Below are 57671 nucleotides of genomic sequence, written 5' to 3' on the forward strand. Positions count from 1 at the left end.
GACCATTATTTTACTTTAACCGCGGCGGCTATTAACCGGTTAAAGAAAATAAAAACACAAACCCCTTTTTATTTAAAAGTGGATGGTCAGGTAGTGTACTCCGGATTTTTAATGCCAGGTTATTTAAGCTTAGCCTGTTTGGACGTTATTGTTATGGACCCTATTTCTTACACCAACAACATGATTTGGGTACGTTATGATTATGGAACCTCCAGCCGGCCAATCAACGATTTTAGAAATAATGCCGAATTGCTGGCTACTTTGCAACAACAGGGGAAATTAGAAAAATAAACACGTTAATGAGCAAAGTAACACTTTGGTTTGGAGTTACTTGTCTTTTATTTGCCTGTACTACAAACGAACCTAAACCTACTGAGCTAATAACCGGGCAGGTAATTTGCCGGGGTGGTTGTGGTAGGCGAGCGTATTACGTAGAAATTACCAGCAACCATTTAATTGGTAAAACCCAGCAAGTATTTGATAGTAACGGAGTAAACCGGGGACAATTTAAAAATGTATTGGTCATTAATAACCTGAAAGCAACAGACCAGCAGGAGAATAAAAGTATTTTGTTTGCCAGCTTTAAAGATACGGAGTTTAGTTGCCAATCGTCGTACCCACGGGTAGTTCGCGAAATTGAAATAAAATATTAACTGCCTGCCTTCTTGCGGGCTGTTTAAAAATATCTTACACTATACTACAATTTTACTAAGCCCATCCTTTTGGATTGGGTTTTTTTATTTTTTCTTCCTAGCTCTACTCCATCCGAATAGATTGTTTTAAATCCGTTTGCATAAAGTTTGTAGCTAAAAATGTTACAGAACGCGTACAAAAACCTATACACTGGCCCATGCTTGTATTTGTGTTCCCTATTAAAATACAATAATATTTACAAACCAATTTTACGGCCGTGTATGTAGACCTTTGCTGACCAGTACTCATGTAACTGTGACTTTTTATGGGAGTATAGTTACAGAAATCTAAAGCTTTGGTATTTAGTCAAAACAAGAAGAAAGTTGCTTTTAGGTGAAAGGATAACATTAAAAAGCAGATAAAACAGGATGACTTCCAGAAGACACGGCCGATACAAGAAAATAGTTTGCGTTATAAATAGAACCTTATACCTATGAAACTAAACTGTCTCATGGCTGGGTAGAGGCTGCATCGTCGAAGTTTTTCCGAAGAATTATATAAGAAGGAATATTCCTGCAGCGATTTTTCCTTAAAGTGGTTGAGAGTAGCTTGTTCAGTAGAAATTCCAGCAGTTCTTTATAATTTCTCTTTTAAAGTAAAATCACAAAAATCTGCTGGAATAAGTTTTTAGCTAAGATAATTTTATCCAGTAGGAAAATTGATCCAGAGCGCAATGAAGTTGTTCGAGTTCCGAGGTGGTATTTTGAGTGAATTGTCGAAGCTCCTGAGTTAGGCTTTCTGCTTGGTGGAAAGTAGCTTGCACGGTTCGCCATTCGCTTATTACTTGCCTTACCACCAGAAAAATGACCAGCAATGCCAAAACGACTAAAGGAATCAGGGGGAAAATAATCATCTTAATGCTACTTTTTATCAGGCCGATGACTATAACTATTCTCTGTGTCTGTCTTACTTCCGGCCGAGATCGCGTGCGGGCACGAGTTTAATCCTGCACAATTTTCGGAATAGTAATACACATAGGAACTAATGCCTTCGCAAACATAGATGGAAGGGGTTTGCTGCTTTATAGCGGCAAGTTTGGGTAAATACCGGTCTTTTGCCGGGGTACTCGCATGAGCTGAAGCAAAAGCAATGTACAGCAGGAAAGTAAAAAAGAGGAAAAATTGCTTCATTCAAAAATGTATTATTATTCTAATAAAAAATTTAACTTGATAAACATGTATAAGGCAAATAAAAAGCCAATTTACGCGCTACCTCTTAAATTTTTTAGCTGGCTACATAATAGAGAGAACTTTGCACCTAACCCGCTAGTATTCTGCAATTAAATTTGTTGCTTTATTTACAATTAAGTAATTAAACAAAATTAATTAAATAAATCTGTCTGATATCGAGACTGTTGCGATAAGGAGTTGATAATTAAGATGATAGTTCCTAAAAAGTCTAGTATCTACTATTTGGATACTTGGGTCTCTTTTCTTATATTATACTAAATGGATAAGATTTATTACTCTATCTACAATAGTATAAAAGATAGAGTTAGTTGGATAATCCTGATTGTTGAAATCGCAGGAATATGAAAGGTATTATTAAACTCAGAATGCTGTTGACCAGTAAGAATTATAAAGTAATTGCCCACTTTCTGGAAACATCCGCCTAGATTTTCTGAACTAGGCAATTTTATTGTCTTGGTTCCTTTTGTAAGGTCGTTTACTTGGTTTGGCTGGCCTATACGCTCTTAGCCATTGAATACCTAACCCTACTACCCAAGTTAACATAATTAGTGCTACCGTCCAATACCAATCTTTCATATTACAAACCAAGTAATGGTGCGATGTTTACTTCTTCCAGATAAGGTTCCAGGAGAGCGAGACTTTTGAAACTTAGTACCAAATCAACTTCGTAGTTGTCCCGACGATACCAGATTTCGGCAAAGAAAGAATCTACACTAAAAAGATAAACAAAGTGTTCTCCATTGAGGCGATCGGCCAGAAACTTGCCTTGCGCTCGAATGAGGGCAGCCTTTTGCTCGCGTTTATTACAGAAAAAGTAAGGTTGATTCATCTTAAAATGGTTGCGTAAGTTTAAATTAAACAAAGAGTAACTGACAAGCCTCCTGCTTCCGGAGAACTGCTATAAATACCAGAATTAAGATAAAATTGAGTACTAGTCTTAGCGCAAAGTATTTATTATTAGTAATATATGTAATAATAAATATTATGCCAGAACAAGCGTATAAACAGAGGCATTCTCATTTTTTACCATCGGCTAAATAACGACCGTAATGAGCTACATTCCTGGTGAGAGGTTACACCAGGAATGCTAAAAAAAGCTTAATCTGTTTAATTCCGCTAATTTGAAGAGCCTGTATGTCTCATTCCGCCAAGAGCGGAATATGAATAAGGTGCAGCGTAGATGAATCAGGGATAAGTTGGTGCGTGTTCGCGCTAGTTACTATGGTCCGGAACTGGTATATATTTTTAAAGGGAGCGAAATATTTTTTTCCATTTCTGCGCACTACGTACCAGTCGTAATTTAAGCGGCCGTATACAAAAATGGTATCGCCAACACGAATACTTTTAAATACCGGAGCAAACGTATTCGGAATTTTTCTCAGAGATACTCCGCTTCTGCCAGCCGTGAAGGTTTCCAGAATAGGTCGGAAATTACTGCTTAATTCATAAGAAGAAGGAGAAAGAGAATACGTGCAGCCGGAGAGTAAATAAAAGGATAACAGGTAAAGTAAATTTTTTTTCATTTGGTTGGTTTGATTAAGTTTAGATTATAATGTTCGGGAGCTTGGTAAGCAAAAGACTTTTATTTACTTGAAAAGACTGAATTACTTCTGCCTTGGCTTTAGCTTTATTTAAGTCCTTTCCTTTTTAGTAATTTTGCTATTGTCGTTGGCTCAATATAAATTAAATTTCAGGATGATGCAACAACAAGAAATAAGTATAGCCTAACTAAAGCAGCTAATTTTAAAGGGGTTATAACAAAATAAAATTGAGCTATAGGTCGGAATTATTCTGGAGGCGGGGCAACTCTGCGGCTCTGGATATTGTTATACTATATTAACAAAATCTAAAAATTCTGCATGGATTTTAAACTAACTTCTGAATTTAAACCTACTGGCGATCAACCCAAAGCTATTGCGCAATTAGTGGAAGGCGTAAGAAACGGTGAACCGGCGCAGGTATTGTTAGGCGCAACTGGTACCGGGAAAACCTTTACCGTAGCCAATGTTATTCAAGAGGTGCAAAAGCCAACCTTGGTATTATGCCACAATAAAACGCTCGCGGCACAGCTCTACGGGGAGTTTAAACAGTTTTTTCCTAAAAATGCCGTTGAGTATTTTATATCGTATTACGATTACTACCAGCCCGAGGCGTACATTGCTTCTTCTAATACTTTTATCGAGAAAGACTTAGCCATTAATGAAGAAATTGAAAAACTGCGGTTGCATTGCACTTCGTCTTTATTGTCGGGGCGGCGCGATATAATTGTAGTAGCTTCTGTATCCTGCATTTACGGTATTGGTAATCCCGAAGAATTTGGAAAAAACGTAATTTACCTTCAACCGGGCCGCAAGTTTAGCCGCAACCAGTTGCTGTACCAATTTGTCCAGATTTTATATAGCCGTACCGAGGCGGAATTTACCCGGGGCACTTTCCGGGTAAAAGGGGATACTGTGGATATTTTTCCGGCTTATGCCGATTATGCTTACCGGATTTATTTTTTCGGGGATGAAATCGAGTCTATCCGACGCATCGAACCAGCCTCTGGTAAAATGATTGCCGAAGAAGAGCAAATAGCCTTGTATCCGGCTAATTTATTCGTGACCGGGCAAGACGTAATGCAACAGGCAATTCGCGAAATTCAGTTCGATTTAGTGGCGCAGCACGAATATTTTTTAAAAGAAAGCCGCGACGAAGAAGCCAAACGAATTAAAGAACGTACTGAGTTTGACTTGGAAATGATCCGGGAGCTAGGGTATTGTTCGGGTATCGAGAACTATTCCCGTTATTTCGATCGACGCACACCGGGGGCACGTCCGTTCTGTTTATTAGATTATTTTCCGAACGATTACCTGATGGTAATCGATGAGAGTCACGTTACTACCCCCCAGGTGCGAGCCATGTGGGGCGGCGACCGTTCCCGTAAAACCGCCTTGGTTGAATGGGGGTTCCGGTTACCTTCGGCGATGGATAACCGCCCGCTTACATTTAACGAGTTTGAGTCAATGATAGGCCAGACTATATATGTGAGCGCCACGCCCGGCGATTATGAACTGCAAAAATCCGGGGGCGTTATCGTAGAGCAAATTATCCGGCCAACTGGTCTGTTAGATCCCGAAATTGAAGTAAGACCTAGCGTGAACCAGGTAGATGATTTACTCGACGAGATAGACGAGCGTATTAAAATGGGTGATCGTATACTGGTTACTACCCTCACCAAACGCATGGCCGAGGAGCTTTCTAAGTACATGGAGAAACTAAATATTAAAGTAAAATACATCCATTCCGAAATAAAATCTTTGGATAGGGTAGAGATTTTGCGGGAATTGCGCTTGGGACATATAGATGTATTAATTGGGGTAAACTTGCTCCGTGAAGGTCTGGATTTGCCGGAAGTATCATTAGTAGCCGTGCTGGATGCCGACAAAGAAGGCTTCCTGCGCGATCAACGCTCGCTGATTCAAACTACCGGCCGGGCCGCCCGGAATAGCCAAGGCAAAGTAATTATGTACGCCGACCGTATGACGGGTTCCATGCAGCGCACGATAGACGAAACTAACCGGCGGAGAGCCGTGCAAATGGCTTACAACGAAGCCCATGGCATTACACCTACCACGGTACGGAAATCAAAAGAAGAAATATTTGAACAAACCACCGTGGCCGATTCCCGGCCTATTCCGAAAGTATACGCTGGTCCAGCCGAGGTATCTATTGCGGCCGAACCAGTGGTGCAATACATGAAGCGCGAAGAACTCGAAAAGCTCATTAAGAAAACGGAAAAGCAAATGGAAGCCGCCGCCAAAGAACTCGACTTTCTGCAAGCCGCCAAATACCGCGATGAGCTAGCCGAATTACGCAAGCTGCTGAAAAGTAAAAGGGATTAATCTTTTTGTAAGTGAGCAACTTTAACTTATTTAAAACAGAAACAATTTATATGTCATTCAGAAGGAAACTTGTTGGCTATGTGGCAAAATACTTTCCATTGGAAGAATCGCTTTTTTAACCTTAATTTCTTTTTCTACTAATTTCATTAAAACGCCGACCATTCATCGGCGATTTTGTTATATATAATTATGGAAATATTGCTACTGAAGCATCTTTATCTAAAAATAAGATATAATGGCTGGTGGTAAAAAATTACATTTTAAATTCTGCTTCTTTGTTATAGGGTTAGCAATGACGAGCTTTTCTTGCGAAGATACTACTTCCGTCATTTACGAAAATTCTGTTTTAGGTAAACAACAATTCGTTCATACAATTGAATTAATTGCGTTTGGTGCAACAGATGATTCTATTAACCCTCATAACAGAGGGTACCGCGCTGATTTCTATGCCCATTTTAATTTAAGTAATGATTCAATCTATACACGTCAACAAATTAGTTTTTTTGAGCAGAAAGAAATTACGGCTAAACTAGGTTTTTGTAATTCTTTATCGACAAGTAAAGAACTGGTCGATTTACTCGCTGTGATTAAACAACTAAAGCCAGGACTTATAAAACAGACAAATGTTCCAGATGGAGTATTATATTGCGGTAAAGATTACTGCTTGGTTTATACTTGTGGAGCTAGCATAAAGAGGTATTATTTCACTAGATTCAATCTCTTACCAGAATTTGAGATGTTCATTGATTATGCTGAAAATACAGAACATGATACAACATTAATCAAAGATGATAGTCAATTCGATGAGGATAATGTATTGTCTAACATTGTAAACCGAGTAGATTTCCCTCGTTTTAAAACAATTCCTCCACCAGTGGTCTCTACTGTCGGTTTTACTCCTCCTGCTATCCTGCGAGATTAACTTTTTCAGTATTAAGTAAAGTTAGAATTTACCTTTCTTTTTTTAAGCTTTTACAATCTATCTACCAAAGATGCCAAGCCCATTAATTACTTACCGAACCGGAAACGATCTGAATTTAAACGAAATGATTGCTCTATACGAAGCGTCCACACTAGGCGAGCGTCGTCCCATTCAGGACCGGGCCCGGATGCAGGCCATGCTGCAACATGCCAATCTGGTAATTACAGCTTGGGCCGATGCGCAATTAGTAGGTATTGCGCGAGCCTTCTCCGATTTTGCTTTTGTTACGTATCTTTCTGATTTAGCCGTGCACCGCGATTTTCAAAAACAAGGTATTGGTAAAGAACTGATTAAGCAAACGCAACTGGCGGGCGGGCCACACGCCAAAATTGTTTTATTGGCGGCTCCAGCGGCCGAACACTACTACCCGCGTATTGGGTTTACCCATCATCCGCAAGCATGGATGCTAAATGGCGATGCGGAAATTAAATAAGGAATATTGCCGTTTTATAATTTGGGTTAGAGATATTTGTGTTAAATTAGTTATACTATCCAACCTTTGCCGTTCAACCATCCACTAACGTAAAAATTCAGGTATTAAAGAATGAGCCAGTCGTTTCAGTCGACAAAGAAGTGCAAGAATTGTGGAAACTGGTCGCCGTGGAATCAGCAAATTAACGATACCTGTCATTTCTGCGGACATTTGCTCGACGAAGAAGCGTTTTTAGCCCAGGCCAAAGCCGAAGCCGAGGCTAATGAAAAAAAGCCGTACCAAATTAACATTGACTTAATTAAAATATACCCCACTGATTCGTTCCTGGTAAAAATAGGAAAACGTATGGTTCAGGCAGTGCAAATTTCTTTTGTTGCCATTTTGTCTTTTATACTTTGGTTCTTAACCATGTTGGCGGGCTAATGCAAATTTTACGAAATCCAGTTTTTATCATTGCGGCAGTAACATTCTGGATAACGTATACGCTAGAGTATTTTAATATTTTTACCTTGCCTTTCGTTCATCATTATCTCGATGATTTATTAGCTATGCCGGTAATTTTAACGCTGGTAGTGGCGGTACAACGGCAGTGGGTTTACCGGACCCCACGGTATATTCTCTCAAAATTTCAGGTGATGTTTGCGGTAGTGTATGTAAGTTTTTGGTTTGAAGTAATCCTGCCGGCTTTCTCGGTAAAATATACCCGCGATGCCTGGGATATTATAGCGTATAGTTTAGGTGCGTTAATATTTTACCGGTTCATTAATCAGCGGCAATCATTACCTTCGCGGTCGCAACCTTAATCAGTAGAATCACTTAATACTTTGAAACCAACTGCTACCCTTCGCCGCGCCACTGCGGACGATATAAATTTACTGGCAACTATTGGCCAACAATCTTTTATCGAAGCTTTCGGGGACGCTAACACTCCCGAAAATATGGCGGCATTTTTAATTAAAGGGTTTGCGCCCGAAATAATTGCGAATGAGCTAGCAAACTCCAGTACCGAGTTTTACCTAGCCGAAATAGCTGACGAAGCTGCCGGTTACGTGAAAATGGAATTTCCGGCACCGGATTCCCGAGTACCTTTTCAAAACGCCTTAAAAATCAGCCGCTTGTATTTGCTTCGTCAATTTTTGGGCTTGGGTTTGGGCGACCAACTGATGCATTTCAGCCTTGAAAAAGCAAAACTGTTGGGCTGCGAGGCCGTGTGGCTCACCGTATGGGAACATAATCCCAGGGCGATTTCTTTTTACCAGAAATGGGGATTTTACCAGGTAGGCACCGAAGACTTTATTTTAGGCGATGATGTACAATTAGACTACCTGCTGGTAAAGCCCATGTAAGGGTTAATTTTATGCGCCTAAGAAGGTTTCTCCTTGAAAATATTGAAGAAAATAGCTGTAGCTAAATCAATCTGGCTTGTATAAGTAAACCGCAAAACTAAATTTATATTATTAAAAGACCTTTTTCGCGTAAGGTGAGCCAGGTTGGAGAAATTAGAAATTGCGTAAAAGGTACGTTGGCTTGCTCCGGAAACTGTTGGGCTAGTTCTTTTAAATGAGTTATGTTTGGTTGTTCGCTGCTTACTTGCCTTAACATTTCTACCAGCCATTTCCCAATAACAGGCGTTGTTTTAATTTGAAAATCCTCCGCCTTTTCGTAGAAAGTGAGTAAGGTGTATTCGGTTTTCTTGCCTTTTTTATGTGCTGTTATTATTTCCAACTCCGGCATATTCCCTAACCAGAGTACCCGCAAATTTTGTTTTTCACTATCTGGTTTACTTGGTGCAGCAATAGCCTGGTCAATAAGTTGCGGCGAAATACTAGTACGTGGTACTTTAAAATCAAACCAAAAGGAGAGGGGTTCTTTCAAACCAATGCCGTGCATGTAATTATAAATAGCTTTGGCTAAACCAGGCCCGAATAATTCATGGTCGCAGCCTTGCGGATCGTCGTGCCAGAGATCGTTATTCGCAAAGGTGCCCACCGGTGGACCAATTTTACGCACACCGTATTTTTCCGGATTTTTGCCTACCGGGCTATGAGCGGTCATGGAGAAGCGGTGCCAAAACCCGGACTGGATAACGTTATGCCAAAATAACTGCCGTACTACTTCCAACGAATTAATTGTTTCCTGAGCAGTTTGTGTTGGGAAGCCGTACATGAGGTAAGCGTGGACCATAATACCGGCCTGGGTAAATCCTTCCGTTACCCTGGCTACTTGCGCAATGGTTACGCCTTTTTCCATTTTAGCTAGCAGACGGTCCGAAGCCACTTCTAAACCACCCGAAACGGCAATACACCCCGAGGCGGCCAAAAGCCGGCAAATATCCGGGGTAAAGGTTTTCTCGAACCGGATATTTCCCCACCAGGTAATTTTTACTCCCCGCCGAATCAACTCAATGGCTAAATCGCGCAGCGCCAAGGGAGGTGCAGCTTCATCTACAAAATGAAAACCCGTTTGGCCGGTTTGAGCCACAATAGCCTCAATGCGATCAACCAGTAAAGTTGCCGGAGCCGTTTCGTAGCGGGCAATGTAATCGAGGGTAACGTCGCAGAAAGAACAGCGTTTCCAGTAGCAACCGTGCGCTACGGTAAGTTTATTCCAGCGGCCATCGCTCCACAAGCGGTGCATGGGGTTCATTACCTCAATTACCGATAAATATTTGTTCAGCGGTAAATCGCTATAATCCGGAGTGCCCACCTCGGTATGCGGAATATTGGCATCCTGACAGCCATTGTAGTATATTACTTCGTTATTTTCCCGTAAAAACGTGCGCTGCAATAATTCTACCGGCCGGTTTCCTTGCAGGTGCTCCAATAGCTTCAACCAGGGACCTTCCCCGTCGTCGAGGGTTACAAAATCGATGTAATCGAAAAAGCGGGGTTCGTTTAAACTGCGTAGTTCGGTGTTGGGATAACCGCCACCCATTAAGGTTTTTACGCCCGGATAATTTTCTTTTATGTATTGAGCACAACGCAAAGCTCCGTATAAATTGCCTGGGAAAGGTACCGAAAAGCCAACCAAATCCGGCTGAACCTGCTCCATCCGTTCGGCTACAATTTCCAGTAAAAGCTCATCTACCAAATTCGGTTTTTCAATTAAAGCCTGTTGCAACGGCTCAAAAGAGGTGGCTGATAAAGCCAATTTTTCGGCGTAGCGGCTAAAACCAAAGTGCGGGCAAATGGTTTCTTTAATTAAATCGCCGATGTCCTCGAGGTAAAGCGTGGCCAAGTGGCGGGCTTTGTCGTTAATGCCCATCGCACCAAAAGCTAATTCTATATCGCCTATTTGGTCGAAACGCGAGGCTTCGGGCAGGAAACCATTATAGCAAATCTGCTGCGCTAGGGTGGTGTCGGTATTTTGCAGAAAACGTATAGTGGGGTCAATTGTAGCCAGGTAAAATCGCTTGAGCCGAACCATGCGCTTGCAGTTATCCGAGAGCGGAAGGCTTTGCTGCTCGATGGCGTTAAAAATGCGTGTTAGCCCAGACCGGGAGAAAACCTTTAAAACCAATTCTAATCCAAAATCAGCCTGAGTAACCTGGTAATGATATTGCTGTAAAAATCCTTTTATATAAGCAGTGGCCGGGTACGGCGTATTAAGCTGCGTAAGTGGCGGAGTAATGAGCAGTATTTTAGGCGTAGTTAACAATCTTTCAATCTTAGTAGCTGGTAGAACAAAGGCGGACAAAGAGAAGTTTACCCGGCGTAAAATTACTGATTCAGTGAGTCAATTTTTAATTCTTTTACTGGTGTTCCTCGGTCAATTAGTATTCTTACTTACCCAGAAGTAAATTACACTTCATAAAGAGTAAAACTCATTTCATTTAGCGCACATATACTTGTACAGTGTCCGGGATTATGATAAAAAGAGAAATATAATAAACAACATTTGGGCATTAGGTTTTCCTCCTGGTATAACCTGGCGGCTAATGTGTCTTGCCTATTTGTTTGATGAGAAGTTTACTCTAGCTGAAGAATACGCCCGCAATGATTATGAAGCTTCCGGAGGCACGAGACATGGAGCAGCCAACCTGATTGTATGTTTAGCAACAGCAGGAAAAAAGGAAGAGGCGGAGGAGTTTCATCAATCTATTAGAGAAAGGTTGGCAATCCCCCAATTTCCTTTTTATCTGCACGCAAAAGCCAATGCCTCTTTAAACCGATTAGATGCAGCCTTCACCTATTTAGCCAGAGCTATAACAGACAGAGAATATTGGCTGAATACCTTGAAAGTATCTCCCAAATGGGATTTGTAACAGCCTGATCCAAGATTCCAGAAGGTGTTAGAATAAATTTCCCCAAGTAAAATGTACGCGAAGAATTAACTAGTATTTGCTTCTGTAAGGTTGTTATTTCAACCAGGTTTTAATGAGATAGTTCCACTAACCTTTCGCAGCCACTTTTTCGCAAGTCTGATGGCAAAGCTGTTGGTTTACTTTTTCGATCTGGATGGTGGCGTGGTTAATCTGGTGATGATGCGCTAATTCTTCGCGAATGTTAGCAAGCAAGGATTCAGAAGTATTTTCCTGCACTACCAAGTGCGCGGTTAAGGCGTTTTCGGTGGTACTCATCGCCCAGATATGTAAATCGTGCACGTTTTGTACGCCCGGAAAATTAGCGAGCAATTGCCGGATGGCCGGTAAGTTTACGCCCGTTGGCACCCCATCTAAAGATAATTTTAAAGATTCGGTAAGCAAACTCCAGGTACTCCACAGTATAACTCCAATCACAACTAAGCTAATTACCGAATCAATCCAGAACCAATTGGTATAGTAAATAATAATTCCCGCTATTACCACCCCCAGCGACACCAGCGCATCAGCGGCCATGTGCAGGTAAGCGCCTTTTACATTTAAATCTTTGTCTTTATCGCGTAAAAAAAGCAAGGCCGTTCCCGCATTAACCAAAATACCTACGCCGGATACTAAAGCAATGTACTGGCCGCCTACTGCTTGCGGTTTTCCCAGGCGTTGAAAAGCCTCCCAGCCAATTGCCCCAACCGCTACTAAAAGCAACACGGCATTAAACAGCGAAACCAGGGTAGTTGATTTTTTAAAGCCGTAGGTATAATCGTCGGTAGCTTTTTTGGTGGCTAGCCGGGTGGCTAATAAAGCTAAAACTAGGCTGGCTACGTCGCTTAAATTATGGCCGGCATCGGTAAGTAAAGCCAGGGAATGGAGCCAGAAACCAGTAACTGCTTCTAAAACTACGAATACTACATTTAATCCTATACCCAGTAAAAAAGCCCGCGTTAAATTACTCGGCACACTGTGGCTGTGGCTATGCCCGGAATGATGGTGATGATCGTGCGAATGTGAATGCATAGTTTTATAAAACTTCTGGTATTACTATAAACGTGAAAGAAGAGTAAGAATAGTAGAACCAATAGTAAAATTATTTCAAGGGCTAAACGGATTACTTTTTATGTTTATCATACTCCTTTTTTTCTGAGTTTAAAGGTAAAGCGGACCTATTTAAGTAATTGATATAATTTAGAAAACAATGTACAAAATCCGGTTACTATCCAATAGCATCGAGGGGTGTACGAGCCGGATGAATACTGTTCTTATACTCGCTTACCGATTGCCCGGTTATTTTCTTAAACTGATTAGATAAATGCTGCACGCTGCTGTATTGCAATTGATGAGCAATTTCGCTTAAAGTTAGCTGGCCGTAAGAAAGCAGCTCTTTTACCCGCTCAATTTTTAACAGAATAAAATACTTTTCAATAGTAACTGGCTCCAGCCTCGAAAACACTTTGCTTAAATAAGAATAATCAATGCCTAGTTTTTCGGATAAATACACCGAGGTAGTTACCGGCTGGTAGGCTGTCTCGAAGTGTTGTAGATAATCGATTAAAGTATTTTTAATTTTTTCAACCAATTGTTGATCGCGGTCCTGTAATAAAGCAAATCCTTCGGGTTGCAGGGCTGCCTCAATCCGAACTAAATCAGACTGGCCGGTAACTTGAGCAAAACCTAGCTGCACATTATTTACTTCTAAACCTTGTTCCTGGAGTACGCGCGTAACCGTGCTGATGCAGCGCGGACACACCATGTTTTTTATTTGTAGGATAGTAGTTTCCAAGGGATTTAAATTATTCTTTATAAATATTCGCTTTCTGCCGGTGAGTAGCAAAAGCCGGTATACATCTAAATAAGCAACCCTTATTCCTATAAATTGGTGCCGTTTACTAGCGTAACCAACGGTTAAATACATAATTTACCAAAGGAATAATTCCCAGCACGGTTGTGCCAATCAGCAGAAAAAAAACAAAGGTAGCGCTGAATAAACGGCGGAAAAAGCCAGCTGGAAATCCAAAAACATACAATATTAAAGCCGTTGAAATAAAAAAGCTGATGATAAAAATCACGATGGCTTGCCGCTGCAACGTTGCCTTATTCAAGCGAAGTTTACTTTTTCGGGCAGTTGGTTTAGTAGCCTTCTTCGGTATATTTTGCTTTCTCATGGGCCTGGGTTTTACACCTAAGATAAATTAACCACCAGCAAAAATAATACATTCCAACCGATTTACCCGAAGATACCTTTCTAACTCCATCTAGGTATAAATTTAATTACTACTTTTATTTAAAATAAAAACCCACAGTGCAATGGTTAACAAAACACCGCACTGTAGGTTAATCAGGAAATATACTAAAATGAAATACGAAAACGTGTTTCCAAGTTTGAATATTTCTATTTGGTAAACCGGCTGGTTAAGAGAAATAGACACCCGTTTGGCTGTGGAGGGCCTTCTAAGCTTCCGGTGCTTGAGCATTCCGACGCCAGGAGGAAAGGAAGCTTAGACCAGTCCGGAAGAGCCAAACGAGGTCCGCCGGCCACGAGGTATACAAGGACCATTGAAGCCCGTCAGCACCGCTGCCCGGAGGCGGGAACCGGCTCCAAAGACAAACCATCAGTAATACGTCTTTTTAAATTCAGCCTTATAGAAACATAATTATAAAACTATAGAAGAAAAATTTTCTGTTCTTAAATGTATCTTTCAACAGAAAAATCAAAATACAGCTCTATCTATTTTACCATCCGTGTTAGAAAGAATATAATACGTTTTCAGGCCGCTTCTTTCAATGGAAGTAGGAAAATTCAACCCGCTTAGCAAGGCTACATTCTTCCGGCGGCTGGAAAATATAAAACGGCCTGCGTTCGGCGCAAAACCTTGACCGGTCCAGTTACTGTATTCTACTACTACCGGGTGGCGGTCGGTACCTAATTTTATATCCGTTAAGTTCGAAAACCCAGACTGATACACTGAAACATTACCTTGCAAATCCAGTTCGTAAATAACTGCTTTTTGCGCCGGAAAAGGATACCCGGTAAAAGTGGAAACTAAGAATCTTTCTCCGTCGAAAACAATACCCGAAGGTACCGATTGCGCCGGCGGAAGTTCGCCGCTGCCGGTACCCGCAATCGCCGGAACTTCGGCAAAAACGCTTAGTTCCCCAGAGCCGGCATCACGACGAATAATAGCGTTAGCGGCGGCATCAGCGATAAAAAAGTCGTCATCTGGGCCAATAGTTATATTGTAAATGTTCGATTCGTTCGTATCTTCTTTAAAATCATACCCTAAAATAAATTTACCTAAATCTTCGTAGTCTACATCTTTGGCTTGCTTAGGTTTATCGCCGGGCCGGAAATTAGAAACATCTAATTTGTAAAGTCTTCCTTCTATGCCGTGTAATATCCATAATACCTCATCTTTTAAAATAAGGTGGTTGAGTCCGTTCACCACTCCTTCGGCACTTTTAAAGGAAGTAAAACCTTGGGCTACCGGATACACTTTGCCCTCCGGAGTAATTAAAGAGACCTGGCCGTCGCTGGTACCAGTGGGAGTATTACCAGTGCCGGCTTCTGTAACCCATAATTGCCCACTTGGGTCTGCTTCTATCCCGATGGGGGAAGCTAATCCGCTAACAAAATCTTTTACTTTGGGTGGGCGCGGTTTTAATTCCTCCACGATATCATAAAATTCTTCGCAACTGGTAGTGCCGAGCAACAATAATAAGGATAGAAAAAAGGTAATTTTAATGCGCATAATTTAAAATTTAAGTGAAAGAATAGGATTTAATTAACAGTAATAACTCATTAAGCTTTCTTATTTACCGGCAATTAGCAAATAACAACAAGCGCAAATAGAATTATACTATGATACTCCTTTTTATCTAATTTGTTTTGCACCTGATATATTCTTCGCGTAAAGTTGTTTTACATTGGGATATTCACAAAACAGCTTACTTCTAAGCCAGCGAAGGCGATTTGTGTAAGATAAAAGAAGAGAAAGAGAATGTATTGTATTACCGCTAGGTACTAAGCAGAGAAGCGTATTACACACATACGAAAAAACTAGAACATTTATTGGTTGGCGTCGGGCTTTGGGGAATGAATGACGTGTTGCAGTATCTCTTGTTTGCGGGTTGAGTCGAAACGTAAATCTACTACGCCGCCAATTACAATAATTGCCGGAGAGGTAAAATTTTGTTCCTGCGCTAATTGACAAATAGTATCGATGGTGCCGCAAACCAAGCGCTCGTTGGGCAACGTTCCGTTCTGAATAATCGCAACCGGCGTTGTGTTTTTGCCTAGCACCTGAAAAACCCGGGTAATATCTGCCAGATTTTTCATGCCCATTAAAATGACTACCGTAGCCGAAGATTGAGCCGCCAAAGCTATATCCGAAGAAATCTGGCCGTATTTAGTAGCGCCGGTAATTACCCAAAAGCTTTCGCTCACTCCCCGGCTGGTAAGAGGTATATTTTGAGCGGCCGGTACGGCAACGGCACTGCTAATACCCGGAATTACCGCAGTCGCCACGCCATGTTGGGCCGCAAACTGAATTTCTTCGTAACCGCGCCCAAATACAAACGGATCGCCGCCTTTTAAGCGCACGACGTGGCCGTATTCTAAAGCGTATTTTACAATTAAAGCATTAATTTCTTCCTGCGGATATTCGTGTTTACCAGAACGTTTGCCTACAAATATGCGGGGTTTATCGGCGGGTACAAAGTCGAGTAAGGCCGGATTAATAAGGGCATCATAAAGCACTAAGTCGGCAGCCGCCAATGCCTTGGCACCTTTTATAGTTAATAAATCCACATCGCCGGGGCCTGCGCCCACCAAAGTAACCCGGGGTATTTTAGTACTCATGAGAATCGCAGACTGATAAAAAGCTTAAATTACGCACATTTCCCCTAAAGTTTACTTGTAATACGCCAGGTAAATCTAATTTAGAATTTAACCATGTAAGTTATACTGTTTTTAACGAGTACATTTTCCCGAGAATAAGAAATATAATTTAGCTGCATTAAAAATAAAAAAGGTGGCTTGTTAAATAAGCCACCTTTTGGTAAAAATAATAAAAGTTTATTTTACGCGGTTAAACTCCAGCCGGAACGGTACTCGCGGGTGACAAACGGGTTTGCTTCCGGAGCATTGGTAAACTGCATTTTTGCCGAATCCCACAATAACTTTTTACCGGTGAACCGGGTAGCAATAATACCCAGCAGCATGGTTTCCGTTAAAGGACCAGCATAATCGAAACTAGACGAAGGCTGTTTTTTGCCGTCTTTGGCGCACCGTACCCAATCCATTTCGTGGCTTACATCAATCCGGGGAATAGTTTTAGGTGGTTGCTTGTATTCGGCCATGCGGCTGGCGGGCAATAAGCGTGGATTAGAACCATAGGTTTCGTGCATTAGTTTTCCTTTGTCCCCAATCATGAGTACCCCGCCGCTTTTATCCATATTTTCGTCCGGACCCATTTCCACTGGTTTAGGCGGCATTAAGCCTCCATCGAACCAGGTCAGCGTAACCGGCGGCATATTTTCGCGGGCGGCAAATTCGTAAGTAACCATAGAGCCGCTCGGGTAGGTAGCTAAATCTTGTTTATTAGTACCACCGCCAAAAGGAGTGCTGGTAGCTTCAACGCTTACGGGAGCGCCTAATTTTAAAGCCCAGTTCGGGTGGTCGAGTAAGTGCGCTCCCATATCGCCGAGAGCGCTGGCGCCGTAATCTACCCAACCCCGCCATTTAAACGGATGATAAGCCGGGTTATAAGGCCGCAACGGAGATGGTCCCGAGAATACATCCCAATCTAAGCCTTCCGGAGTAGCAACGGTTTCCGTAGGCCGCGGAATGCCCTGCGGCCAGATGGGGCGATTCGTCCAGGCGTAAACTGTACTTACTTTACCAATAGCTCCATCCCAGATCCATTCATTTATCAGGCGGGCACCTTCACTGGAATGCCCTTGATTACCCATTTGGGTAATAACTTTGTATTTACGGGCTGCTTCGGCCAAGGCCCGGGCTTCGTGTACCGTATAGGTTAAAGGTTTTTGCACGTACACGTGTTTCTTCCGGCGCATGGCGTCCATCGCAATTACAGCGTGCGTATGATCCGGAGTGGCCACTACTACTCCGTCAATATCCTTGTTCATCTTGTCCAGCATTTCGCGGTAATCTTTAAACCGCTTCGCTTTCGGGTACTGAGCTTTAAGTTGGGCGAAATTATTTATCTGATTCGTTATATTTTGCCGGTCTTTATCGGTAGTAGCATCTTTTAGCCGGGCTTGTGCTTTTTCGGCATCGCTGGTTAATCGGTCAAAAGCTTTACCCGCAAAATCCCAATCTACATCGCAAAGCGCTACAATATTCTGGCTCGATAAATTAAGCAGGTTAGCCCGTCCCATGCCCCCAACGCCAACCCCGGCAACATTAAATTTATCGCTGGGGGCTACAAAGCCGGGGCCACCCAGTACGTGCCGCGGAAAAATATAAAAAGAAGCGGCCGTTAAAGCGGCTCCTTTAATAAAATCGCGTCGGTTGAAAGCTTTTTTACTTTGTTCTGAAGTATTTTGCTGGTCTTCCATTTGAAAAAATATAGGGATTTTTAAGTTAAAATAAATAGCCCAAACAGGTCACCATCCGGGAGTTTGTTTTTGCATAGATTGTCATAATATTACATTTAATTTAGAAAACAAGCTACTTTCATTAAAGAAAAAATATTTTAAACGGCAGTTTTTCTTCAGATAGTAATAAAATAATAGCAAATCCATTTCTTCAATATAAGCCCATGTTTTTTCTCCTGATCTGTTGGAGTTTCTTGTTGATTTATGCCTGGATTATACTCCGGCGTTGGCGAGCCTGGCTTCATTTATCTCCCGTAGAGAATTCTTTGAAAATGCCACAAACTCAATTATCCGTGCTTATTCCGGTGCGCAATGAGGCTGCTCCTATTAGCGATTTATTGCGGGATTTAGAACAACAGACGTACCCGAAACAAAACTTTGAAGTGCTGGTTATGGATGATAACTCCGAGGATGAAACCGCGGCAGAAGTAAGAGCCTTTCAGGAGAAAAGTAACTTATCCCTACGTTTAATTTGTTTACAGGATTACCCGGGTTTGCGGCAAAAGAAAGCGGCTATTACAAAAGGCGTAGCACTTGCTACCGGCGAATTAATGGTGCAAACCGATGGAGATTGTCGGGTAACTCCGGACTGGCTTTTTACCTTGGCGCAGCACTACGAGCGTACCCATGCACGTTGTATAAGTGGCCCGGTGTGTCTTTCTTCGGATGGCTCCTGGTTTGAGGGAATGCAGGTAGTCGAGTTTGCCAGTTTAATAGGAATTGGCGGCGCTTCGATAGCTCTAGGAAAACCAAATATGTGTAACGGCGCCAATTTAGCTTATAGCCGTCAGGCTTTTCTGGAAGTACAAGGTTTTACGGGTAATGCGCACGTCGCATCCGGCGATGATGAGTTTTTGATGCACAAAATTGCTGATTATTATTCGGGTAAAGTAAGTTTTTTAAAAGATAAACGGGCGATAGTTTCTACGGCGGCGCAAAAAACAATAACCGCGTTTTTTAATCAACGCATACGCTGGGCGAGTAAATGGCCCAACTACTCCGGGTGGTCGGTTAAATTATTAGCTATTCTGGTGTTTGGCGTAAACTTTTTACTTTTTCTGGCATTTTTAGCGTGGTTGTGCGGTGGATTAGCTAACGAGCAATTGGCCGCGCTATTTGGTTTTAAACTGAGTATAGATGGAATCTTTTTGTTGTCGGTACTGCATTTTTTAAACCGTAAAAAGTATATTTTTTACCTGGCGCCTCTTCAGTTGGTGTACATTCCTTACGTGTTGTATACTGCCTTGCGGGGCCTGCGGGGCACTTACCATTGGAAAGGTAGAAAAGTAAGTAATAAGGCCACAAAAACAAGTAGCCCGAAGGCTTACTAAATCTTGTTCGCAGGGAATAGCCAAGTGTTTGCGAAGTGAAGAAATGAGTTTTATGCTGGTTATAAAAATAGGTGAAAAAAGTAAAAATATGTATCTTGTAGGTTACAGTAGCTTGTCCAATACCCTGATTTAGATAAATATAACCTGGTAGTATGACGGAAATTGAATTTGAGATTATGGATGAGCTTTACTTTGTAACTTCTTTTCAGCAATTAGGAAATGCCCTGTTGCGGACCCACGAAGAATTATGCCATAGCTTGCAGGACCTGGTTGTGCGTGGGTATGTAAAATGTTTTTACCCGGATCCGGATACGGAAATAGAATACAATCAAGTTAAATTTAGTAAAGAGTGTCAGCAGTATTATTTTCTGGCTACTAAAGCCGGATTAATGGTTCATAATTCGCGGTAAGGCTCATGATTATTACCTCCATAGTAGCGCACTCACCGGCTTATTACGTTAAAAAGCGCTTACGGCAAAATATACCCGCTATGGTTGGGTTCTTTTTTATTTTGTTAGCGTTGATTATGGCTTTATTGGGTTACACCATAATGCCGGATGCTAGCCCAAATGCCAATCATTCCATCGTTCAACTACAAAAAAAAGAGCCCGGTTTTTCCGTGTTAATGTTGCGGCTGAAAAAAGTACCGGCCCAACCAAATGCTACTATCCTGCAAAAATGGCTGTTCGGGCAGGAGCTGCCTTATCACGAAATTCCGGTGCAAAGTTTTCGGATGAGTGGTAAATCTATCCGGATAAACCCGTACGTAAATAAACATTCTTTGCCGGAGCAAATACGGATTTTCTCGCTAAACGAGGTTTTTGGCTTGGAATTAAGTAACTTAGAGGTACAACAATTAAGCCCCGCCGTCCTGCAAGAAAAGGTAAAAGAAACTTCTTTGTTTTATAAAACTTATTTGTTAGGCACGGACCGTGCGGGCCGGGATGTATTAAGTCGTTTACTATTAGGTACCCGCATTTCATTGGGTATTGGATTAGTGGCCGTTTTAATTTCGGTTAGTTTAGGTATTGTAGTGGGAGCGGTAGCGGGTTACTTTGGCGGCTGGGTAGATAAAACGATGTTGTTTTTAATGACTGTAGTTTGGTCTATTCCCGGTATTATGCTAGTTATTGCCATTAGTTTGGCGTTTGATAGCCGGGGAGTATGGGTTTCTTTTGTGGCCGTGGGCTTAACTATGTGGGTAGATGTAGCTCGATTGGTGCGCGGCCAATTTTTAAGTATCAAAGAAAAAGCCTATATTGAAGCGGGTAGAATATTGGGTTTACCTCAAAGCCGACTTATTTTCCGGCATATTCTGCCAAACCTGATGGGCCCTTTAATTGTTATAGGAACTGCCAATTTTGCGGCCGCTATTTTAATGGAAGCCGGTTTAAGTTTTTTAGGATTAGGCGTGCAGCCGCCCGCTCCGTCCTGGGGAATGATGGTAAACGAAGGCTTTCAGCTTATTGGTACCAAGGCCGGTTTATTTTTGGTAGTGCTTCCGAGTATATGTATTAGTTTGCTGGTTTTATCTTTTAATTTGCTTGGCAACGGGCTACGCGACGCTTATGACCCCCAATTACTTATCCACAATGCCTGAAATAAACGTAAAGTTTATGAAGAAAGAGCTCGACCTGAAAAAGTTGGAGCTATCGGCGTTGCTGGAAGTAACGCAGGCCATTAACGGTAATTTAACGGATCAGGCGCTTTACAAAATTTACCATTTTACTTTGCTGGCCCAATTGCAGATTTCCCGTTTAGGTTTGTTTGTGCTGGAAGATAACTGGGAGTGTAAAGTAAATTTTGGCACTAATTACGACTTTAAAAATGCTGCTGCCTTACCGCCGGCCATTACTTGTTTAACCGAAATCAGCTACATTACCGATTTAAACTTGGATGCGCATTGGAGTGAATTCGAGACGGTTGTACCCATCCTGCAAAATCGTAAAATTCTGGCTTTTGTCTTAATTGGTAATTCGCAGGCGTATTATTCTACTTTGGGCGCTTTGTCGTTTGTACAAACCTTAAGTAATATTATTCTGGTAGCCATGCAGAACCGGCGTATGGCGCGTTTGCGCTTAGCCGAAGAAGCAATCCGGAACGAGATAAAAATTGCCCGCGAGGTGCAAACCATGCTTTTCCCAAAGTCGTTGCCCAACGACGAGGCAGTAGCTATTCATGCTAGTTACTTACCCCATTCTTCTATTGGCGGCGATTACTACGATTACGTTCCGATTAATGAAGACCAGTTCTTATTTTGTATTGCCGATGTTTCGGGCAAAGGAGTACCGGCTTCCTTACTCATGTCAAATTTCCAAGCGGGTTTACGCACTATTTTGCGCCAGAATCCGAATCTGCTTACCGTAGTAACCGAGCTCAATCACCTGATTTACTGCAATGCGATTGCCGAAAAATTTGTTACCGCTTTTTTCGGTATTTACAACCGCCGCACCAACGTACTGAGCTACGTAAATGCCGGCCACAATTCACCGGTATTACTGCACGAAAATAATACCATTCAGTTGCTCACCGAAGGATGCACCATGTTGGGGATTTTTGAGTCTTTGCCCTTTATATCGGTTACGGAGGTGCCTATTCCGAATAAATCGTTAATTATGTGTTATACCGATGGTTTAACCGAAGTTTTTAACACCGACGAAGACGAATACGGCTTAGAGAATACCATCAAGTTCTTGCAAAACTACCGCTACCTACCCCTGCCCAAACTGCACGAAGAACTGCTCGAAGAAATTAAACAACATAACCAAGGCAGTACCAATTTTCACGACGATATTACCTTGCTTTCCTGTCGGTTTAAGTAAATTAGTTTATAGACCATAGTCGATAGTCTACGGACGACAGAAATAAAAGCTGTTAGAGAATCAGTTCTTGACAAAGATTTAGGCTTTGCGAAGAAGGAAATAATGCAAAATACCTATTGCGCCCGATAAATAAGTATTGCTGATGGTGGGTGAGTTGAGAAACGTTTGCCTAATAGCCGAAGCTCATTCTCAATTTAAAAATTAAGAATTTGTTCTGCTGTTTAAAGTAGTTCTTTCCGCTTGAGCCAAAGCGGATAGCGATATACAGCCAATTTCTTTAGCGTCCAACTCCACTATCAGCAATACTATTGTTAGCGCCTGGCAATCTTGCTACTATACATTCACAAAAGCTTTTCATCTGATACGGCAGATTTTAATTTTACCCGAATGTATTGCTGCAAAAGGTTTGGGTATATGTTATAAAGCAGGTTGCCTATTGTTATGACTAATACCCAATAATACTGTTTTTGAAACCCGGCATACAGGGTAACCATTGTAAAAAACAGAAACAAGGAAAAATGAAATTTTTCAAAAAAATAAGTTTGGTAGTATTGCTTCCTTATTGATGTTCTAGTATTTGAAATTACCTTAAAATTTGGATACTTCTTTTTTATCATTTTATTGAGTATACTTCCGTTCTGGGCGAAGGTATTTACGTACTTCACTCCAATTTTTTTATACCAATCAGCTTTCTTACTCAGTTGTATTCTATCGAAGAATGAATGGGGAAAGAAGATTGGTGCAAGACTAACTCCTAATAGAATACAGGTTGCTTTTGGCGCTAGGAAAGTGTAGCAAAATATGGTAATTGGGATACCAAACAAGGCTGTCCAGAGTAAATTGGGGATCATATTGTAAATCCCTACTATCCTTTTTATTTTTTGCAATTCCTTTTGTTCAGAGGAAGCCAATGTCTAGTTACAATTTGTACAAAGTTAGAATTATCTAATGCAGTTAACGTTTTGAAACTTTACGTTTGTGGGAATTCAAAAACGTCAGCCGACAGCTGAAGCGCATAATAATTTAAAAGTTGAAGGTAAGAACTAAAGCTACATTATTAACGTCGAGCCGAAATCGAAACTGATAAGAGAGCTACAGCCAACTGCCCCAACGTCCCGCCCCACTTTTGGCAATACTCGTGTTGAGCGTAGCGCATTTCGGCTACAGCTTATCAATCTCGCTTTCAGAAAGTCCGGTTAGTTTGATAATGTCAGCAGTTGAAAGCCCCATTTGTTTGGCTAATTTAGCTACTTCTATTTTTCCTTCTATTTTTCCTTCTATTTTCCCTTCATCAAAAGCAGTGTCAATAACGCCTTTCAAGTCCCGGTAAGTTTTCAGACTGTTTTCGTAGCTATCTAATTCTGCTTGGTCAAATTTAGCCAGTTCTGCTTTTGCAAAAGCTTGTATAAAAACTTCATCCTTGAAAATTGCTGGTATGGTTTGGAAGTCTTCCAGATGCTTGATGAAATAGAGCCACTTGTCCAAACGGGTTTTTAATTCTTCTTCTGTCTGCTCAAAATTGGGCATCTCCAAATAAATGTAGGTCAGCTTATCGTAAAAAGTCTTCCCATTTTGGTCCTTTAACGTAATGGTATGAACCACTTCGCTTTTCTCTGGTTCGTTTTCGTAATCGTCAAAGGTAAAGTCTAAAATACCTACACAATAAACCGCTTTCAGATTATAGTTCCAGTCGCCTCTTTCTGCTTGTTCCCGAATAGGAAAGGTTGAATAGTAGATAGTCCTTTCCTTAAAATAGTTCTGTTTGGCTTTTTGTAGTTCTACAATAAACTTTTCACCTTTCTCATTTTCGCAATAGATATCGTAAATAGCTTTCCTGTCGGCTTCGGTTTGCCCTAATTGCTCGGTATTTTTAAAGTTCAGGTTAATAATCTTGTTGTGTTGCGCCAAAAGGGCATTCAGAAAATCAAGTAAAAGAGGTTTGCTGGCTTCTTCTCCGAAGATTTTTTTAAAGCCAAAGTCTGTAAATGGGTTAATATATTTTGCCTTCATTCTGTTAGTCTGCCGAGTCGCAATTTACCCAGTTCTTGTTTCTTTTCTGTTTGTTCTTTTTAAGCTGTCAAGCCGCCTTACGCCCAACGAGCAGTGCTTTATGCAGGTTGGGAAATAGTATTCCGTCTGCCCACAACCGCTGCTGATTGAAATAATAAAGTTGAATTTAAGAACTAAAGTAGAAAGTTGTTTGTCCAGCCCGAACCATAGCCTGGATTTACAATTGGCTGATGTTTGCTGGTCATGCCCAACTTGCATAAAACCCGATGTTGTACGGTCGTTTTTGTCACCTAAAAAAAAAATTTGTCGTTAAGGTGTTCTGATAAATATTTTATTTCGGTAATTCCAGCTTCGCTATCAAACTCTTCAACTACGTCAAAGTAGTCAACTCTTTCCATAAACATTCTTTCGCCAAGAAGATTCATTAAAATAATTTCAACAATTAATTCTTTTGTATCCTTATCGTACTCCATTAGGTTTTCAGCCTTAACAAGGACTTCGATTTTGCCGTCTTTGTATTTTAATAAAACATATTCCCACTCGCTTGCATCGACAGAGATATTATCGTGACTTAATTCTAATAAATACCAATTTTCTTTAGGTTGTTTTGTAGAATAGAATTCCCATTTATCAACTGTCGGAGCTTTGCTTATGATTTGCTCTGTCAACTGTAGCAATGCTGGACTGCCTTTTGGAGAAATTGTCAATGAGTTTTCCTTTGATTGTCCTGGACCGATTTCCCAATTCAAGTCCCAGCTGGAAATTGTCTCATCAAGTCTTTGGAGAATTGTGGGCTCGTAATTGTCAGATTCTAGTTTGTCTTTATTGTCAACAAACCACTTCCAAAAATTTATTACTTCTTTGTCTTGCATTGTTGCGGAGAAGGATGTTCTTTTAAAATGCCGTACAACTTGTTAATATACGCCTATTTTCGAGATAAGTCAAAAGTTGTATTGCCGCAAGTTTCTGTAACTTTTATTCTCAGAAATAAGGATAGAACCATCTTTTCGGAAGTTTTATATGGCAAACAATATAAAATACGCGTAACGCTATTAACCATAAATTTCTGGTAACAATGCAAAATGCGTACTGCGGTTTTACTAGCCAACCTACAGCTAAGAGCCTTGTAACAATAAATCATAATACGAAATAAAAACTACCCACAGGCCACTAATTAACTGTTCTCTCGGCCGTCCACTCATCCAACCGTATTAAAACTGCAAGCGAAAGGTAAAACAAAGAACCAATTTTATCGGTTTCGAGCAACTCGTTCAGGAAAAGATGGACGGCAATTATAAATATACATAAGGCTACTGCCAAAACGGTTCTTCTGTGCTCGGGCTGAGTAGTGCGGTGGTAGATTTTTTCGGGCAGCAATAAAATATAACCCATAAAAATTAAAAACAGAATGCCGCCTACATAACCTTGCTCCGCGAATTGCAGCAGAAAATAATTATGAACCGTGGATTGTTCCGGGTTGTCGCTGACGTAGGTGGTAAACCGGCTAACCGTATATTTCAAATATTCCGGGTAAAAAGTATTCGGTCCGCTGCCGGTAAAGGGCCGGTCGGCAATCATACGGGCGGCGGCAATCCAGCGGTAAACGCGCTCCATGCCCGACACATCGCGTAAGGTATAAGTCGCCTGTAAGTGTTTCCGGATATCGTCTTTATTAAAAATAGTTTTCTCGTACTCCGGGGCGTATTGCATGTACCGATAATTGGCGCTCAGGTAAATAACTGCGGCCAAACTAATAAGTAAAATACAAGCCAGCAAGTAACGGGTGAGGCGGAACCGGATCACCAAACCATATAATACAGCTAAAGGTAAACTCAACCAGGAGGCCCGGGTATACGAGGCTAGCACTCCGGCCAGCAGTAAACAACTAATAATACCCGGTATAATGCGTCCGCGAGTTGTTTTTTGCTGTAAGGTTAGATAGACCGCATACGGCAGGGCGGCGGCGGACAGTACGCCGTACATAACGTGGTTCCGGAGAAAAGGCGCAACTATTTTGTTGGCGGCAGCAAACGTAAAACCCACGGCTGCGTGCCGGATTAAAGTAATGGTTACGACTACCCCCAAGGCGCTAATAAGAAAGTAAAGAAACCGCCGCCAGGTAGCTGGATTTTGAACGAGATCGCCGGCCAGAAAAACAAAAACCAATAAATACCAGGTTTTGGCTACCAGGTATTTTCCCGAGCGTAAATAATCAGCGGAGAATAAAGTGGTTACAACTGACCACAGAAAGAATAGCAGCAATAGCTTAATTAAAGGATGCTGCATTAAATGCTTATCCGGATTTTTGCCGAGGAGCCACGAGCCCACATAACAAGCGGCGAGTAAGATAATAAGCGGTTCCGAAAATAAATCGGTGCCAAAGCCACCGGGCAAATCCACCTCCATCGAAAAAGGAATAGCCAGCAAAAGCAGATAAAAGAGTACCGCATAATTAGTAAGTGCAATGCCCAGAACCACTAGAGCCAGAGGTGGAATCAGGAAATAAATATTTTGCTTATAAATGGCCAGGGAAATAGTAGCCAATAATAACGCACTAAAAGCCAGGTAAATTTTTAGCGGTCCATTACCGGTAGAGGGCCCAACGAAAATCATGCGTAGAATCGTTCGCGGCGAAAAGATTTTTGGCGCTCTAAAACACTAACCACTACCACCGACAGTAAAAAGGTTAAAAACGTAGCGCCTGCCACCATTAACCACCGGATAGGTTTTACTTTTTTAAGGGCCGGAGTAGCAGGCTGCACGAGGTACAAAGAACTGGTTTGGTTTTGCAAGGCCAGCTTCGCGTCTTCGTAAAGTTGCCGGGCTTTCAGGTATTCTTCCCGCCGGCTGTTAAAAATAGCTTCCAGGCGGGTTACTTCGTCGGTGCCGGCCAGGTACGATTCCAGGTTGATGCTGCTGCCGGAAGTGGAACTTTTTAACGCGCTTGCGGCGGCCTCTAAACCTTTTATCTCGGCTTTTAAAGTAATTACTTTGGGGTTAGACGCCGGGAGTTGCGCCTGGTAGCTTTTTAAAGTAGCCCGAGCTTGCCGTAGGTCGGTTTCGGTTTGTACCAAGCGTTCGGCCAGGTAGCGGCTTTCGGGGCGGCTTTCGTGCTCGGCAGTAGAAGCGCCAAAAATACCGTATTGCCGCCGGGCGGTAAGCAACGAGTCCTGCGTTTTGTGTAATTCTTTTTGTAAAAATTGTTGCCGTTGCGCGTACGAGTTAACTATTTTCTGCTGATTGGTGAGCGTCAGCTGTTGGTTAATAACGTCAATCTGGTGGGTAATAGCGTTCGCTACCCGGGCGGCAAAATACTTATCCGCATCGTCGAAAGATACTTGTACCGCCGAACGGTTGTTTTGGGCAATCGAGTAATTGTACAAAAATTCTTCGAGTACTTTTTGTTGGATTTTATCGGAAGTATCGTTGGCCGGATAACGGTAGTGCCGCGCGAACTTAAATTGTTGAATAATATGCCGCAGCAAGGGTTCGGATTGGCCAATACTAATCAGCCGGTCGGCATCGTCGGAGCTCATGCTCAAGGTTAATTTTTCGCCGTTCAGGATAAACGCCGGATTTAACGTTGTTTCCAGGTCGGGCAAATTGGTAGGGTAAAATATAGCCGTAGACCGGTAAATATTGGGGAGCAACAAAGCGGTAATAGCACTTATAATACAAGCGGCTAAGGTAACTCCCAAAATCGGCCAGCGCCATTTTTGCACCAGGGGCAAATAACCAGCTAAATAGTGTTCGGTGGCAGCCATCCAAATTTAAAATTTACTTCTTACAATCAAATTTATTTAAAATTTACTAAAATATTTTGGCTCTGCTACCCATACAAGTATTTTTTAACTTTTACTTTACCTTCTGGAACTCCATTTTAGTAACTTCTCTTTTCTGAATCCAGAATTTATCAATAATCCGGGTAATGGGCAAAGTGAAATCTTCCAGCAGCAGCGATAATTTATTCAAAGGCTCTCCTTCCGCGCGGGTTCTAGGGTTCAATACCTTACGGATAGCGCCGCAAACGTAATAACTGGCATGAATAGGTAAATACTGCGTCGCCACTAATTGAAAGCCTTTATTTTTTAGAATAGTGGCGTAGGTACTTACGGGTCGACCCATGTTTAACTCATCACCTTTTTCAGTAATTTCGGTTCTTTCAAATAAAATAACTTTATCCCGCGATACTCTACCCATTTCTTCCAGGTACAATTTAAACATTTCGTAATTGGTATTGTGCTGTAAAACCGTAACGGAATATACCAAATCAATGGAATTATCGGGGAGCGGGATGCCGGTGCCATTGGTTTTAATTAACTCGGCCGGATAGTTTTTTAAATTTTCGGCGGCTAATTGCAGCATGTTTTCGGAAATATCTACGCCTACCAGTCGGGCGGGCTGGTGTTGGGCGACTACTTTTAAATTACCTCCCGGACCGCTGCCCAACTCCATCACCGATTTTCCTTTAAAATCCAGTTTATGAAAAAGCTTTAAAAATTGCTGGCGTTTGTAGACGTAATAAGGTTCATCGTCGCCCGCTATTACATTACCCTTGTTTCTTTTGGTAATTTCCTGGGCCACTTTCGACCAATACTTCTCGGGTTGGTAATTCATGTTAAAAAATTTGTTCTCGCAATATAAAACATATACGAAGCAGCCTTAGTACAGCTACCGGAAAACGACTTGCTCAATTTGTAACGAAACTACCTCGAGTATTCTTTAAATAGTTTTCATACAATCCATTTAAAATTAAACTACGGCAGAATTTAGGAGTGGTAAATAGTCTGCTCTTACTGATATCTAATTATTACTCCTTGCTAACCGCCTCCAGACACGTATCTTTGTTTTTTGAATAAACGGCGTACTTCGTTAAACTGAACGAATAATTTAAAAACGAAACAGTTTAATGGCTCCTCAAAAATAATTAAAACGTAAACCTACCTGCTAATTTATTAAAAAGCTACTCGGAAATATCAGTTTTGTGGTGCTGCTCAATTTGCTCGTGAAACCCATTTGGCTGGTTTTAGAAAATAACGTGCAAAACCAAATGGGGCACGCGGCTTTTGGTACTTTTGCGGCGCTCTTTTCTTTTACTTTTATTTTTACCTCTTTCACCGACCTAGGTATTTACCATTATTTTACAAAACAAATGGCAGCCGTACCTACTTTTATGGCAACGCACCTACCGGTAGTTTTGCCATTTAAAACCCTGATATCATTCCTTTTTCCTTTTGTAATGTTGCTCGCCGGTTGGGGCATCGGGTACCGGGCCGAGCAGTTGTATTATCTTACGTTAATTGGTTTCATTTTTACGTTTACCCAGTTTACCCAGTTTTTACGCGGCGCGCTGCAAGCCCACCAGTTCTTTAATCTCGATTCAATAATATCAGTACTGGAGCGATTTTTTTTAATTTTCATCATTATCGTGCTGCTTTACCTGGGAATTACCCTGGAAAATTACGTGTACGCCCGATTAACTTCGGTACTGCTGGCTTTTGGGGTTTTATGCCTGTTTTTTCGTAAAAAATTTGGTTCTTTTCCGGCTAAATGGGATTGGCAACAGTTGAGTTTTATTTTAAAAGCGAGCCTCCCTTTTGCTATTATTAATTTGGTAAACGGTATTAACGAAAAAATTGATATGGTAATGCTGGAGCGTTTGGCCTCGAGCCGGGAAGCGGGCATTTACGCGGGTGCCTACCGGTGGGTAGATGCCGTTATGATGTATCTATGGACGGTATTGCCTATTTTCTTCGCTAAATTTGCGGCTCACCAAAAGCAACCGCTGGAACAGCAAAAGTTGCTGCATTTCGGGCAGGCGATTGTGAGCGTACCCATAATTTTCGTGAGCGTTTTTGTGTTTTTTTACGGCGAAAAGCTATTCTGGCAATTCAGTAATTCGTCGCCCGCCGAGCTAAGCTTAATGCGCTTAAACCTCCGGATTTTATTTGCGAACGTGTGCGTACACGGTTTTTTTGCCATTTACGCCAACATTCTCACGGCCAGTAACCGGGAATTAGCAGTGAGTAAACTGGTAGCGCTTAGTATTGTGGTAAATGTTACCCTTAATTTTATTTTTATTCCGGTTTATGGTTCATTAGCGGCGGCGGTAAATACTCTTTTTAGTGCCGTGCTGGTTTCAGGTGGCTATTTGCTTTACTTAAGGCCAAAATTAAACATTCCGGTGCCCGGAAAACTTATTTTAAAATTGTTACTAAGTGCCGGAGCACTTAGCGGAATATTTTACGGATTATTGTTAATTTGTGCCATCTGGTGGGTAAATACTATCCTGGCCGGCTTGGCGTTTTTAGGAATATTGATTGTAACCCGGGTTATCCGGCTCGCCGACCTAAGGGCCAACCTGCTCCAAAGAGAAAAATAAAATCGTATTCGGATACCCCTTAGTTTTACATGAGAATAGCCGTAAATGCCCGCATTTTGTTAGCTGATAAATTAGAAGGAATGGGTAAGTTTACGCACGAAGTATTACGGCTTTTGGTCGTGCAGCATCCCGAACACGAGTTTTTCTTTTTATTCGACCGGCCTTACGATGCGCAATTTATATACGCCGCCAACGTAACCCCCATTATAGTATACCCACCGGCCCGGCATCCGTTTTTATTTTACGTTTGGTTCGAGCTGATGCTGCCGCGGGTATTACGCCAAATAAAACCGGATGTATTTTTTTCGCCGGATAACTTTACCACCTTGCGCACCCACGTGCCCCGGGTTACGGTCATTCACGATTTGGCTTATCTGCATTTCCCAGCCGAAAAGAAATTCTTCGATCGCCGGTATTACCAAAAATTTATGCCTCGTTTTGCCGAGGCTTCGCGCCTTATTCTTACCGTATCGGAGTTCTCCAGAAAAGATATTATGAAGAGTTTTCATCTGCCTCCGGCTAAAGTAAAGGTAGCGCCTTGTGGGGTATCCGATTTTTTTAAACCCACTCTTTTTGCGCAGCAAATTGAAATCCGGCAAAAGTACTGCGCCGGCGAAATGTATTTTGTGTTTGTGGGAGCCTTACAACCCCGTAAAAATCTGGTTACCCTTTTTAAAGCCTTTGATGCCTTTAAGAATTTAACGCGCAGCGAAGTAAAACTGGTAATAGTAGGCCGGAAAGCCTGGAAAGCCAACGCCATTGTAAAAGCCTACGAAGCCATGACGCATAAAACCGAGGTAATATTTACCGGCCGGGTTTCTGATGCGGAAGTACGGCAGTTGTACGGGTCGGCGGTGGCGCTCGTGTTTGCTTCTTTATTCGAAGGTTTTGGCTTACCTATTCTGGAGGCGCAGAAATGTGATTGCCCGGTTATTACCAGTACTACCAGCTCTATGGCAGAAGTAGCTGCCGAGAGTGCCTTGTTGGTAGATCCTCTGTCGCCGGAAGCAATCTGCCAGGCTTTGGTGCAATTGTACCATTATCCGGAAAGGCGAGACTATTACATTCGGCGGGGGCGCGAAAATTGTTGCCGTTATACCTGGCAGCAAACCGCCGATTTAATTTATCAAGGGCTACAGGAATCTTTAGAAATACCAAAAATTTCTTCTTAGCAGGTAATAAATGCGAATTTTTAGAACCCCGGCTTTGTTGCGGTATTTATTTCCGGAGTATATCTGGCGAAAAACAATTTCCGGGAAAAACATATATCTCACTTTTGATGATGGGCCGGTGCCGGAAGTTACCGAGTTTGTGTTGCAACAATTATCCGTTTACCAGGCAAAGGCCACTTTTTTCTGTGTCGGTGAAAATATCAGCCGGTACCCGGAGATTGCCCGGAACATCGTAGAACAAGGACATTACTTAGCGAATCATACTTATAACCACTTGCGTGGCTGGGCCACCGAAACAAATACGTACGTGCAGAACATTGCTTTATGCCAGGACCAGATCGAAAAATATCAGCCTAAACGGGAGCCTAGCTTGTTCCGGCCCCCTTATGGCCGCATCAGGCGTAAACAATTTAACGAAATTAAATCGGCTTACCGCGTTATCATGTGGGATATACTTACGTATGATTTCGATAATACTCTTTCGCCGGAAGTTGGTTTACAACGCATCCTGAAACAAACTACTGCTGGTTCGGTAGTAGTATTTCATGATTCTGTGAAGGCTTTCCCCAACCTGCAGTACTTGTTGCCGCGGTTTTTGCGTTATTTTGCTGGTTTAGGTTACAGCTTTAATACTTTATGATGTTTAAAGTAATATACTTTGCGGTTTTATTCAGTGTATCCTTAGTTATTCTGGGCTTATGGCTGCTGAACCGTCGGCGTTACCGCACCCAGTTGCTGGTGTTTCCGAAGGTGAGCATTTTGATTGCGGCCCGCAACGAAGAACATACTATTTTAAGGTGCCTGCAGGCTATTGAGAGTTTAGATTATCCCCGCGATAAACTGGAAATACTCATCGGCGACGATGCTTCTACGGATAATACTTACCGGGTAGTACGGCAATTTATTCAAGATAAACCCCATTATAAATGTATTACGGTTACGCAAAATTTAGGCTTAGCCCGGGGAAAAGGCAACGTATTAGCGCACCTGGCCCACCTGGCTACGAGTAATTACTTTTTTATAACCGATGCCGATATTCAGGTGCCACCTTCCTGGATTCAGGTAATGCTAGCGCAGGTAAGGCCTTACATTGGCATTGTTACCGGTATTACCACGGTTACTGGCAACCGCCTCTTCGATAAATTACAATCTATTGATTGGATATACGCCCTGGGATTATTTCAGGTAGTAACCGACCTGGATTTGCCGGTGTTTACGATGGGTAATAACATGCTCATTACCCGCGAGGCGTACGAAGCAACGGGTGGTTACGAGAACATTCCTTTTTCCATTACCGAAGATGCCAAGCTTTACCAGGAAGTAGTAAAAAAGCATTTTCATACGGTAAATATTTTTGATCCGTCGGTTTTGGCTCTTTCTACCCCGGCGTTGGATATGCGGCAATTATTGTGGCAACGGCGGCGTTGGATGGAGGGTATCAGTCATATTCCGTTTTATATGGCGGCCGTATTTATTCTTTATTCCTGTTTCTATCCGGTCTGGATTCCCTTTTTTCAGGAAGTATCGCCCATTTTTTATTGGGGCATACTGGTAGCGAAAATAATCTGGCAAGCTGCTTTTATTCGTTTGTGCGCCCAACGCGTGAACTTAAAATTTCCGATTTGGCAACTTGTTGTTTACGAATTTTTTATGATGTTCCTGGGAATTGCCTCTATTGTTTATTATATCTTACCGGTTAAAATTACCTGGAAACAACGAAAATATGCCTGATTGATTACGTGGCAAGGGGAGAAGTTTAAAGGTTGGAAGGTTGTTAAATGAAGTAAATGGTAAATGGTACTCGGTAAATGTATGGAGAATAGCTATTTAACTTTACCTTTCTTTCTGGAATAAAGCAAATTACGTAAGATAACAGCCTAAACTAAGCGCAACCTGCTAAGGCGAGTGGACGAATTAGTAATTTAAATCGTCATACGGACCACCTACAACTTACTATGGAATTAATAGATTCGCACGCACATATTTATGCTCCAGAGTTTAAACCGGATAAAGCAGCAGTAATCCGTAAAGCGCAGGAAGCTGGCTTAATTCAGATTTTAATGCCCAATGTGGATCACACCTCCGTGGATGGCTTGTTACAAACTGAAACAGATTACCCTGGTTTTTGCCTCCCCATGATGGGATTGCACCCTTGCTCCGTAAAAAAAGATTTTCAGAAAGAACTGTACCTGGTAGAAGATTGGTTACATAAACGTTCGTTTACAGCCATTGGGGAAACCGGCATTGATTTATATTGGGATAAAACGTACCTGGAGCAACAGAAAGAAGCGCTTACCATACAATTAGAATGGGCCAAAAAGTTTAAGTTACCCGTAGTACTGCATACCCGCGACTCTTTTGAAGAAACGTACAAGTTGGTGGCTGCCGCTCAGGACGGTACTTTAACCGGGGTATTTCATTGCTTCTCCGGTACCCCGGAACAAGCCCAGCGGGTAATGGATTTAAAATTTTATATGGGTATTGGGGGAGTAAGTACTTTTAAGAATGGCGGTTTAGATAGTTTATTACCTCCAATTTCGCTGGAACATTTGCTGCTCGAAACGGATTGTCCGTACCTGGCGCCGGTTCCTTACCGGGGCAAGCGCAACGAACCGGCTTACTTGCCGCTTATTGCCCAACCAGTGGCGGATATTAAGCAGCTACCCGTTGAAGAAGTAGCCACGGTTACTACCCGGAATACCCGTAATTTATTTAATTTGTAACATGAAATTAAGAAAAGTCCACCTGAATACAGCTGCTACGCTCGAACCAGTTGGATCGGTATTGGTTATTTATACGGGCGGTACCATCGGGATGGTGTATGATAAAACCGGCCGGCACCTGGTACCTTTCAAGTTCGAGGAGATAATGGATAAAATGCCGGAATTGCGGCAATTAAATATCGACTTATCTCTGATTAGCTTTGCCCGGCCCATCGACTCGTCGGATGTAACGGATGCTGACTGGATTGTGCTTTCTTATATTATTCAGCAACATTACGATGATTTTGATGGATTTGTAATTTTGCATGGCACGGATACCATGGCGTATACGGCCTCGGCCTTGTCGTTCCTGCTCGAAAATTTACAGAAACCAGTAATATTTACCGGGGCGCAGGTGCCCATTGGTAAAATGCGCACCGATGCCCGCGAAAATCTGATTACAGCTTTGGAAATTGCTACTTCTACCAGCCGGGGCATTTGTATTGTGCCGGAGGTATGCATTTACTTCGGGGATTTGCTGCTGCGGGGTAACCGGTCGAAAAAAGTAGAAAGCAGTCATTTTAACGCTTTTAAGTCCACGAACTATCCTTTGCTGGCGCAGGCAGGGGTTGAAATTGAATACCACGCTAAAAACATTCGGCCTTTACCCTCTGGCCGGTTTAAAGCCCACCAGGTGCTGGATAATCGGGTAGTGCGGCTTCGTTTATTTCCGGGCCTTTCAGAGCACGTTATCCGTAATTTAATGTTAACCGAGAATTTGCAGGGAGTAGTGCTGGAAAGTTACGGGTCGGGTAATGCCCCTACGGCGCGCTGGTTTTTAGATGCCATGCAGACGGCTATTGACCGGGGCACTTTTATTTTAAACGTATCACAATGCGATGGGGGACGCGTGTTTCAAGGCAAATACCAGAATAGCAAGTACTTACACGATATGGGTATAATTGGCGCCAGCGATATTACCAGCGAGGCAGCCGTTACCAAGTTAATGTTTGTACTGGGCCAGAACTTACCCTACGAAGAAACCCGCCAACTGCTGCAAACAGATTTACGCGGCGAAATGACAGTAGAGTAATATAGTTATTGTTAAAATAACTTTAAAAGAACTCCCGGGTAGTTGGCGTACAAGCGCAGGCTACCCGGGAGTTCTTTTAGGATTAAACTTATTTAAAAGCGACTTAATTTTTATTGTTTTATAAACTTAAGCACTTGCTTTTTATGGTCTAGCTGCAGGTGAAATAAATACATACCGGCTTTTAGTTGTTCCACATTTACCTGTAGTTTATTCGGGGTGATTACCTGGTGGCCGTTGAGCATCACTTCGGCGCCTGTTGCAGTACGAATAGAGGTCGAGATTTCGGTAGCGGGTTCCGGTAAACTTACGGTAAATTGGTCGGTTACCGGATTCGGGTACAGCCGAATTTGTTGGGTAGTTTCCGACATCGTACCTGTTGACATCTGGCGATTAAGGCGAACAATACCGGCTGTTACCGTTACAGTGACCACTTCTTCGTCGAAGAGAACCGGTGTGCCATTATCCGTTACTCTCACTTTAAACAAATAACTGTCCGCGGCGGTGGGGGTCCAAGTAAAAGCCCCGGAACTAGCGTTGATACTGGCTCCCGCCGGCGCTCCAATTAAAGAAAAAGTTTTGGTTTGGCCGGCATCCGGGTCGGTAGCCGTAGCCGTAAATTTAAGTGGAGTACCAAGAGTAGCATTTTTATCCCCAATAGCCGCTAAAATTGGGGCATCGTTTACATTCGTTACGGTGATAGATACCGTTTTTACGGCCGACTCCTGGCAGCCCCAAACTGCTTTAAAAGTAAAAGAATCTTTGCCGCTAAAGTTGGCTTTAGGCTTGTACGTGCGGTTGGCTCCCGAACCGGTTAAAGTACCATTGGCAGGGGGAGTAACAATGCTGTAAATAAGAGGAGTGCCGCTCGCCGAGCCAGTAAGCGTAATAGGTTTAGCTGTTTCTTCTGTAGTAGTAACACTTTGCGCGTTGGCTACCGGATTAGCTTTGCGCACAATCAAACTACCGAAGGGTTTACCACCGTCCGTATTTTGATTTAAGTGGCGTAAAACGGAGAATGAGCCGCTTGAACTAATTTTAAAGATAGTACCACTGTTAAAGAAGCCGCCTTCTGGAGTGAGACCATAGAAACTGCCATCACTGCCTTGCACCAAACTACCTTTAGGTTGGCCACCATCATTAACGTAATCCAAGTTGTGTAGCACTGTAAAAGTTCCGCCCGGCGTTATTTTAAAAATGGTGCCACTATTAAATAATCCGCCCTGTTGACTTGTGCCATAAAAATTGTTGTCTATGCCCTTCACTAAAGTGCTCAGGGGATAGCGGCCATCGTTTATATTATCAAAATTGCGTAGTACCGTAAGTGTGCCGCTAGGAGTTATTTTAAAAATAGTACCGTAATTATTTGCGCCGCCCTGGTAAGTGGTTCCGTAAAAATTACCGTCGGCACCTTGTACTAAGCTGCCGTTCGGGTAGCTACCCGTTTTTGTATTATCTAAGTGTTTTAATACAGTAAAGGAGCCTCCGGAAGATATTTTGAAGATAGTGCCGTAGCTATTCGCTCCCCCTCTACTTGTCATGCCGTAGAAGTTGCCGGCACTTTGTATTAAAGTACCTGTTGGATTACCGCCATCCGTAGTATAATTTAAATTACGTAATGCTGTGTACGTACCGCCTGGAGTTACTTTAAAAATAGTACCATAACCATTGGCACCGCCATTATAAGTCAGGCCGTAAAAATTGCCGTCGGTACCTTGTAACAGGCTGCCCTGCGGACTACTACCGCTTGTGCCTGAGTTTAGGGAGTATACAGTGGAGTAAGCGCCATCGCATAATTTAAAAATAGTACCATAATTATATGTGCCTCCAGTGGAAGTTAAACCATAGAAATTGCCGTTACTCGCTTGTATTAGACTACCTAGAGGCGTTTGGCCTTTAGCAGCTTCGGGAAAATGAACGAGTATGGAATAAGCCCCGGCGGGAGTAACTTTAAAGATAGTACCCCGATTGCCAAGCCCACCGGCAGGAGTCATGGCGTAGAAGCTACCGTCTGAACCTTGGACCAAACTACCTTGCGGATTACGTCCATCGTTAGTGTAATCTAAATTACGCAGCACAGTATACGTACCTCCGGGAGTCATTTTAAAAATGGTACCATAACTATTAGTGCCACCCGTATACGTTAAACCGTAAAAATTACCATCGGTACCTTGGGTTAAATCACCCTGCGGATTAGCGCCATCACTGGTATAGCTTAAATTACGCAACACAGTGAAAGTCCCGCTTGGTGTCATCCGGAAAATAGTGCCGTAGCCATTTGTTCCACCTTGGTACGTCATGCCGTAAAAATTCCCGTTAGTAGCTTTAACCAAACTACCATAAGGCCGGCCTCCCGTAGTGCTAAGATCTAAATGCCGCCGGACGGTAAATACACCTTTCGGAGTTATCCGGAAAATGGTGCCGTAGTTGTTCGTGCCACCTTGGTACGCCATGCCGTAGAAGTTGCCATCGGCACCTTCTACCAGGCTCCCTTTCGGATAACTGCCAATAGTATTATCTAAGTGCTTTAATATAGTAAAGGAGCCTGCGGAAGATATTTTGAAGATAGTGCCATAATTGTTCCGCCCACCGGTTTCCGTCATGCCGTAGAAGTTGCCATCAGTACCTTGTACCAGATTACCTGATGGGTTCCGGCCATCAATAGCGCCATTTAAATTACGTAACAAGGTGAAAGCTCCGTTCGGGGTTACTTTAAAGATAGTGCCATAGGCACTAGCTCCGGAGTTTCTTGTCATGCCGTAAAAATTGCCGTCCCGGCCTAGTACCAAGCTGCCTTGAGGGTTACTACCTGTAATATTATAAATAAAGCTAAGCAAGATTGTTACTGTGCCGGTGGGAGTCATTTTAAAAATGGTACCGTAATTATTAGCTCCACCTTGATAGGTCATACCATAAAAGTTGCCGTCTGGGCCTTTCGTTAAGTTGCCATAGGGCGCATACCCCGATACGGAGAAGGTTTTTGAACGTTGAAGCCAGTGCCGTTGCTTTTGATGCTGAAAGCAGTACCGGCCCCTTCCTGACCGCCCACCGAAGTAAGCCCTACTAGTTCATCCTGAGCGAATAAAGTTTGAGCGGGTACTAACAGGCAACTTACTAGTATCCAGATAAAGGTACAATAGCGACTGAACGCTAGATGGGGAAGTTGCTGTAAATACGACCAAGAGTTTTCTCTGGTGCGCGTTGTTGTGGCCGAAGCAGATAAAAGTATAGCTTGTATCATCGTGAAAAAGGGTTAAGAAAGTAAAAAATAATATAATGGATTCTAGGTAAAAGGTAATGGGAAGCCACGCGGGTATTCCAGATATGCAGTGCTTGGCCATTTCAACAAATAGAGATACAAAATGCCGTAAAAGCAGCTGATCTGTAACACTACTGCAACCCTAAAAAACACTGGGCGATAGAAGCAAATTCAAAAATAAAGAACTTGTAAACTATCGGAGTCAGAGCTTATCGTTTTGCGGAGCAAAAAAGTATTAGAAACTCAACCAGCAAGTATGCTAAAGTATGTTATAGCCATTAAGGCGTGCAGAATATTTTTTTAAGTACTAACTTATTAAAACAACAAGAATTCTGCGTTTTAATAAGTGACTTTAATGAGTTTAAAGTCTTGTAAATCAAAATTGTAATTCAGAAATGGTACTTGCAAGATAGGAAGTAATCGGAGATTAAAAATACTGATTTTTCAGTATTTTTAATCTTGGTGCTTTTGTAAGAAATTTACAGGTTATATAAAAATAGTTGTACTTACGAAAGAATGGCTTATCTAATGGAGCTGGCTAAGTGCTTAGGCTGCGTTGGCTGGCATTTCCAGGAATATGCGAGTTGCTATTAAACCGGATACAATGCTCATAAATAAACAGAAAGTCCGGTGTAAATTTGCTTGGGTTAAATATTATCCGTTTTTTTGCAATCCGTTAAACAGAGAGGTGTCCGAGTGGTTGAAGGAGCACGCCTGGAAAGTGTGTATACCTCAAAAGGGTATCGAGGGTTCGAATCCCTTCCTCTCTGCCAAAAAGCCTTAAACCCAACTGGTTTGAGGCTTTTTTATTGGTAAATAGCAACTAAGATAAGGTTAAGAATTTTAGCTTTTCAGATATTGTCAAGTCTATAAAATACCAAAAACCGATTTTATTATATTCGTTTTTAAAGAAACAATTCTACTGCATCTGTATACTCGCCACCTAAATACCGTTTTCTTACCGTTCTTCGAACAACCAAACTTAAAGTTTATATTTCTGGTTAGCGGGAGTTCAGTCTAAGTGTTTAAACGAAAGTAATTCTTTGAAGTAGTCATTGTTATCTAGGTTTTTAACTGCCAGCCACGCTTACTATTTTTCTTTCCGTTTCACGGAAGCCAGCCGTAACTTTTCAAAAAATCAGTTAACCGCGGATCATTCGTGGACAGAGCCGGTAGCCAGATGCCCACTCGCTCGCGCTTCCACCAGTGTCCTGGAGGGTTGCCGGGCTCAGCAAACGTATAACGATATAAAATTGCCCGGATGTAGCGAGGCGGCTGCTGAGGGAAAGGATTATGGGCAAACAAGCCTACAACTCCAGGGTCGTTATGTAAAAGTTTCCAGATAAGATGTAGCGTCCAGGGATATTCTTCGGGCGACGACATGGCCGCAAACCACATTTGCCAGTCTAAACGCAACTGATATGGCGCTATTTGCGGCGGGCGTTGATCGAGTAGCACAGGCAGGCCTTGGTAGATATAGGGTTTCCAGTGGGCTTTGTCAGTGGAGTCCTGATCCATGGTTCCTTCAAATACTACGTTTAAACGTTCTTTACCTACCGTTCCGAAAGCACCATACGTATTTACCAGGCCAAGCGGGTCGAAAGAGGTATTCATGATCTGACTCGGTGAGAGTAGATTTACAGCCGGCTGAATGCTGAGCAGAGTAATGAGTGCCGTTACCACCCAGGCCGTAATACGCATGGGTTTGGATTCTACGGCGTTTACTGCGGCGATTTCGGCTTTACGCACTAACTGTCGGGGAAGCAATCTCGCCCAGAAACCATCATCGAAACAAGCCAAAGCCGGAATAATGGTTAGCCAGTTTAAAAACGAAAGATTACCGCTAAGCATAATGTTCAGCTGAAATAACACTATTACCACTCCCGCAATATGACGAGCCAGCCGAGGCCAGAATACGAACCAAGGCGCTATTAGTTCGCCCAGATGATTGAACCAAACGCCAATTTTTAAAACAGGGTGCGGTAAAAAATGAAACCACCGGCTCCAAGGGCCAGGTATGGGTTGGGTTTCGAAATGGTAATAAAGAGCAGTGGCGTCGCGCCAGATTTCATCGCCCCGAATCTTGATCAAGCCGGCTCCGAGCATGATCCGGAAAATTAGCCACCGGAATAACACAATAATAGGAAAGGGCGGCTCTTGTTTGGGGAAAGGCCTAAGATCGAGCAAAGGGCCAAGAAAAATGGCGAGGAACCCGGTTTCGGTTAGTTGAATTTCCCAGCCGTAGCCGTACCATTCTTGGCCGACATGCTTAACGGATAGATAAAGAATCCAAAGTACTCCCAGCATAAGTGCATTCGCGTAGCCGGCCGCTACTACCCCGGAAAGTAGCAAACCCGACCAGACAACGGTTAAAAGAGCAGCATCGGAATGCCAGAACCAAAAGAGAGAGGGCAACCGTAAAAAACCAGCGGTATTCGAACCTAAGGCAGTACTTACCCGGCTTAGATAAAGCTCTACCGGCAGCAACCCGTGAGAACCGATTAAAGGAATAATCTGATTAACCGCTACCAGAAAAGCAATGGCATAAATTACTCCCAGCATCCGAAGAATAACAAAGCGGGTTAGCCAATAAGTAGGAGCGGTATCTGGCTTCCAAGGAGCCGTTGCAGATTCAGTGTCCATTTTAGTTTCTACTGCCGTTTTTCTATAACTAATGGAAAATAATGCGTCCGTTAATTTCTGCTTTTAGTAGGTTCGCATCGTCCGCGAATTATTACTTATTTAATGAGCATAGTTCGGACGATTCCGTACTTTGGGCTATGTATTATTTGAACGGTTCTTGTTGGTAAATACGTAGGAATGGCTAGTTGTTTCCGGTTTAATTAAGCTTGTTTTGCGGATTATTTTTGGCAGAGAAACTTAGTTTTATCTGGCTAAAGAGCTTTTGCTGCAATTAGTGGACAATGCGTTTATTTTTCTTTTTTCGGCAATAATTGAGGTAATTTTATCTGTTTAAAAGGTAACAGGCGATAAACTTTAGTGATTTACTATTTGAAGTATTCTCCAAAGGAAGAATGGAAGTGTTTGCCGGTTCGTAAAAAGGATTTCCGACTTTTAGAATTTGTACTGGTTCACCTTCTTCTTGTAACAAGCAAGTACCTTTGGCAAAGGTAACTTACTACCGGGCAGCGATGTTTAGGATACGTACCTTTTTTGCCACCTTACAATCTAATTTCAACTGTTTTTACCGAAGGAATGAATCTTTTAGTCAAGTTTACGGGCTTTAACCACTTCGCTGATAGAGGTACTGCCAATGAAAACGTCTTTTAAAACAGCATTACCGTTTTTAATACTTACCAAAGCGTACGTTACCTGACTGGTGTCCCGCTGGGCTTGTTGGTAGGCTTGTTCCGCATCGTAGGCTTTCGACTCTTCCATATAAAATCGATCGAAGGGATAGTCAATTGTTAACCGGCGAGAACCATTATCGGTAACGTAGCCAACCTTTGCTTTTACAAAAGCCTGGTTGTTAGCCGGCTTTTCTTTTGCAACCGCTTTTATTTTAATAAAACCAGCTTTATCCGTTTGAAGCGAAACGTAAATAGGTTCACCCATAAGCCAATTTTCTTCTTTCGGAACTACCACTTCGTTCTCGGCGTAATTTAAAGTAATGTATTTGCCTCGAAATGGGTCATTCGGGTCGATGGGGGCGGTTTTGAATTTAAAGGGAGTTCCTGTTTTCAAGATTTCTTCCTGGTCTAGAATCATTTTGGCCGGAACGTACAATTGCACCAGCGCCACCAAGAAAAAGGTTATCAAAAGTACTTTTTTACTGTTCATTCGTCTTTCTCTTGTTAAGCAACCAATAATTTGCCCCGAAGAAGCCGGCGCCCACAAATACAAACAAAATTCCCCGAATCACGAAGCTCAGGTCGGTATCAAAAAAGCGGCAAAGTACTAAGGCGGTAATAATAAGTAAGCCCAAATTTAATATACCTAAATGGTTTTTCTCTGCCCCGTCTTTCATGGTGAAGATACCTATTACTAAAATTAAAAGATTAATAAGCACTACCGCTGCGGTTGAGTATAGCCCCGCAATAAATATAAAGATGAATAAAATAAATACGGGAGCTAATAGTGGTATACCGGTTGAAGCTTTGCTTTTTCGCTGAAAAATAAGCAGCCCACCGGCTAGTAAGGAGATAATAACAGCTGCATAAAATTCCGGGGCGGTACTAAGTTGCGTAATTGAAAAAGTTTCTTTCCGCAAATTTTTCCAAAACCAATTAAAACTTAAAAAAAATAATACTACCAGTGTGCCCAGCGAACCTATTAAGCGGTAGCCATTATTTTTAAGTTTTTGCCCGGTAAAGAAAGTTAAGTTTCCGGTTGAAATAAAAAGGCTGAAAAGGCTGAAATAAGCAATAAATAACAACTCTTCTGTGTTTTTGGCTACGGTTACCAAGGCTATGGTTAACGAAAGAGGAATTGCCCAATTATGAAAAATTAGAAAGTTGCTTTCCGGCTTTTTCTGGTATAACTGGTAATAATGAGGCAAAATAATTGAAAGCAGCAACCAGTACAGATAGGAATTAGAAAAAGAGTAAGAATTATAACCCAAATGAATGGCATAATACGTAATTCCGCCAATGTACAGCAAGGAAGTAATGGAAGCCTTCATTAGGTAGACCAACGGAAGGCACAGAAGAACCCAGGTTAACAGGAAAGTGCCGGTTGATCCGGGAATGTTATAAATCTGGCTTACCAGGGCAATGCTGGCGCCAACGGCAAAAAACAAAAAGGCGCTACCAGCTTCGCACCAGGCAGCATTATCTTGTTTTTTAATTAACGCATAAAAGCATAATCCTTGCCCGACGAGAAGGGGTAAAAAGGCCAGTCCGGTTTTAGTTGTTCTGGATAGCTCGTCCCAGTTATGCGCCATTATCAGAATAATCCCCAGCCCGACTAAGATTGCCCCTAATATTCCGAAAACAATAAACAGCGGATTGCCCGATGAACTGCCTTTGCTTTTATAATATTCCTGAATCCGGGCAGCGGTTTCCTGGTTAATAACGTCTGCCTTTACGAGCTCGGGAAGGTCTTTGAGTATCCGCATGGGACTATCTTAAATTTTGATTCCTTTTAATTAAAAGCTGATTTTAATGCTTATCAAGGGTACTTTTGTTTTCGGTAAGAGGATATTTTTCAATAACTTTCCACTTACCACCGTTCTTTTGTTCCATTAAAGAAATTTTATTCAGATATAACTTAGTCGGGAAGGCATTTAGGCAAGGTTAGCCATGATTTTATTTCGTCCCGTGTTGTTGCCATATTTGCTCCAGTGCTAAGCTACCTTCATTGAAAAGGCGGGTTTTGTAGTTTATTTTTAATTTATTTAAAAGCCTTACCAGATTAAAACCAGTGATATTGAAACATGTAATTTAGATTTTATTTCTCTTTTCTTCGTAAATTTCTCTTTTATCGAATGGTTAGCCAACCTATCTAAAGTTGACAATTCCAAACAAAAGCGAAGCGTTAGTATAAAAACAGGATTACTACATATAAATTGCCTTTTACTTTTTAAACCGTTTTAAGCCTATGCGCCTGCGATCCTTACATCTTACTTGGGGTTATCTGTTATTTTGGTTTTTACTTTGGTCGTGCCGGCAGCACCAAACCGAAACAGTGGCTGAAAAAGCTACCGCTAATACTACCGGTTACAAAGTAATTGCTATAAAAGACGGTGATACCATTGAGCTTTTAAAAGATGGAAAACCGGTGCGGGTACGGTTGCTCGGCGTAGATGCACCCGAAAAAAATCAGGATTATGGTACGGTAGCTCGTCAGTTTACGTCGGATTTGTGTTTTGGTAAAACGGTGAATTTAGTGGTGGATGGCAACGACCGTTACGGCCGGACAGTCGGAACTATTATTTTGCCGGATGGCCGCACGTTAAATAACGAACTGGTGCGCAGTGGCTACGCTTGGCATTATAAAGCTTATTCGCACGACGAAAACTTGGCTCAACTGGAATTGGAAGCTCGCCAGAATCGTCGGGGCCTTTGGGAAAAAGCGCATCCTACCGCTCCCTGGGAATTCCGCAAAAGCCGCCGTACGTCGAACAATTCCAATCAAACTGTCGCGCCGAACATACCGCGCCCTTCGGATGCCGCCCGGAAAGTATATATTTGTGCCAGTGAAGGAGCGACTACTTACCATATTAGTAAAACCTGCAGTGTTCTGAAGCGCTGCAAAGCCGGCGTAGAAACAGTGACCCGTGGCACCGCCGTAATGAACCGGCAACGAACTGCTTGTAAGGTTTGCGCGAAACCAGTTTAAAATAGATGGAATAAGTTGGTTTTACTTTTTAAATCATTAATGCGATCCCAACTTTAAGGCTTATTTAATGCTTAAAAGTTTAACGTATATATTCGTTATACAAGCGGATAATGCAAAAACAAAGGTCAGTTTCTTCTTCACTAAAACTCCTGCCAAGAAACAGAACCACCAAAATCTATTTGAATATTAAAATATAATTATTTTGTATATAGGAGTAGCCCTAAAATTTTTGAACGATAGCATTTAATATAGCTTAGTAAATTTAGAAAAAGCCGGAAATAAATTTTTATCTAGAATTGCTGCTATTTTTATACGGCTGCTTACTTTAATTCATCCCTTTTAATTGCGAATAAAGCGTTGAATGCCTATTTTAAAAGCATAAACCACACTTGGTCTCTGAAATTACGTAGAGTACCAAAGTTCCGTTACTGAAATTAATCCCTTTCTATTTAGGTTAGATTCCGAACCTTTTTTGTACTTTTAACGCTAAATAAACGCATATTTCTGGTTATAATTAAATTTACAGACAATTAATTTAATCCAAGACTATCCCTACTGACAGGTTCGCGTATAAGCTAGGCTAGGTAGTAGCTTCTTTACCAAATCCTGTACTTACCTTTTATCGAGCTATAGCTAGATATTTATTTTAGTTTAAATAAATGCCTATAAAATTACGCCTTTATCTATGAATTTAATTTTTCCACGTTCTAAGCCTTGGTACTTATTGTTGGTGTTTATTATTTTTTCAGGAAGCAGTATTACTTCCATTACCTGGGCTCAAGTGAAACAGTGGGATAAAACATTCGGAGGATTTAAAAATTACTACGAAGATTATTGGGGTACTTCTTCTTTTGAAGCCATGGTGCGCACCCCCGATGGAGGCTATTTACTCGCCGGCAATTCTGATTCCGATATTTTTGAAGATAAAACCGCCGAAAGAAAAGGAGGAAATGATTATTGGCTCATAAAAATTAGCGCGAACGGTACTAAAATCTGGGATAAAACCTATGGCGGCTATAGCAACGACGGCCTGGAAACCATTGTGGCTGCCCCGGGGGGCGGTTATTTACTCGGTGGTTTTTCGTACTCTGATACGGGCGTTGATAAAAGCCAGAATAGCCAAGGCAGTACGGATTACTGGATCGTAAAAATTGATGAAAATGGTACTAAAATCTGGGATAAGACTTTTGGCGGCGTAGAGGAAGATATGCTGAAAGTTGTTGTACCTACTTCCGACGGCGGTTATATGTTAGGCGGTTATTCCCGTTCGGGTAAGGGAGGGGATAAAAGCGAACCCAGCCGCGATACTTCCGAAGATTATTTCAATATATCAGATTTCTGGCTCGTTAAAATAAATAGCTCCGGCACCAAAATTTGGGATAAAACCATTGGCGGTAATGGCCGGGATAATTTAACTTCTTTAATTGCAACTAGTGATGGCGGTTATTTGGCCGGTGGTTCGTCGTCGTCGGTGGTAAGTAACGAAAAAAGCCAGGCTTTCCGGGGTGCTTCTTCCAACGACGATTATTGGGTAATAAAACTAGATGGCAAAGGCGCCAAAGTATGGGATAAAACCATTGGGGGATATAGTACGGATGCACTTCAAAGCCTGGTACCAACAGCCGACGGGGGGTACTTATTGGGAGGTACTTCCGATTCGGATATAACCGCCGATAAAACTGCCGGCAATAAAGGGCTCACCGATTATTGGGTAGTAAAAATTACCGCTACCGGCACTACGGTTTGGGATAAGACCTACGGTGGTCGCAGCAGCGATAACCTAGCTACCCTTATTTCCGCCGATGGCTCGTATCTGCTGGGCGGATCATCTGCCTCCAGTGTGGGCTTAGACAAAACCGAGGCGAACCGGGGCGACGACGATTACTGGCTACTGAAGATTGATGAAAACGGGAGCAAAATATGGGATAAAACCTTCGGGGGAATTACCGGCGATGGCGGCGTTTTTGGTACTAGTTACGGCGATTTTTTGAGTGCTGTTACTACTACTACGGATGGCGGTTACCTGGTAGGCGGCACTTCTGACTCCAACGCCGGTTCGGATAAAAGCCAAGACAGCAAAGGATTTACTGATTTTTGGATAATAAAAATTAAGGAAGAAATACCACAAGCTACTTTAACCTGGGTAAATGCTTTTGGGGGCTTTGAAACCGACGGACTTACGAGTGGTATTAATACTACCGATAGTGGTTATTTAATCGGCGGCCATTCCCTTTCGCCCAATAGCGGCGACAAAACTCAGGATGGGCGGGGCTTAAACGATTTTTGGATTGTAAAAGCCGATGCAAGCGGTCGTAAACTTTGGGATAAACGCTTTGGCGGTACTAACCATGATTATCTGAATCACGTTATTTCAACCAAAGACGGTGGTTATTTACTGGGTGGCTCTTCTTTGTCTAATAGTGGCGGCGATAAAGCGCAGAATAGTAGGGGAGGCCAGGATTACTGGATTATAAAAATAAGTAATACCGGTACCAAACAATGGGAACGTCGTTTTGGCGGCAGCGGCACCGATGATTTACGAAAAGTAATACAACTTAGCACCGGCGAGTACCTTCTGGCTGGTTTCAGCGATTCCCCGGCGGGTGGCGACAAAAGCCAGGCGAGCCAAGGGGGGCGGGATTATTGGCTGATTAAAATTAGCGCGGGCGGCACCAAAATTTGGGATAAACGCTTCGGCGGTAGCTTAAACGATAACTTAGAAAGCTTTGTCCAGACCACAGATGGGGGATTTTTACTGGCTGGTTCTTCTAACTCCGGGTTAAGCGGCGATAAAACGCAGGCTGGCCGGGGTAGTTACGATTATTGGTTGGTTCGTATCGATAGTAAAGGTCAAAAGCTCTGGGATAAACGCTTTGGCGGCAGCGGCGACGAACAAGTATTTGAAATCGGCCGAACAACGGCCGGCGACTTTTTTGTAGCCGGTTATAGTAGCTCCGGAATAAGTGGCGATAAAAGCGAAAGTAGCCGGGGCGGCAAAGATTTCTGGATGCTTAAAGTTAGCAGCAGCGGCGTTAAGTTATGGGATAAACGCTTTGGCGGCAGTGCCGACGAAGAATTACGAGCTATCATTGCTACTTCGGATGGCGGTTATTTGTTAGGGGGCCGGTCTTCTTCGGGTATCAGCGGGGATAAGAGCCAGAATAGCCAAGGTAGCAGTGATTATTGGGTAGTAAAAACTTCGGGCAATGGTACCAAACAATGGGATAAACGGTATGGGGGCAGCGCGGCCGAAGATTTACGAGCTATTTTAACTACTCCCGCGGGCGGTTATTTATTGGCGGGCCGTTCCGATTCCGGCATCAGCGGCGATAAAAGCCAACCCAGCCAGGGAGGCACCGATTACTGGTTAGTAAATCTATCGTATAGCGGCGAATTACCTGCCCGTAGACGCACAGTGGAGGAACAGCAAGCCCAAACAACTGCTAGGACGATGACAATAACTCCGGAGATAGGCGTAAAGCAGCCACAATTTACCGCCTATCCGAATCCGTTCGCGGAACGGCTATCGATTACCTTTACTTTACCCGAATCCCAGACAGTTAGCTTAAAAATATACGATAATTACGGGCGCGACATCGGCACTTTATACCAGGGGCACATAGAAGCCAACCAGCAATACACGTACGAATGGCAGCCCAAAACGAGGGCAGCAGGAGTGTATTTAATTCAATTACATGCCCTGCAACCAAAGCAGCAAAAAGTTATTTTAACCCGTTAATATAATTGAATCTAGTTAGTTGAAGTAAGTAAACTATCCTTGGTAGTGTAGTAGTATGCTATAATAAAATAACGTTAAGATTGACATGAAAGCCATCTGGAATAATCAGGTTATTGCCGAAAGCAACGATACCGTTGTCGTTGAAAACAATCACTACTTTCCCCGGGAAGCAGTTAAAGCCGAGTATTTAATTGCTTCGGATAGGCATACTATCTGCCCTTGGAAAGGCGAAGCTTCTTATTACTCCTTAAACGTTAACAGTCAACGTAATGTTGATGCGGCCTGGTATTATCCCGCCCCGAAATCAGCCGCCCAAAATATTAAAGATTACATTGCTTTCTGGAAAGGCGTGCAAGTATCTTAAAAGCGTAAAAGGCTTATTTGGGTAGATAAAGTGTAAGAAACAAGAAACTTTTGTTCTCTTAAGCTTCCGTTCGGAGTACTGCTTGGTATTAGTAACTTTAAAATTTAAAATCAAGTTGATTCTCCCGCAGAATTAATGTCACAAATTATCCATACCCCATAGTATTTACTAGCTAGTATAGCAATTTCTAAAAAGTTAAACCCGGCAAGTTCCCCAAACAAGATTGTCCGAAACCCAGGCGCTGGCTATGCCCATCAATCTTACTCTCCTTTCCTCATCGTCCTCCTGGCAGGATCTAACCGGCAGAAAAGAAGAACCTAAGCGAATTAGTACCGGTGATTCCCTCCTGAAATAAAAAAAATGCTCCGCCCCAGCCGTCGCTTTAAACGGGTTAGATCCTTTCCGGAGAACTCGAATAAATAGAAATGGTTGTATTTTATTTGTTTTAAACCTTCGTTTTGGACAAGCCTGCTTTGGAAACCTACCTGGTTTCATCCGCCGCGGTTATAGCAGTTGATTTAGGCAATTTGGTATTAGATGCGCGCATTTTTATCTTGCTCTCACTTGTACTCCTCCCGTTTAAAAAATCTTCATTGCCTGATTTATTATTCTTGATAAGAGTATTACCCGCTTTATTCTCTGGTAATTCACTAGGTTATATTTTGGAAAATACCTGATTTAAATGTCATGCAGTTGCATCACAACCTCCATGGAAAATTAAATGGAAGCTTTCAATCTTTGGTTTAAGGATGTAAGGTCTATAATCATTTACTTTTCATTACGTACTACACCTTGCTCTGATCGGCTAGGAAAATTGCCAATAGAAAACAGTAGTAAAGGCTTATCATCTGCATTTCTTATTCAATTTAATGTTCTACAACTTGTTTAACACAAAACCTATAGGCAAAAAAGAGGGCCGGATATTTATCCAGCCCTCTTTAAATTTATTATTTTAGAAATTTTGATTATTGACCAGAGCCAGGAGTAGTACCTGGAGTGGTTGTACCGCCGGGGGTAGTAGTTCCACTAGGTGTTGTACCCGGAGTAGTAGTACCACCAGGAGTGGTACCGCTAGGAGTTGTACCTGGGGTAGTTCCTGGAGTTGTACCGCTAGGAGTGGTGCCACCTGGGGTAGTTCCACCCGGAGTGGTACCCGGAGCAGTAGTTGCTGGATCGTCTACCATTAAATCATCGGTTACTACCAGTTGAATTTCAGCCCGACGGTTTTGAGCCATACCTTCTGGCGTATCGTTGGTAGCCATTGGCCGAGATTCACCGAGTGCTTCGGTTGTTACCCGGGCTTTGGTTATCCGACCTTTAGCGGTTAGGTAACGAGATACGGCATCCGCCCGACGTTGCGACAGAGCCATGTTGTATTCATCGGTACCACGGGCATCGGCGTGTCCTTCAATTTTAATGGTAAATTCCGGGTTAATCTTCATGAATCGAACGATATCGTCCAAAGTTTTGAAGGAAACACGTTTCAGAACGGCTTTGTTCGTTTCGAAGCGGATGTAAGTAGTATCTTTTACCGAGCCTCTGTTTTTACCTCTTGGCAGTACTTTACGTGGGCAACCACCATTTTCAGCAGTACCCGCAACGGTTGGGCACTTATCGTCCGCATCGTTTACACCGTCACCATCCGAATCAAGTGGGCAACCTTTCGCATCTACCTGAGTTCCGGCAGGCGTATTTGGACACTGATCCGCGTTATCAGCTACCCCGTCGGCATCGGCATCTGGACAACCGTTAAGCGCTGGCGTACCTGGCTGGTCTGGGCATTGGTCTTGGGCATCAGCTACGCCGTCATTATCTCTATCTGGGCAACCATTAAGAGCAGCCACCCCGGCTACATCCGGGCAATTATCTTGGTAGTCAGCCACCCCATCTTTATCGGTATCAACTGGGCAACCATTTTCGTCTACTTTCACCCCGGTTGGCGTATCCGGACATTTATCTTTTCTGTCAGGCACACCATCCATATCGGTGTCTTTAGCTTTACCTAAGTTAAAGGTTAAGCCGGCAGTATGTTGCAAAAATCTGTCATGTAAATCAGCATCTTGTCCTCTCCAACCATCTAATTGGTCAGTAAATAAATACAGTTGACCGGTTTGTAGGGTTAAAGCAACTGTCTCGCCAAAACGAATATTCAATCCCACAGCACCCATTACTAAGTCGTTGGCGTAGGAACCATCGTTAATGTAGTTACCAGTGCTGCTAGGCCACACACCATAACCACCTCGGCCACTGGTTTTAGCGAATGCGCCGCCGTAACCAGCCATTAAATAAGGATCAAAACGGGCACCTTCTTTAATCAAAGATCCAATTTTTAATTTAAAGGCACCTACTACTGTCGTCATTTTGCCATCGAAGTAGTAGTTTAACCGACCACCCGAAACGTAAGGTCCACCACCAAGCACGTTATTATTGTAATCAATACGGGAACGGTTCGCTTGAACGGAGAAGTCTAAAGCGCGGTTTAAATAACGCGAAAAAGTTAAGCCATAACCTACTCTACCTTCTTGGCTGTCATAAAATTCAGAGCCATCATCGCCGCGGTACTGAACCACGTTGGCATGAGCCCCGATAGCCCACTTTTTGTCTGCTGTTTGTGCATTTGTAGTAGTAGCAATTAAACTGCAAAGGCCCAATGCTACCGCTGCTGCTCGTTTAAAAATTCGTTTCATAGTATTATTTTAGTGTAGTGTAATATTAGATTTTGAATATATACCTGTTTATTTAAAAAATGTTGCCTATTCTGTGCTTTTTTCTATATTTTTTTAATTTTAAAAAGTTTGGATAACATATTTATGTAGTTGATAATCAGAATATAAGAGCTGTTTTTAAGTGATTTTTCAATCTGCTATTTATTTGCGTATTTGCTATCATTACCTCATTTATCTCTAAAAAGTTTTCCTGTTCGGTTAACTAGCTACCAATAATTTTTAGATGAAACTGTCTTAATTCAGCTGCAAAACTAGAAGTAATTCTTATCTGCGAAAGTTAAATTTATTTTTGAAGGGGATAAATCTTGTTATTTAACCCTAATAAAACTGCTTCGAAATTGGAGAATCAAAGGTTAGGTTAAAATAAGTCCGGTTGTTAAACAACTGATAAATAAACTCTTAATGGTATTGGAAAAATTGTTCTCTACATACTCCAACTTCCATCCGTCCGTCGGTAAAAAAAGTTTATATTTAAGTTGTCTTGTACGGTTATTTCTAAAATAAGGCTGATTTAATACTAATTAAATGTAGTAGCAGGGCTCGGGGTTGAGAGTAAATACTATTTAAAAAGCATAAATTCAAAATAAAAACGGCCTTCTTTAGGAAAGAAAGCCGTTCGCACAAATAAATAAAATTGCTTTTACCAGCTTTAACTTTTCATGTAATCCTCAATATCTTGAGGTCGCAGCGGAATATCCGCCATTAGATCCACCGGACCGTTACGGGTAATTAAAATGTCGTTTTCGAGGCGAATACCCAGGTTTTCTTCCCGAATGTATATACCGGGTTCACAAGTAAGAACCATGCCCGGTTCAAAGGGCCGGTATTTATTTCCGACATCGTGCACATCCAAACCTAAGAAATGGGAAGTGCCATGCATAAAATATTTCTTGTACAACGGTTGTTGTGGATTTTGATGACGGACATCGTTTTCTGCCAGCAGACCCAGATTGATAAGTTCGTTTTCCATGACGGTACCCACAAACGAATGGTATTGATCCAGGGTATTACCGGGTACCAGCATTCTTTTGGCTGCTTCCATTACGTTTAAAACCGCTTGGTACACTTCGCGCTGCTGTTTGGTAAACGTACCACTTACGGGCACCGAACGCGTTAAGTCGGAAGCGTAATTGGCGTATTCGGCCCCAAAATCCATTAAAACTACATCCCCTGCTTTACACTCCTGGTTGTTATCTACGTAATGCAAAATACACGCATTAGCGCCCGAAGCAATAATAGAACTGTAAGCTGGTCCACGCGATCGATTACGTAAGAATTCGTGCGCAATTTCGGCCTCTATCTCGTATTCCATTACGCCCGGCTTAATAAATTTAAGCAGACGTAAAAACGCTTTTTCGGTAATCCGGCAAGCTTTTTTAATCAGTTCTATTTCAATTTCTAATTTAATAACCCGCAAACTGTGCATAATGGGCGCGCTCCGGTAGTATTGGTGCAAGGGGTAGGTTTCTTTACACCATTTTATGAAACGGGCATCGCGGGTTTCTACTTCTATTACGGCCCGGGTATGTTCGTTGGTATTCAGGTAGATATTTTCGGCTTCGGCCATAAGCGCGTTAAACACCTGCTTAAATTCCGATAACCAGTAAATAGTTTTGATCCCGGAAACTTGCTGCGCCTGTTCTTTGGTAAGTTTATACCCTTCCCAAGTTAAAATTAAATCGTTAGTTTCGCGCAAAAAAAGTACTTCCCGGTGGCGTACATCGCGGGTATCCGGAAATAGCAGCAAAATACTTTCTTCCTGGTCCACGCCACTTAAATAAAATAAATCATTGTTCTGCCGGAAAGCCATGGTACCATCGGCGTTAGTAGGCATTACGTCGTTCGAATGAAAAACCGCCAGGGAACATTTTTTTAGATGTTTGGCAAAATTTGCCCGATTATGCACGAATAATTCCGGGTTGATAGGTTCGTATTTCATAATAAGATTTTAAACCAGAAAGTAAAATTGCTTTTAGCTTTACCGGCAGTAAATATATCTTTTTTAGTCTATTGAAAACTTTTGCTACTTAAGAATAAAGCGCCGCTAAATTATTTTATTTAACCCGGATGAAGCAAAAAGATTTTTAAAGCAAGTAATGAAGATTTTAGCAGGTCATTTAAAATTAGCGGCTTAAAGGCAATAGTTTTGGCGGTTAAACTTACCGGCGGGTTTACTACCTTTGCGGCCTAAATGAATAATGCATGCGAATAGGATTTGATGCCAAAAGAGCCTATACCAATACTACCGGGTTAGGAAATTACAGTCGGTTTGTTATTTCAGCGCTGCAAACGCAATTTCCTCAAAATCAATATTATCTTTTTACTACGCGCCAGAATAAAGTATTTCGCCATTTTGTACCGGCTTCTCCGCACCTGCATCTTGTAAAACCACCGGGTCTTTACCGGGCCTTGCCCGATGCCTGGCGATTGGCGGGAATTGCCCCTTCCATTAAAAATTTAAAACTGGATATTTTTCACGGATTAAGTAACGAACTACCCTTTTTTTTTAAAAAAAGCAGAACCCGAAAAGTGGTAACCATCCACGACTTAATTTTTTTGCGTTTCCCGGAGTTATATAAAGCTCACGACCGGATTATTTACCGCGTCAAGTTTAAAGCCGCCTGCGAAACCGCCGATAAAATTATTGCCGTTAGTCAACAAACCCAACAAGACTTAATTCAATTATACAACCTGCCACCCGAAAAAACCGAAGTAATTTACCAGGATTGCGACCCTATTTTTCACCAGCCGGCTAGCGCCGAAACCTTGCAAACAGTTAAACAGAAATACCAATTACCCGATAAATACCTTTTGTGCGTAGGTACCCTGGAGCGTCGTAAAAATCATTTACATATGCTGAAGGCCTGGCAGCAGTCGGGCTTAACCGATACGCACGACGTGGTACTGATTGGCAAAAGATTACCTTACGCCGCGCACCTGGAAACTTATATCCGGGAAAATAAACTTACGAACAAAGTACATATTTTGCCCTATATTCCATTTCAGGAATTACCGGCTATTTACCAATTGGCGCAGGTATTTGTGTATCCGTCTTTGTTCGAAGGTTTTGGTATTCCTATTCTGGAGGCTTTAAACAGCGGGGTACCGGTGGTTACGTCTACTGGTTCTTGTTTTACCGAAGCAGGCGGCGAAGCCGCTCTGTACGCTGCTCCCGATGATGTAACGCAATTAGCCCAGCAGTTAATTCTTATTTGTAATGATTTAACCGTACGGAGTAAACTGATTCATTTGGGCCACGCCCATGCCCGGAACTTCAGAGCCGAACGCACCATTCCGCAAATGCACCGCTTATACGAAACCTTAATTGGAAGGTAAACCTGCGGCTTTCTGATGCTTTTTTTGTACCTTTGCGGTCCGAATTAAATAGACTGAATGCCTGATTATCATCTTTATACCTTGCCTAACGGTATCCGAGTGCTGCATAAGCAAGTAATGCATACCAAAATTGCGCATTGCGGTTTTATCCTGGATATTGGTAGCCGTGACGAAAACCCGGACCAGCAAGGCTTGGCCCATTTCTGGGAGCATATGGCGTTTAAGGGTACCGTTAAACGCAAGTCGTTTCATATTTTAAACCGGCTCGAAACGGTGGGCGGCGAACTGAATGCGTATACTACCAAAGAAAAGCTGTGTTTTTACGCCTCCTTACTCGAAAGCCATTTTGAAAAAGCTTTTGATTTATTAACCGATATTACCTTCCACTCCGTTTTCCCGAAAAAGGAAATTGAAAAAGAACGCGGCGTAATTCTGGAAGAAATGGCTATGTACCTGGATACCCCCGAAGATGCCATTATCGATGAGTTTGATAATGTAGTGTTTACGAACCATCCCTTGGGTAATAATATTTTAGGTACCAAAGAAAGTGTGTCCAGTTTTACCAAAGCCGATTTTCAAGGTTTTATCGACCAGAATTTAAGTACCGATTCCTTGGTTTTTTGCTCCGTAAGCAATTGGTCTTTCGAAAAAGTACTAAAACTGGCCGAAAAGTTTTTATCGGAAGTGCCGCGCATTGAAAAGCCCCGTAAGCGTCAGCCTTTTACTGTTTACCAACCCAAAGTTGTTAACCTTGAAAAACCAATTAGCCAGGCGCACTGCGTTATAGGTTGCCCGGCTTATTCGCTCCACGACGACCGGCGGATTTCGTTTTTTATGCTGTCGAATTTGCTCGGTGGTCCAGGCATGAACTCCCGGTTAAATCTGGCGGTGCGCGAAAAACACGGTTTGGTATATACCATTGATGCCAACTACGCCACTTATATTGATACCGGTTTGTTTGGTATTTACTTTGGCACCGAAAAAAAACAACTGAAACGCACCACATCCCTGGTATTGAAAGAGCTTAAAAAGCTTCGGGAAAAACCATTGGGTACTTTGCAACTGCATACCGCCAAAGAGCAATTAATGGGGCAGTTAGCTATGGCCGAGGAAAGCAACATGGGCTTAATGATGATGATGGGGAAAAGTATCCTGGACCTGAATAAAGTAGATAGCCTGAACGAAATCTTCGACCAAATCCGCCGGATTAAAGCAGCTGAGTTAACCGATATTGCCAACGAAATTTTACGCGAAGATAACCTGAGTATCTTAAATTATGTGCCAGCCAAGTAGATATTAGTTGTTCGATAAGGAATTTGTTATGTACTTAAAAGCTTAAAGTAGAAAAAGATTAAAAAACAGGTGTAGTTGAAAATTACATCATTAAAAAATATGTTTATTTAACTTTTCACTCTTAACTCATAACTCTTAACTTTCAAAATGGACTTCTTACCACCCGAACTGCAGCAATACGTTGAGAATCATACTTCGCCGGAATCGGAAGTATTAAAGAAGCTAAACCGCGACACGCACGTAAATGTTATGAAGCCGCGCATGTTGTCGGGACATTTGCAGGGGCGGTTCTTAGCGATGATTTCGCAGATGCTGCGCCCGCAACACATTCTGGAAATTGGCACTTACACGGGTTATTCGGCTATCTGTTTGGCAGAAGGATTGGCGGAAGGAGGCACCCTGCACACCATTGATGTAAATGCTGAATTAGAAGAAATGGTACGCCGCTATTTTGCCGAAGCGGGTGTAACAAATAAAATTAAATACTACCTGGGCCCGGCGCTTACTATTATTCCTACCCTGGATTATACCTTCGACCTGGTTTTTATTGATGCCGATAAAATGAACAATGCTAATTATTTTGATTTAGTAATAGATAAAGTTCGGCCTGGCGGATTTATTATCACGGATAATGTGCTGTGGAGCGGAAAGGTAACAAACAGCAACCTTAAGACAGACAAAGATACGCTGGCCGTAACCGAATTTAACCGCAAAGTGCACGAAGACCCGCGCGTAGAAAATATTTTACTTCCCATCCGCGATGGTTTGCTCATAGCCCGAAAAATTTGAGAGTAAAAAGCGCAAAAGCATACGGAATAGCCAATTTAAGTTTCTGCTAAATTGAAAATAAAAATAAGTAAGTCGTAATTATTTTTTCAATACCTCTCACTGCTTCAATTAGGTAGCAAAGAAAAAATGATAGCAGTTGGGGCGATGAGGGCCTTTAGCGAATCCGGTGTTGCGCCAAGCAACATTCCGCAGCGCAGCGAGGAAAGGATGAGTGGCAGCCCGAATGACCAAAGGAGGCCCGCCG

At 42.3% G+C, this 57671-nt stretch carries 50 protein-coding genes and 1 tRNA gene (1 of these 51 cut by a window edge); 27 read left to right on the plus strand and 24 right to left on the minus strand.

Annotated elements, in window-relative coordinates:
• Positions 1-291, plus strand: partial view of a hypothetical protein gene (locus tag AHMF7605_RS20125; RefSeq protein ID WP_106931824.1) — the 3' portion only. Its footprint begins 216 nt before the window's first position; only the last 291 of its 507 coding nucleotides appear in the window; its start codon lies beyond the left edge, outside the window; it ends in the stop codon at positions 289-291.
• Positions 292-299: 8 nt separating this feature from the next.
• Entirely contained in the window at positions 300-653 is a 354-nt protein-coding gene (locus AHMF7605_RS20130; RefSeq protein ID WP_106931825.1) for a hypothetical protein, read from the plus strand.
• Positions 654-1324: 671 nt separating this feature from the next.
• Here the strand turns inward: AHMF7605_RS20130 and AHMF7605_RS20135 are convergent.
• The 4 genes from AHMF7605_RS20135 to AHMF7605_RS20150 form a co-directional block, all read right to left on the minus strand.
• A complete protein-coding gene (locus AHMF7605_RS20135; RefSeq protein ID WP_106931826.1) occupies positions 1325-1546 on the minus strand; it encodes a hypothetical protein in 222 nt (73 codons plus the stop codon).
• Between the two features lie 7 nt (positions 1547-1553).
• A complete protein-coding gene (locus AHMF7605_RS20140; RefSeq protein ID WP_106931827.1) occupies positions 1554-1823 on the minus strand; it encodes a hypothetical protein in 270 nt (89 codons plus the stop codon).
• A 637-nt stretch (positions 1824-2460) separates the two neighbouring features.
• On the minus strand, positions 2461-2712 hold the full coding sequence (locus AHMF7605_RS20145; RefSeq protein WP_106931828.1) for a hypothetical protein: 252 nt from the start codon (positions 2710-2712) through the stop codon (positions 2461-2463).
• Between the two features lie 310 nt (positions 2713-3022).
• Positions 3023-3406, minus strand: coding sequence for an SH3 domain-containing protein (locus AHMF7605_RS20150; RefSeq protein WP_106931829.1), 384 nt, complete (start codon positions 3404-3406; stop codon positions 3023-3025).
• A gap of 336 nt (positions 3407-3742) precedes the next feature.
• Here AHMF7605_RS20150 and uvrB point away from each other — a divergent pair, with 336 nt between their 5' ends.
• The 6 genes from uvrB to AHMF7605_RS20180 all read left to right on the plus strand — a co-directional run bounded on the left by uvrB (position 3743) and on the right by AHMF7605_RS20180 (position 8528).
• Complete coding sequence (uvrB, locus tag AHMF7605_RS20155) at positions 3743-5767, plus strand: excinuclease ABC subunit UvrB (protein ID WP_106931830.1); 2025 nt, start codon at positions 3743-3745, stop codon at positions 5765-5767.
• A 235-nt stretch (positions 5768-6002) separates the two neighbouring features.
• Positions 6003-6689 (plus strand): hypothetical protein, encoded by a 687-nt coding sequence (locus tag AHMF7605_RS20160; RefSeq protein ID WP_106931831.1) that lies wholly within the window; start codon positions 6003-6005, stop codon positions 6687-6689.
• Positions 6690-6759: 70 nt separating this feature from the next.
• Positions 6760-7182, plus strand: coding sequence for a GNAT family N-acetyltransferase (locus AHMF7605_RS20165; RefSeq protein ID WP_106931832.1), 423 nt, complete (start codon positions 6760-6762; stop codon positions 7180-7182).
• A 111-nt stretch (positions 7183-7293) separates the two neighbouring features.
• A complete protein-coding gene (locus AHMF7605_RS20170) occupies positions 7294-7605 on the plus strand; it encodes a hypothetical protein (RefSeq protein ID WP_146153626.1) in 312 nt (103 codons plus the stop codon).
• Positions 7605-7985, plus strand: a complete 381-nt coding sequence (locus AHMF7605_RS20175) for a magnesium citrate secondary transporter (RefSeq protein ID WP_106931834.1) — start codon at positions 7605-7607, stop codon at positions 7983-7985. The genes AHMF7605_RS20170 and AHMF7605_RS20175 overlap by 1 nt, the downstream gene beginning before the upstream one ends.
• A 21-nt stretch (positions 7986-8006) precedes the next feature.
• Positions 8007-8528, plus strand: coding sequence for a GNAT family N-acetyltransferase (locus AHMF7605_RS20180; protein ID WP_106931835.1), 522 nt, complete (start codon positions 8007-8009; stop codon positions 8526-8528).
• A gap of 103 nt (positions 8529-8631) precedes the next feature.
• On the opposite strand, the gene AHMF7605_RS20185 is transcribed toward AHMF7605_RS20180, so the two are convergent.
• The gene (locus tag AHMF7605_RS20185; protein ID WP_233219196.1) at positions 8632-10878 is read right to left on the minus strand and encodes a B12-binding domain-containing radical SAM protein; all 2247 of its coding nucleotides are present in this window, start codon (positions 10876-10878) and stop codon (positions 8632-8634) included.
• Positions 10879-11029: 151 nt separating this feature from the next.
• Between AHMF7605_RS20185 and AHMF7605_RS20190 the strand changes: the two genes are divergently transcribed.
• Positions 11030-11446, plus strand: coding sequence for a hypothetical protein (locus AHMF7605_RS20190; protein ID WP_106931836.1), 417 nt, complete (start codon positions 11030-11032; stop codon positions 11444-11446).
• Between the two features lie 126 nt (positions 11447-11572).
• Here the strand turns inward: AHMF7605_RS20190 and AHMF7605_RS20195 are convergent, their stop codons facing one another.
• From AHMF7605_RS20195 to AHMF7605_RS20220, 6 genes are all read right to left on the minus strand, one after another.
• Positions 11573-12514 carry a cation diffusion facilitator family transporter gene (locus AHMF7605_RS20195; protein WP_106931837.1) on the minus strand — a complete coding sequence of 314 codons (942 nt, stop codon included), beginning with the start codon at positions 12512-12514 and terminating at the stop codon, positions 11573-11575.
• A 196-nt stretch (positions 12515-12710) separates the two neighbouring features.
• Complete coding sequence (locus AHMF7605_RS20200) at positions 12711-13277, minus strand: AraC family transcriptional regulator (protein ID WP_199200273.1); 567 nt, start codon at positions 13275-13277, stop codon at positions 12711-12713.
• Between the two features lie 106 nt (positions 13278-13383).
• Positions 13384-13659, minus strand: coding sequence for a DUF2798 domain-containing protein (locus AHMF7605_RS20205; protein WP_106931838.1), 276 nt, complete (start codon positions 13657-13659; stop codon positions 13384-13386).
• A 546-nt stretch (positions 13660-14205) separates the two neighbouring features.
• Complete coding sequence (locus tag AHMF7605_RS20210) at positions 14206-15243, minus strand: ScyD/ScyE family protein (protein ID WP_106931839.1); 1038 nt, start codon at positions 15241-15243, stop codon at positions 14206-14208.
• Between the two features lie 317 nt (positions 15244-15560).
• Positions 15561-16352, minus strand: coding sequence for a uroporphyrinogen-III C-methyltransferase (gene cobA / locus AHMF7605_RS20215; RefSeq protein WP_106931840.1), 792 nt, complete (start codon positions 16350-16352; stop codon positions 15561-15563).
• A gap of 221 nt (positions 16353-16573) precedes the next feature.
• Positions 16574-18073, minus strand: a complete 1500-nt coding sequence (locus AHMF7605_RS20220; protein WP_106931841.1) for a Gfo/Idh/MocA family oxidoreductase — start codon at positions 18071-18073, stop codon at positions 16574-16576.
• A gap of 311 nt (positions 18074-18384) precedes the next feature.
• Here AHMF7605_RS20220 and AHMF7605_RS20225 point away from each other — a divergent pair, with 311 nt between their 5' ends.
• From AHMF7605_RS20225 to AHMF7605_RS20240, 4 genes are all read left to right on the plus strand, one after another.
• Entirely contained in the window at positions 18385-19443 is a 1059-nt protein-coding gene (locus tag AHMF7605_RS20225; protein WP_233219197.1) for a glycosyltransferase, read from the plus strand.
• A 152-nt stretch (positions 19444-19595) separates the two neighbouring features.
• Positions 19596-19853 (plus strand): hypothetical protein, encoded by a 258-nt coding sequence (locus AHMF7605_RS20230; RefSeq protein ID WP_106931843.1) that lies wholly within the window; start codon positions 19596-19598, stop codon positions 19851-19853.
• A 5-nt stretch (positions 19854-19858) separates the two neighbouring features.
• Complete coding sequence (locus AHMF7605_RS20235) at positions 19859-21043, plus strand: ABC transporter permease (RefSeq protein WP_106931844.1); 1185 nt, start codon at positions 19859-19861, stop codon at positions 21041-21043.
• A gap of 16 nt (positions 21044-21059) precedes the next feature.
• Positions 21060-22265 carry a PP2C family protein-serine/threonine phosphatase gene (locus tag AHMF7605_RS20240; protein ID WP_233219198.1) on the plus strand — a complete coding sequence of 402 codons (1206 nt, stop codon included), beginning with the start codon at positions 21060-21062 and terminating at the stop codon, positions 22263-22265.
• A 341-nt stretch (positions 22266-22606) separates the two neighbouring features.
• On the opposite strand, the gene AHMF7605_RS31140 is transcribed toward AHMF7605_RS20240, so the two are convergent.
• The 6 genes from AHMF7605_RS31140 to AHMF7605_RS20270 all read right to left on the minus strand — a co-directional run bounded on the left by AHMF7605_RS31140 (position 22607) and on the right by AHMF7605_RS20270 (position 28892).
• Complete coding sequence (locus AHMF7605_RS31140) at positions 22607-23116, minus strand: glycosyl-4,4'-diaponeurosporenoate acyltransferase CrtO family protein (protein ID WP_394336239.1); 510 nt, start codon at positions 23114-23116, stop codon at positions 22607-22609.
• 310 nt (positions 23117-23426) lie between these two features.
• A complete protein-coding gene (locus AHMF7605_RS20250; RefSeq protein ID WP_106931846.1) occupies positions 23427-24275 on the minus strand; it encodes an Rpn family recombination-promoting nuclease/putative transposase in 849 nt (282 codons plus the stop codon).
• 290 nt (positions 24276-24565) lie between these two features.
• Positions 24566-25147 carry a hypothetical protein gene (locus AHMF7605_RS20255; protein WP_106931847.1) on the minus strand — a complete coding sequence of 194 codons (582 nt, stop codon included), beginning with the start codon at positions 25145-25147 and terminating at the stop codon, positions 24566-24568.
• Between the two features lie 298 nt (positions 25148-25445).
• Complete coding sequence (locus AHMF7605_RS20260; RefSeq protein WP_106931848.1) at positions 25446-26888, minus strand: O-antigen ligase family protein; 1443 nt, start codon at positions 26886-26888, stop codon at positions 25446-25448.
• Positions 26885-28039: a GumC domain-containing protein gene (locus AHMF7605_RS20265; protein WP_106931849.1), complete on the minus strand. Its 1155-nt coding sequence runs from the start codon at positions 28037-28039 to the stop codon at positions 26885-26887. Before AHMF7605_RS20265 ends, AHMF7605_RS20260 begins: the two co-directional genes overlap by 4 nt.
• Before the next feature lie 91 nt (positions 28040-28130).
• The gene (locus tag AHMF7605_RS20270) at positions 28131-28892 is read right to left on the minus strand and encodes a class I SAM-dependent methyltransferase (RefSeq protein WP_106931850.1); all 762 of its coding nucleotides are present in this window, start codon (positions 28890-28892) and stop codon (positions 28131-28133) included.
• Positions 28893-29250: 358 nt separating this feature from the next.
• Here AHMF7605_RS20270 and AHMF7605_RS20275 point away from each other — a divergent pair, with 358 nt between their 5' ends.
• From AHMF7605_RS20275 to AHMF7605_RS20300, 6 genes are all read left to right on the plus strand, one after another.
• Positions 29251-30657 carry an oligosaccharide flippase family protein gene (locus tag AHMF7605_RS20275; protein ID WP_262512389.1) on the plus strand — a complete coding sequence of 469 codons (1407 nt, stop codon included), beginning with the start codon at positions 29251-29253 and terminating at the stop codon, positions 30655-30657.
• Between the two features lie 29 nt (positions 30658-30686).
• A complete protein-coding gene (locus AHMF7605_RS20280) occupies positions 30687-31829 on the plus strand; it encodes a glycosyltransferase family 4 protein (RefSeq protein WP_106931852.1) in 1143 nt (380 codons plus the stop codon).
• Positions 31830-31839: 10 nt separating this feature from the next.
• On the plus strand, positions 31840-32469 hold the full coding sequence (locus tag AHMF7605_RS20285; protein ID WP_106931853.1) for a polysaccharide deacetylase family protein: 630 nt from the start codon (positions 31840-31842) through the stop codon (positions 32467-32469).
• Positions 32466-33560: a glycosyltransferase gene (locus tag AHMF7605_RS20290; protein WP_106931854.1), complete on the plus strand. Its 1095-nt coding sequence runs from the start codon at positions 32466-32468 to the stop codon at positions 33558-33560. The genes AHMF7605_RS20285 and AHMF7605_RS20290 overlap by 4 nt, the downstream gene beginning before the upstream one ends.
• A 224-nt stretch (positions 33561-33784) precedes the next feature.
• A complete protein-coding gene (locus AHMF7605_RS20295; RefSeq protein ID WP_106931855.1) occupies positions 33785-34552 on the plus strand; it encodes a TatD family hydrolase in 768 nt (255 codons plus the stop codon).
• Between the two features lies 1 nt (position 34553).
• The gene (locus AHMF7605_RS20300; RefSeq protein ID WP_106931856.1) at positions 34554-35624 is read left to right on the plus strand and encodes an asparaginase; all 1071 of its coding nucleotides are present in this window, start codon (positions 34554-34556) and stop codon (positions 35622-35624) included.
• A 110-nt stretch (positions 35625-35734) separates the two neighbouring features.
• Here AHMF7605_RS20300 and AHMF7605_RS20305 read toward each other — a convergent pair whose 3' ends face one another.
• A complete protein-coding gene (locus AHMF7605_RS20305) occupies positions 35735-38530 on the minus strand; it encodes a choice-of-anchor tandem repeat GloVer-containing protein (RefSeq protein ID WP_106931857.1) in 2796 nt (931 codons plus the stop codon).
• Positions 38531-38559: 29 nt separating this feature from the next.
• The gene (locus tag AHMF7605_RS20310) at positions 38560-38862 is read right to left on the minus strand and encodes a hypothetical protein (RefSeq protein WP_106931858.1); all 303 of its coding nucleotides are present in this window, start codon (positions 38860-38862) and stop codon (positions 38560-38562) included.
• A 700-nt stretch (positions 38863-39562) separates the two neighbouring features.
• On the opposite strand from AHMF7605_RS20310, the gene AHMF7605_RS20315 reads away from it, so the two are divergent.
• Positions 39563-39653: transfer RNA gene (locus AHMF7605_RS20315), tRNA-Ser, on the plus strand.
• 334 nt (positions 39654-39987) lie between these two features.
• Here the strand turns inward: AHMF7605_RS20315 and AHMF7605_RS20320 are convergent.
• From AHMF7605_RS20320 to AHMF7605_RS20330, 3 genes are all read right to left on the minus strand, one after another.
• The gene (locus tag AHMF7605_RS20320; protein ID WP_106931859.1) at positions 39988-41523 is read right to left on the minus strand and encodes a lipase maturation factor family protein; all 1536 of its coding nucleotides are present in this window, start codon (positions 41521-41523) and stop codon (positions 39988-39990) included.
• Between the two features lie 582 nt (positions 41524-42105).
• Positions 42106-42681 carry a GDYXXLXY domain-containing protein gene (locus tag AHMF7605_RS20325; RefSeq protein ID WP_106931860.1) on the minus strand — a complete coding sequence of 192 codons (576 nt, stop codon included), beginning with the start codon at positions 42679-42681 and terminating at the stop codon, positions 42106-42108.
• Complete coding sequence (locus tag AHMF7605_RS20330; RefSeq protein WP_106931861.1) at positions 42671-43957, minus strand: DUF2157 domain-containing protein; 1287 nt, start codon at positions 43955-43957, stop codon at positions 42671-42673. Before AHMF7605_RS20330 ends, AHMF7605_RS20325 begins: the two co-directional genes overlap by 11 nt.
• Before the next feature lie 482 nt (positions 43958-44439).
• Between AHMF7605_RS20330 and AHMF7605_RS20335 the strand changes: the two genes are divergently transcribed.
• The 4 genes from AHMF7605_RS20335 to AHMF7605_RS30830 all read left to right on the plus strand — a co-directional run bounded on the left by AHMF7605_RS20335 (position 44440) and on the right by AHMF7605_RS30830 (position 49638).
• Positions 44440-45180 (plus strand): thermonuclease family protein, encoded by a 741-nt coding sequence (locus AHMF7605_RS20335; RefSeq protein ID WP_106931862.1) that lies wholly within the window; start codon positions 44440-44442, stop codon positions 45178-45180.
• A gap of 685 nt (positions 45181-45865) precedes the next feature.
• Entirely contained in the window at positions 45866-48919 is a 3054-nt protein-coding gene (locus AHMF7605_RS20340; RefSeq protein WP_106931863.1) for a T9SS type A sorting domain-containing protein, read from the plus strand.
• Positions 48920-49004: 85 nt separating this feature from the next.
• Complete coding sequence (locus AHMF7605_RS20345) at positions 49005-49283, plus strand: DUF427 domain-containing protein (RefSeq protein WP_106931864.1); 279 nt, start codon at positions 49005-49007, stop codon at positions 49281-49283.
• Positions 49284-49506: 223 nt separating this feature from the next.
• Positions 49507-49638 carry a hypothetical protein gene (locus AHMF7605_RS30830; protein ID WP_262512362.1) on the plus strand — a complete coding sequence of 44 codons (132 nt, stop codon included), beginning with the start codon at positions 49507-49509 and terminating at the stop codon, positions 49636-49638.
• A gap of 610 nt (positions 49639-50248) precedes the next feature.
• Here AHMF7605_RS30830 and AHMF7605_RS30985 read toward each other — a convergent pair.
• Positions 50249-51970, minus strand: a complete 1722-nt coding sequence (locus tag AHMF7605_RS30985; protein ID WP_199200274.1) for an OmpA family protein — start codon at positions 51968-51970, stop codon at positions 50249-50251.
• A 688-nt stretch (positions 51971-52658) separates the two neighbouring features.
• Positions 52659-53948, minus strand: coding sequence for an aminopeptidase P family protein (locus AHMF7605_RS20360; protein ID WP_106931866.1), 1290 nt, complete (start codon positions 53946-53948; stop codon positions 52659-52661).
• A 263-nt stretch (positions 53949-54211) separates the two neighbouring features.
• On the opposite strand from AHMF7605_RS20360, the gene AHMF7605_RS20365 reads away from it, so the two are divergent.
• From AHMF7605_RS20365 to AHMF7605_RS20375, 3 genes are all read left to right on the plus strand, one after another.
• Positions 54212-55345: a glycosyltransferase family 4 protein gene (locus tag AHMF7605_RS20365; RefSeq protein WP_106931867.1), complete on the plus strand. Its 1134-nt coding sequence runs from the start codon at positions 54212-54214 to the stop codon at positions 55343-55345.
• Between the two features lie 57 nt (positions 55346-55402).
• Positions 55403-56638 (plus strand): M16 family metallopeptidase, encoded by a 1236-nt coding sequence (locus tag AHMF7605_RS20370; protein WP_106931868.1) that lies wholly within the window; start codon positions 55403-55405, stop codon positions 56636-56638.
• Between the two features lie 147 nt (positions 56639-56785).
• Positions 56786-57427 carry an O-methyltransferase gene (locus AHMF7605_RS20375; protein ID WP_106931869.1) on the plus strand — a complete coding sequence of 214 codons (642 nt, stop codon included), beginning with the start codon at positions 56786-56788 and terminating at the stop codon, positions 57425-57427.
• Positions 57428-57671 lie beyond the last annotated feature (244 nt).

The sequence above is a fragment of the Adhaeribacter arboris genome (genome assembly GCF_003023845.1).
Classification (GTDB): Bacteria; Bacteroidota; Bacteroidia; order Cytophagales; family Hymenobacteraceae; genus Adhaeribacter; species Adhaeribacter arboris.

Bases quoted from the DNA above. Each gene is read 5' to 3' on its own strand.
- AHMF7605_RS20130 (WP_106931825.1), top strand. From the start codon at position 300: ATGAGCAAAGTAACACTTTGGTTTGGAGTTACTTGTCTTTTATTTGCC.
- AHMF7605_RS20135 (WP_106931826.1), bottom strand. From the start codon at position 1,546: ATGATTATTTTCCCCCTGATTCCTTTAGTCGTTTTGGCATTGCTGGTC.
- AHMF7605_RS20140 (WP_106931827.1), bottom strand. From the start codon at position 1,823: ATGAAGCAATTTTTCCTCTTTTTTACTTTCCTGCTGTACATTGCTTTT.
- AHMF7605_RS20145 (WP_106931828.1), bottom strand. From the start codon at position 2,712: ATGAATCAACCTTACTTTTTCTGTAATAAACGCGAGCAAAAGGCTGCC.
- AHMF7605_RS20150 (WP_106931829.1), bottom strand. From the start codon at position 3,406: ATGAAAAAAAATTTACTTTACCTGTTATCCTTTTATTTACTCTCCGGC.
- uvrB (WP_106931830.1), top strand. From the start codon at position 3,743: ATGGATTTTAAACTAACTTCTGAATTTAAACCTACTGGCGATCAACCC.
- AHMF7605_RS20160 (WP_106931831.1), top strand. From the start codon at position 6,003: ATGGCTGGTGGTAAAAAATTACATTTTAAATTCTGCTTCTTTGTTATA.
- AHMF7605_RS20165 (WP_106931832.1), top strand. From the start codon at position 6,760: ATGCCAAGCCCATTAATTACTTACCGAACCGGAAACGATCTGAATTTA.
- AHMF7605_RS20170 (WP_146153626.1), top strand. From the start codon at position 7,294: ATGAGCCAGTCGTTTCAGTCGACAAAGAAGTGCAAGAATTGTGGAAAC.
- AHMF7605_RS20175 (WP_106931834.1), top strand. From the start codon at position 7,605: ATGCAAATTTTACGAAATCCAGTTTTTATCATTGCGGCAGTAACATTC.
- AHMF7605_RS20195 (WP_106931837.1), bottom strand. From the start codon at position 12,514: ATGCATTCACATTCGCACGATCATCACCATCATTCCGGGCATAGCCAC.
- AHMF7605_RS20205 (WP_106931838.1), bottom strand. From the start codon at position 13,659: ATGAGAAAGCAAAATATACCGAAGAAGGCTACTAAACCAACTGCCCGA.
- AHMF7605_RS20210 (WP_106931839.1), bottom strand. From the start codon at position 15,243: ATGCGCATTAAAATTACCTTTTTTCTATCCTTATTATTGTTGCTCGGC.
- cobA (WP_106931840.1), bottom strand. From the start codon at position 16,352: ATGAGTACTAAAATACCCCGGGTTACTTTGGTGGGCGCAGGCCCCGGC.
- AHMF7605_RS20220 (WP_106931841.1), bottom strand. From the start codon at position 18,073: ATGGAAGACCAGCAAAATACTTCAGAACAAAGTAAAAAAGCTTTCAAC.
- AHMF7605_RS20225 (WP_233219197.1), top strand. From the start codon at position 18,385: ATGCCACAAACTCAATTATCCGTGCTTATTCCGGTGCGCAATGAGGCT.
- AHMF7605_RS20230 (WP_106931843.1), top strand. From the start codon at position 19,596: ATGACGGAAATTGAATTTGAGATTATGGATGAGCTTTACTTTGTAACT.
- AHMF7605_RS20235 (WP_106931844.1), top strand. From the start codon at position 19,859: ATGATTATTACCTCCATAGTAGCGCACTCACCGGCTTATTACGTTAAA.
- AHMF7605_RS20240 (WP_233219198.1), top strand. From the start codon at position 21,060: ATGAAGAAAGAGCTCGACCTGAAAAAGTTGGAGCTATCGGCGTTGCTG.
- AHMF7605_RS31140 (WP_394336239.1), bottom strand. From the start codon at position 23,116: ATGATCCCCAATTTACTCTGGACAGCCTTGTTTGGTATCCCAATTACC.
- AHMF7605_RS20250 (WP_106931846.1), bottom strand. From the start codon at position 24,275: ATGAAGGCAAAATATATTAACCCATTTACAGACTTTGGCTTTAAAAAA.
- AHMF7605_RS20255 (WP_106931847.1), bottom strand. From the start codon at position 25,147: ATGCAAGACAAAGAAGTAATAAATTTTTGGAAGTGGTTTGTTGACAAT.
- AHMF7605_RS20260 (WP_106931848.1), bottom strand. From the start codon at position 26,888: ATGATTTTCGTTGGGCCCTCTACCGGTAATGGACCGCTAAAAATTTAC.
- AHMF7605_RS20265 (WP_106931849.1), bottom strand. From the start codon at position 28,039: ATGGCTGCCACCGAACACTATTTAGCTGGTTATTTGCCCCTGGTGCAA.
- AHMF7605_RS20270 (WP_106931850.1), bottom strand. From the start codon at position 28,892: ATGAATTACCAACCCGAGAAGTATTGGTCGAAAGTGGCCCAGGAAATT.
- AHMF7605_RS20280 (WP_106931852.1), top strand. From the start codon at position 30,687: ATGAGAATAGCCGTAAATGCCCGCATTTTGTTAGCTGATAAATTAGAA.
- AHMF7605_RS20285 (WP_106931853.1), top strand. From the start codon at position 31,840: ATGCGAATTTTTAGAACCCCGGCTTTGTTGCGGTATTTATTTCCGGAG.
- AHMF7605_RS20290 (WP_106931854.1), top strand. From the start codon at position 32,466: ATGATGTTTAAAGTAATATACTTTGCGGTTTTATTCAGTGTATCCTTA.
- AHMF7605_RS20295 (WP_106931855.1), top strand. From the start codon at position 33,785: ATGGAATTAATAGATTCGCACGCACATATTTATGCTCCAGAGTTTAAA.
- AHMF7605_RS20300 (WP_106931856.1), top strand. From the start codon at position 34,554: ATGAAATTAAGAAAAGTCCACCTGAATACAGCTGCTACGCTCGAACCA.
- AHMF7605_RS20305 (WP_106931857.1), bottom strand. From the start codon at position 38,530: ATGACCTATCAAGGTGGAGCTAATAATTACGGTACCATTTTTAAAATG.
- AHMF7605_RS20310 (WP_106931858.1), bottom strand. From the start codon at position 38,862: ATGATACAAGCTATACTTTTATCTGCTTCGGCCACAACAACGCGCACC.
- AHMF7605_RS20320 (WP_106931859.1), bottom strand. From the start codon at position 41,523: ATGGACACTGAATCTGCAACGGCTCCTTGGAAGCCAGATACCGCTCCT.
- AHMF7605_RS20325 (WP_106931860.1), bottom strand. From the start codon at position 42,681: ATGAACAGTAAAAAAGTACTTTTGATAACCTTTTTCTTGGTGGCGCTG.
- AHMF7605_RS20330 (WP_106931861.1), bottom strand. From the start codon at position 43,957: ATGCGGATACTCAAAGACCTTCCCGAGCTCGTAAAGGCAGACGTTATT.
- AHMF7605_RS20335 (WP_106931862.1), top strand. From the start codon at position 44,440: ATGCGCCTGCGATCCTTACATCTTACTTGGGGTTATCTGTTATTTTGG.
- AHMF7605_RS20340 (WP_106931863.1), top strand. From the start codon at position 45,866: ATGAATTTAATTTTTCCACGTTCTAAGCCTTGGTACTTATTGTTGGTG.
- AHMF7605_RS20345 (WP_106931864.1), top strand. From the start codon at position 49,005: ATGAAAGCCATCTGGAATAATCAGGTTATTGCCGAAAGCAACGATACC.
- AHMF7605_RS30985 (WP_199200274.1), bottom strand. From the start codon at position 51,970: ATGAAACGAATTTTTAAACGAGCAGCAGCGGTAGCATTGGGCCTTTGC.
- AHMF7605_RS20360 (WP_106931866.1), bottom strand. From the start codon at position 53,948: ATGAAATACGAACCTATCAACCCGGAATTATTCGTGCATAATCGGGCA.
- AHMF7605_RS20365 (WP_106931867.1), top strand. From the start codon at position 54,212: ATGCGAATAGGATTTGATGCCAAAAGAGCCTATACCAATACTACCGGG.
- AHMF7605_RS20370 (WP_106931868.1), top strand. From the start codon at position 55,403: ATGCCTGATTATCATCTTTATACCTTGCCTAACGGTATCCGAGTGCTG.
- AHMF7605_RS20375 (WP_106931869.1), top strand. From the start codon at position 56,786: ATGGACTTCTTACCACCCGAACTGCAGCAATACGTTGAGAATCATACT.